The sequence below is a fragment of the Actinoplanes palleronii genome (assembly GCF_016862315.1).
Taxonomy (GTDB): Bacteria; Actinomycetota; Actinomycetes; order Mycobacteriales; family Micromonosporaceae; genus Actinoplanes; species Actinoplanes palleronii.
On the sequence record NZ_BOMS01000108.1, the window covers coordinates 1 to 57,671 of the forward strand.

Sequence of the window (57,671 nt, forward strand, 5' to 3'; positions counted from 1 at the left end):
ACCGGTACTGGGAACTGACCCGGATCGCCTACCAACGCGTCAAGGCCCGCTGCCCGCAGCGCACCGTTCTCGCCGGCTTGTGCTGTACCGCGACGAGGATGCCAAGGTGATCTGGGCATCCGGAACTCGCTGACGATCGTCGACCGCCAGCGAGCCCGGACATGCCGAGGGGTGATGGCCGCGCAGGACGCGGGGCCGAGCTCGGGATCTCAGCTCGACCGCTCGGCCATCAGCCGCTGGCGGCCGTCGTTGCCACGGTCGAGGAGGGACGCCAGAGCCGGGGCCGGGCTGGCGTTGCTGTCCGCGATGGCCGCACGGGAGCGGAGTTCGGCGGCGACGTGGCGGAGATCCTCGATAAGGTCGTCAACGGTGTCCGCGACCGGGTCGGCGTTCTGGGAGAGGATGTCCAGCCACAGCGGAACATTGCCACCCGCGATGCGGGTGACGTCCCGGAGACCGGCTCCGGCCAGTCGCAGGGCAGTGGAGTCGGCCGTCCTCAGCTGGGCGGCGAGCGCGCTGGAGACCAGATGCGGCAGGTGAGAGATGATCGCGGCGGCCCGGTCGTGCGCCTCGGCACTGAGCTCCGTCGGCGCCGCTCCGGTCAGCTCGGCCAGGGCTCGTGCCGTCGCCACGGCCTCGGGACGCACCGCGGCGGTCGGGCACAGCGCCCACGTTCGTCCGACGAATAGATCGGCGCGTGCCGCACCGGGCCCGGATTGCTCACTACCGGCCATAGGATGGCCAGGGACGAAGGATCTCATGTCGCACCCGTGGCCGGCCGCCGCCACGATGATCGGGGCCTTGACGCTGGCAACGTCGGTGTAGTGCTTCGCCAGGCCTTCACGCTGCGCGTCTCGGAGAACCTCACCCACAGCCGCCGGTGGCACGGCGAGCACCGCGAGGTCGACCGAAGGGCGCGCAGTGGCCGGCAACGGGTGACCGGCGCCGAGCCGTACGGCCTCGGCCACCGCCCGGCTGTCCCGGTCACGCAACCACACCCGTACGCCGGCCCGCCGCAGCGCCAGGCCTACCGAGGTGCCGACCAGCCCGGTACCGATGATGACGGCCTGTTCGACGGTGTTCATCGGGCTTCCTTCCGCAGCACGCCAGTGCGTGGTCAGAGGGGGTTGACGGTGTACAGGGGAAAGTACGAGCCGATCCGGCCGTGGGCGTAGTCGTCGGCGAGCTGCGGTACCCGGTCGAAGTCGTAGATCGTCTCCGACCCCTTCGGGGCGATCCACCCCTCGCTCTCCTGGAAGTCGCGGATGGCCAGGGAGTCCTGGAGGCGCCACACGTGCGTGTTCACGGACAGGTGGCGGCTGATGCATTCGGCCCCGCGCAGGTGCGACAGGCGCATCCCGGCCTTCCATCCGCAGGTGGTGACGGCGCCTTCGCGGGCCAGGGCCGCGAGGGTGACGTCGTGCAAGGGCTCGCCGATGTTGTCCACGAAGATCGCAGCCCCGTGGCCGTCGCTGAGTTTCCTGACGACGTCCAGGAAGTTTTCGACCGAGGCGCGGCGACGCTGGTGGCGGTCCCGGTCGGACCGTTGCTCCCGGGTGGGAAGCGAAAGATCGGGAAACTGGCGGCGGTCCACCGCGGTGATGCCGTTCTCCCGCAGGAACGCGACCCGTTCGTCTGAGCCCGCCGTCATCGCCACCCGGAACCCGGCCCGCTTGGCCAAGAGCAGTTCAGCGAAGGCCACGCCGCCGCCCCACCCGAACACCAGATGGTTGGCCGGATCGTCGTCGACGACCTGGGTACGCCAACATCCGTAGGCCTTCTGCCAGTTGTCCCACGCGGTGAAGTACCGACCGTACGTCGCCCACTGCGGTAGCGAGTACGCCGTACCGTCCGGGATCGGCAACAGCAGCCGGGCGTCCATCTTCGACCGCTCGGTGAGCAGTCCGATGGTGCCTGGAGCGTCGTAGGCGTACGCGAGCTCGGCGTAGCCGAAGCGGTCCAGCTTGCCGAAGGGCAGGAGCAGGCACAGGTCTCCTTCGCGCACGGGGACGGGCCGGGGGCCGGGGCGTATCTGTAGCACTCGTACCACGCCCAGGTTGCCGAGGACCACCGCGTCCTCGCGCCGGCTGATGCACACGTCGATCGGTGATCGGGCCAGCGCATGGTCGACGTTGGCCTCCCATGACCCGAGGATCGGTTCCACCAGGGCCTCACCCTCCTCCAGCCGGCCGAAGGTGAAGGTTCCTCGTTGCAGTGTGCTGCCGGGGCCGCCGTTGAGCGGGCCGGAGACGGTACCCGAACGCAGGATCCAGGCTTCAGGGCGGTAGATGACAACCTCCGGTTGATCGAGTTCTGGTCCGAATGCCCGGGGCGGTGTCAGGGGGCGATGACGTCATCGGTGATCCGGTAGTCCACCGCGACGCCGCCCCACGCCTCACCGGCGCCGTAGGCGACCGCGCCGAGCCGCCCGGCGGTCGGCAGGGTCCCGCCCGCCAGCTCCTCAGCGAACGCCAGGGGGATCGAGGCGGACGACGTGTTCCCGGAGCGCTCGATCCGATTCACGAACGGCACCCCGAGATCAGCTGTGAAGGCGCGGACCTGTTCCAGGATGCGGCCGTTCGCCTGGTGCCCGACCACGACGGTGGGTGCGGGATCAGAGTCGAAGAGGTACCGAGCCGACTCCGACATCCGGCGCACGGCGCGGTCGAAGACCTGCATGCCGTCGAGCCGGATGCCGCCGGCCTCCTCCCGCATGAGCGCCTGCTGCGTCCCGTCGCAGCCGGCTGTGTGCCGGAAGGCCGAGAACTCCGGTCGGTTCTCCACCAGGACGGCCGCGGACCCGTCGGCGAAGATGCACGCCGTCTGCCGGTCGGCACGGTTCACCAACCGGGACATGGCCTCCACCGAGCACACCAGCACCGATCCGGCCCGCCCGGCGTCGCAGAGCGACAGAGCGGTGACGAGGCCGTACACGAAGCCGCAGCAGGCCGCGTTCAGGTCGAAGGCCAGCACGCCGGGCCCCAGGCAGGTGCGTTCGGCCACGTCCGGGGCGAGGCCCGGGACCCGCCGGTCGATCGAGGTGCTGATGACGATGAGGGCACCGATCGAGGACGGGTCCGGCATCCGGGTCACGATCGGCGCGCAGGCTTCCGCTGCCACCTCGGCCAGCGGCGTCTTGTCCGGAAGCCAGGACCGGGCAGCGATGCCGCTGCGGCGGCGGATCCATTCGTCGGTGAGACCTATCGACGTGAAGTGGTCGTTCTCGATGACCTCGCGCGGCTTCGCGACGGCGATGTCGGTGATGCCGGCGCTCACTCCCGGCTCGCCAGCTTCGTGAAGTAGGTGCTGAAGTCCTCGAGGAAGGCGAAGCCGGCGGTCTCCCTCAGGTCTCCTTTGACCTTCAGCTCGGTTTCCAGGCGCTGGTGCAGCTCGACCAGGTCGAGTGAGTCGAGGTCGAGATCGGCGACCGGCCGATCCAGGTCAGCGGGACCCAGCGACGGGTCCCGCCGGCGCAACTGGCTCAGCATGGCCTCGCGGACAAGGCTTTCGAAGCTGCTCATGTCTCTCTCCGTTCATCTGACACGAACCGTGGTTGCTCGGCTAGTCGGCCGCCAACTGGTACAACACGGCACCGGAACTCAGCACGGTGCCGGCCGTCGCGGCGTGAGCCGTGATCCGGCCGGTGTGCTCGGCCACGATCTCCGTAGTGGTCTTGTTGGTCTCGACGACCGCGACGACGTCCCCTCGCTCGACCCGGTTACCGACCGCGGCGACCCACTCGATCAGCAGCGCCTCGTCGAGACCGTGCCCGAAACTGGGAACCCGCACGTCCAGCGGCTCGCTCACTTCGTCATCCCCAGGATCTCGGCCGTGATCTGTTCCACGCCGATCAGGTAGTCCTTCTCGAAGTCGGCCGGCGGGTAGGGGCGGCGCTCGGGGGCCAGCCGGCGTACCGGGCCCCGCAGCAGGTCGAAGCCGCGTTCGGCCACCGACGCGGCGATCTCTGCGCCGATGCCGACGTCCCTCGACCCCTCGTGCACGATCAGCAACCGGCCGGTCCGGGCGACGGACTCCAGGATCGTCTCCAGGTCCAACGGTGCGACCCAGCGCAGGTCCACCACCTCGGCGTCCACCTCGGTGGCGAGTGCGCCCGCCGCCTCCAGCACCTCGTTGGTGACCGCCCCGTAGGTGACGATCGTCAGGTCGGCACCGCGCCGCACGATTCGGGCGGCCGTGGCGGACCTCGCGGGCTGAGGGTCCCGGGCCGGCGTGTTGCGCCGCCAGTACAGGCGAATCGGCTCGTACACGACGACCGGCGAGCCGATCGTCACCGCGTACCGCAGGATCTGGTCGGCGTCCTCGCCGGTGGACGGACACGCCACCGAGATCCCCGGTACGCGGGCGAAGAGCGCCTCGTTGGATTCGCTGTGATGCTCGACGCCACGGATGCCGCCGCCGGTGGGGATCCGGACCACCAGGCTCGGGCGCACCTGCCCGTTCCATCGGTCGCCGATCCGGCTCGCCTGGGTCACCAACTGGTTCACCGCCGGATAGGTGAACCCGTCGAACTGGATCTCGCAGACCGGCACCAACCCGCTCATCGCCATCCCGACCGCCTGGCCGACGATGGTGGACTCGGCCAGCAGCGAGTCCCGCACCCGGTCGGCGCCGAAACGGTCACGCAGGCCCCGGGTCACCCGGAACACGCCCCCGAGGCGTCCGACGTCCTCACCGAGCAGCAGCATCTCCGGACGCTGTTCCATCAGATCGGCCAGGGTCGCGTTGATCGACACCGCCAGACTGGTGGACCGTGACGCGCTCATCCCGCGAACTCCTTGATCAGCCGTTCCCGCAGGTCCCGGATCTCCGCGCCGACCAGATGGAACCAATCGGCGTCCACCAGGCCCAGACCGCTCAACCGGGCCGCGTACGCGGTGACCGGGTCGGTGGCCCGGGCGCGCTCGATGTCGTCGGGGCTGCGATACAGCTCCTGGGCGTCCGAGGTCGAGTGCCCGTGGATGCGCTCCACCTGGATCTCGACGAGGAAGGGCGCTTGCCGCTCGCGGACATGGGCAGCGGCCCGCGCGCAGACCGCGAAAACGGCCTCCGGGTCCTGGCCGGTGATCCGGACGGACTCGATTCCGAAGCCCCGGGCCCGGTCGGCCACCGACGTATGCATCTGCTCCCCGGCCGGTTTCGAGATGGCCCACCCGTTGTTCTGGCAGATGAACAGCACCGATGCCGCCTCGACGGCGGCGAGGTTCATCGCCTCGGACATGTCACCCTCGCTGGTGGCGCCGTCACCGATGTAGACGACGACGAAGTCCTCCCGGCCCTGCAGGCGCTGCCCGATCGAGTAGCCGACGCCGTGCAGCGTCTGGGCGGCCAGGACCAGCGTGTAGGGGAAGAACCTGAGCCGGCGCGGGTCCCATCCGCAGAACGTGCGGCCCGCCCACTGGGCGACCAGCTCGTCCGGCGCCACGCCCCGCAGCAGGGCCACCGCGTGCTCGCGGTAGCTGGGGAACACCGTCGGTGCCGGGCCCACGGCGAGCGCGGAGCCCACCTGCGCCGCCTCGTGCCCCTGACAGGACAGCCACAGGTCGATCGCCCCCTGCTTCTGCAGTTGGCCGGCTTCCTCGTCGATGCCCCTCGCCACCAGCATGTGGCGCAACATCAGCCGTCGTGTGTCGTCGTCTGGATCGGCGACGTACCGCGATTGCGATTCAAACACCATTGGTCACCAGTCATTGGCTTGTCGATAGATTCGCTCGTCGTGCCGAATCGCCGGTCACGTGCGTTTGCTTTGCCGGCGGTGAAGTGGCGGGACGCGAATTCCAGTTGGCCGTCTCCGGTTATTGCTCCGCCATCCTGGCACAGCGCCGCCAATGGGTACAGGCTCGAGCGGACCGCCGGGACGAGCGCTTCCGCTGCCCTTGTGGTGCCCGTGATGGAGTCATACGGTGGCGTCGGCATTCCGGGACGGCCGCGGTCGCCGGGTGTCCTGTCGACAGGACAGGTGTCGATAGAGGGGGCCGTTCACGGTCTCGACTATTGCAATTCTGAGTCATCTCGCGATGCTTATCCGGGCGACTGGCAATGGTGATTCTCCATGCGGCGCCGGGCCGAATCCCCACTCGTATCACCTCAGGCAAGGACGGTGGTTATGAGCACGAACCCCTTCGACGACGAGGACGGCCGGTTCTTCGTGGTCGTCAACGATGAGGACCAGCATTCCCTATGGCCGGTCTTCGCCGAGGTGCCTACCGGCTGGCGGGTGGTGCATGGCGAAGCGAGCAGGTCCGACTGCCTCGAGTACGTCGAGCGCAACTGGACCGACATGCGCCCGAAGAGTCTGAGGCAGGCCATGGCGGCGCGCTGAGCACCGGCTGACAACCCGGGGAAAGTGGATCACGATGTTCGTACCGAAGATGTATCGGGAGCCCAGCGCCCAGTGGATCATCGAGCTGATCCGGAGCAATCCGTTGGCGCTGCTCATGACGAACGGCGAGGACTCCGAGGGTCCGTACGGCACGCACCTGCCGGCCATCCCGGATCCGCTGCGGCCCACCGAAGGGCTCACCGACCTCGCCGGCATGACCCTGCTGTGCCACATGAATCGGGCGAACCCCCAGTGGAAGACGCTGCGCCCGGCGATGCCCGCGGTCCTCAGCTTCACGGGCCCGCACGCCTACGTCTCGCCGACCCTCTACCCATTCTCCCCGGCCGCGCCCACCTGGAACTACACGGCCGCACAGGTGCGCGGGGTGATCGATGTGATCTCGGACGCTGAGCAGACGCTGGCGGTGGTACGTGCTACCGCACGCACCCTGGAGGCTGACTTCGGGGCCGGCTGGGACGAGTCTGGTTCGATCGACCACTTTCTCCGGATCCTGCCCGGCGTGGGCGCGTTCCGGTTCACCATCAGCCGGGCCGAGGCGACCTTCAAGCTCAGCCAGGAGCAGAGCGACACGACACGGGACGGGGTGTGCCGCCATTTCGCCCGGGGCGACTCCGGCCGGCAACGGGAGGTCGCCGAGTACATGAGCAGGCTGACCCGAGCGGAATGACGGCGGTCGCCTGCCCGGCACTGCGACGCGGCACGTGCCCGGGCGAACCCCTGTTTCCACAACGAGGTCCGGGCCGACTGCCCGGCCGTATCGGAGTGATCGATGATTCTGCAGGGAAAGCGCGTCGACCTGCCGGCGGCGCCCGTCGTTCACCGGCGGTTCGAGGCGCACGCGCAACGCTCCCCCCAGGCCGTGGCGGTCTGCTGCGCCGGCGAGCGGCTGACCTACGCGGAGCTGAACGCCAAGGCCAACCGCTTCGCGCACTTCCTCGTCGCCCGCGGACACGGCCGGGGATCGCGAGTCGGTGTCTGCCTCGACTACTCGATTGACATGCTCGTCGCCATCCTCGGCACGCTGAAGGCCGGGGCGGCATACGTGCCCCTCGACCCGTCCTATCCGGCGACCCGGCTCCAGTCGCTCTCGGCGCAGATTCCCGGTCTCGCCCTGGTCGTGGCATCCCCGGCGACCGTCGGCCTGCTCGCCCCGGCGGATGCCGACGTCGTCGACCTGGCGCAGCTGGCCGATCAGCTGGGGAGCCTGCCGCCCGGCGATCCCGACGTCGTGGTCACCGGGGCGGACGAGTGCTACGCGGTGTTCACCTCCGGGTCGACCGGTACGCCGAAGCTGGCGGCGGTGCGGCACGAGGGCTGGTACAACCTGCTCAACTGGCTGATGCTCGAGTACGGCCTGCACGCCGGGTCGGACAACCTGGTCGTCAGCGCGTTCGGCTTCGACCTCTCCCAGCGCAGCCTGATGATGCCGCTGTTCTGCGGCGCCACCCAGTACCTGATGGCGAGCCGGAACTTCGACGCCGCGATGGCCTACCGGATGCTCGGCGAGCATGACATTCGCGTGGTGCACTGCGCGTCGAGCACCCTGTACGTGCTGGTGGACTGGGAGACCGCGCGGGGCGGGGAGGTCCTGAGCCGGTTGGACTACCTGTTGTTCGGCGGGGAGCCGCTGCGGGTCGAACGGATCGCGGAGTGGGCCCGGCGTCCGGCGACCACGTGCACCCTGTTGCACCAGTACGGCGTCGCCGAGTGTACGGACGTGGCGTCGTCGTACCGCCTTGCCGACTACTGGCCGAGCGCACCGGGCAACGCCCCGGTGGGCCGGCCCGCCTACAACACCGACCTCCACCTGCTCGACGAGCAACTGCGCGGAGTTCCGGTGGGTGAGCACGGGGAGATCTGCATCGCCGGCGCCGGCGTCGGCGCCGGTTACCTGGGCGGCGTCGGCCCCGAGTGGCAGCGGTTCACCACGGTCGTCGTCGACGGCGTCCCACGCCGGCTGTATCGCACCGGTGATCGTGGCTACGTGACCCCGGACGGCGACCTCGTCGTGCTGGGCCGGCTGGACGCGCAGGTCAAGGTGCGCGGCATGCGCATCGACCCGACCGATGTGGAACGCGCGATCGGCAGGGTGGCCGGTGTCCGGGAGGCTGCCGTGGTGGTTCGGCACACCGACGCGGGAGAGGCCGAGCTGATCGCCTTCGTCGTTCCCTCGGGGAACAGGCTCGACGAGAACGACGTCCGTACCCAGCTGTTCGGGATGTTGCCGCGGAACATGGTTCCGGCCGGGTTCATCACCATCGGGCAGCTTCCGCTGAGCCCGCACGGGAAGGTCGACCGCGCGGAACTCACCGCGGCCTGCCAGAAACGGTACGCGGGCCACGGCGCACCGGCGTAGCCGACGAATCCGACGACCGACAGGACTGTGATGATTGCCGACAAGGTGCGGGCCATCTGGTGCCGTGAGCTGCAGCGCGACAACGTATCTGCCGACGACAACTTCTTTGCTCTCGGCGGCCAGTCGGTGATTCTGGCCAAGATCCAGGGCGCATTCATCGAGGAGTTGGGCGTCGAGGTCCCGGTGGACCAGATGCTTCTCAACCCGACGCCCGCGTCGATCTCGGCGTACATCGAGTCCCTCGGCGCGGTGAATCGGTAGATCCGGACGCGCCGGAGTCGTGGCCGGAATCCACAAATAATTCGTGAGAGAGGCGCCATGTACGACGTCATTGTCATCGGTGCCCGTTGTGCGGGTTCGCCGACGGCCATGTTGTTCGCCAAGCGAGGTTATCGGGTCCTGCTCCTGGAAAAGGTGCGGTTCCCGCAGGACACCTTGTCGTCCCATTACCTCCACCAGCCCGGAGTGGCGCTGCTCGCCCGCTGGGGGCTGCTCGACGATCTGCGCGCCCAAGGGTGCCGGCCGATCACCCACCAGAGCTACGAGGCGCCCGGCCTCCGACTGGAGGGCTTCTCCCTGCCTGTCGACGGCCACCGGACCACGTACGCGCCGAGGCGGTTCGTGCTCGACCCAGTCCTCGCGCGGGGCGCCGTCGCGGCCGGCGTGACGTTCCAGGAGTCCTGCGCGGTCACCGACCTGCTGTTCGAGGACGATCGGGTCGTGGGGGTGCGCTACACCACCCCGGCCGGCACCGAGACGACCGAACGAGCACGGCTGGTCGTCGGCGCGGACGGCATGCGCTCGCTGGTGGCCCGCAAGGTGGCCGCGCCGAAGGTGATCGAGCACCCGCGGATGACGTGCGTCTACTACAGCTACTGGGCCGACGTCCCAGCGCACTTCGAGCTCTATGAACGACCGGGACGGTGGATCGCCCTCGCGCCCACCAACGACGACCTCACGCTGATCATGACGTACTTCCCGCAGCGTCAGTACCCGGCAGTCCGGACCGATGCGGAGGCCGCATACCTCGAGGCTGTCCGTACCACCGCGCCGCAGCTGTACGACCGCATGTCGGCGGGCAAGCGGGTGGAGCAGATGTACGGCACCGGGCACCAGGAGAACTACTTCCGCAAGGCGAGCGGGCCGGGGTGGGTGCTGGTCGGCGACGCCGTGCACCACAAGGACTCCATCACCGCCCGCGGGATCACCGACGCCTTCATCCAGGCCCAGTCGCTCACCGGCCACGTCGGTGACGGGCTGCACGACGACATCGCACTCAGGACGGCGCTGCGGCGTTACGAGAACGATCTGACCGACGTCTTCCGCAATCTCTACCAGGGCGCTCTCAACGTGGCCGAGCTCAAGCCCGGGGATCACACCGCGATGCTGCAGAAACTGGTCGGTCACCAGGACCTGATCGACCGGTACTTCTCCACCGTGTCGGGCGCGTGCTCCTTCGACGACTTCTACAACAAAGAACTGCTGACAGTACTCGATCAAGTCTGAGTGGCGCGCGCGTCCGGTGGCTCTGCCGATTTGGAGACATGATGATCCCGTTGTCGTTCGCGCAGCGTCGGCTGTGGTTTGTGGACCGGTTCGAAGGCCCGTCGGCGACCTATAACGGCGCGTTCGCGCTGCGGTTGACCGGTGAGCTGGACGTGAAGGCGGTGGGGGAGGCCCTCCGCGACGTCGTCGACCGGCACGAGATTCTCCGCACCGTCATCGTCGAGGACGGCGACGGCGTTCCGTACCAGCGGGTGCTGCCATCGCCGGGTGAGCCGTTCGAGCTGCCGGTCGTCGAGGTCGCCGAGCCGGACCGGGCGGCGGTGCTGGCCGGGATGGCCACGCAGACCTTCGACCTCGCCGCGGACGCGCCGATCCGCGTCACGCTGGTACGGACCGGTTCTCGGGACCACACCCTGGTCGTCGTGGCTCACCACATCGCCGTGGACGGGGAGTCGTTCGGGCCGCTGTTCCACGACCTCACCACCGCGTACGAGGCCCGTCGCCAGGACCGGGCGCCGGCCTGGGAACCCCTCTCGTTGCAGTACGCGGATTACACGCTGTGGCAGCAGGATCTGCTCGGTGCCGAGGCGGACCCGGACAGCCTCGCCGCGCGGCAGCTGGCGTACTGGCGGGACGCCCTCGCCGACCTGGCACAGCCGCTCGCCCTGCCAGCGGACCGTCCGCGTCCCCGAGCGATGAGCAATCGCGGCGACGTGGTCGTGATCCCGATAGATCAGGACCTCCTCGGGTCCGTGGAGAAGCTCGCCGCCGAGGAGGACACCACGGTGTCGATGGTCATGCACGCGGCTCTCGGCGTCCTGTTGCGCCACCTCGGCTGTGGTGACGACGTGCCGATCGGCGCACCGATCGCAGGCCGTACCGATGAGGAGCTACGAGACCTGGTCGGGTTCTTCGTCAACACCTGGGTGTTGCGCATCGACCTGTCGGAGAACCCGACGTTCGTCGAGCTTCTCGGCCGGGTGCGGGAGCGGGCCCTGTCCGCGTACGACAACCAGGACATGCCGTTCGAGCGGCTGGTGGAGCGGCTCAACCCGGACCGGTCCACCGCGTACCACCCGTACTTCCAGGTCATGCTCTCCTGGCAGCCGCCGGTGCCCGACCTGGCCCTTCCCGGCCTCGACGTGCGGGCCGAGAAACTGGAGACCGGCACCGCCAAGTTCGACCTGTTCTTCGACATCAACCCGAACCGATCGGGCGGGGCGACGTGCCGGCTCGAATACGGCACCCACCTGTTCGACCGGCAGACGGCCGAGTCCGTCGCGCAACGCTTCGTCAGGGTGCTGGGCCGGCTCGTGGCCGAGCCGGGGCGCCGGATCGACGTCCTTGACGTCCTGGACGCGACCGAGCGCGACACCGTGCTCACCCGGTTCAACGAGACCGCCACCGATCTGCCCGACCTGACCGTTGCGGAGCTGTTCGAGCGGCAGGTGGCCAGGACGCCGGACGCCCCCGCAGTCGTCTGTGACGACCGCACACTGACCTATCGCGACCTCGACGAGCGCGCGAACGACGTAGCGTGGCAGCTGGTGCGCGCGGGTGCCGGACCCGAGGACCTGGTGGTGCTGGCCCTGCCACGCACCGAGGAGCTGGTGGTCGGCCTGCTCGGGATCCTCAAGTCGGGCGCGGCGTACCTGCCGATGGACCCGCAGCACCTCAGCGGCCGGGCGGAGATCGTCCTGTCCGAGGCGGCCCCCCGGTTCGCGGTCTCCGACACCGCGACGTGGCCGGCCCTGCCGCGCAACGACATCGCGGTGGTCGACCTCGACCGCCGGGCGGAATGGGACTCACCCGGCCGCCGGGTGGGAGACGGCGACCGGATCTCGCCGCTGCGACCGGACAACCTCGCGTACGTGCTGTACACCTCCGGCTCCACCGGCACGCCCAAGGGCGCGGCCATCACGCATCGCGGCGTCGTCAACGGCGTACAGGAGCTGGTGCGGGTGCTGGACGTGCCGACCGGATGGCGGATGCTGGCCGGCACCTCGGTGAATTTCGACGTCTCGGTCTTCGAACTGATGACCACGCTCTCCACGGGTGGCACGGCCGAGGTGGTGCCCAACGGGCTCGCCCTCGCCGAGCGGGACGGCTGGGACGGCCAGGTGGTCAGTGCCGTCCCCTCGGTCTTCGCGGAGCTGGTCGGCCAGCTGGACGGGATGACCGGCGTACGAGCGGTCGTCCTCGCCGGAGAGGTGTTGCCGGCCCGGCTGGTGCGGCAGGTGCGGCAGGCTCTGCCCGGCGCCCAGATCGTGAACGGTTACGGGCAGAGCGAGAGCTTCTACGCCACCACCTTCTCCCTGCCGGCCTCGGCGGAGTGGGCCGACGGGGAGGTCGCGCCGATCGGCACCCCGCTGGGCAACATGCGCGCCTATGTGCTGGGCCCCGGTCTCGCCGCGGTCCCGCCGGGCGTGGTCGGCGAGCTGTACGTGGCCGGGGCCTGCCTCGGACGCGGCTACCACGGCCGCCCCGGCCGCACCGCCGAGCGATTCGTGCCGGATCCCTTCGCGGCCGCCGGTGAGCGGATGTATCGAACCGGCGACCTGGCCCGGTGGAACGCGCGCGGTCAGCTGGAGTGTGTCGGGCGCGGCGACGGCCAGGTGAAGGTCCGTGGCTTCCGCATCGAGACCGCCGAGGTCGAGGCGGTGTTGGTGCAGCACCCCGGGATCAGCGAGGCGGTGGTGGTCAGCCGGGAACTGCCCGCGGGCGGGCGGCGGCTGGTCGCCTACGTCGTGCACGTCGGTGAGGGCGCCGTCGGGGACGACGGCTCCGGCGGGATCGGCGACGTGGACGTGCAGTCCGGCGCGTCGGCCGCCGAACTGCGCAGGTTCGTCGCGGAGCGGCTGCCCGACTACATGGTCCCAGCGGCCTTCGTGGTTCTGGGGCGGATGCCGCTCGGCCCGACCGGCAAGTTGGACCACTCGGCACTGCCCGAGCCGGGCTTCGTGGGCGAGGTGTACCGCGAGCCACGTACCGAGACCGAGGCCATCATCACCGGCGCGTACGCGGACGTGCTGGGCGTGGACCGGGTCGGTGTGGACGACGACTTCTTCGTGGTGGGCGGGGACAGTCTGCGATCGATCCAGGTGGTCGCCCGTGCCCGGGCCCGCGGACTGGAGCTCACCGCGCGGGAGATCTTCGAGTGCCGTACCGCGGCCCGGCTGGCCGAGGTGGCCGCCGCCCGCCAGGACTGCGCCCCCGCGACCGTGACCGACGTCGGTGTCGGACCGATGCCGTTGCCCCCGGTGGCACTGCAGGTGTTCGAACACGGCGGCGGCACCGACCGGTTCGCCATGGCGCTGGTGCTGGAGCTGCCCGCCGGCATCGACGCGAGCGGGCTGGCCGCGACCCTGGACGCCGTATTCGACCGGCACGACCTGCTCCGTGCCCAGCTGGTACGCGATGACGAGCCGTTCCTGCTGGTCCGTCCGGCCGGCAGCGTGCGAACGGCCGACCTGATCCGCACGCTGCCCTGTGACGGCGAGTGGGATGCGCCGTCCTCGCTGACGGCGGCCCGGTCGGCGCTGGACGACGCGGTCGGTCGGCTCGACCCGGAGGCGGGGACCATGGCGGCGTTCGTCTGGTTCGCCCCGGAGCCGGGTGCGGGCCGGCTGCTCCTGGTCCTGCACCACCTGGTCGTGGACGGCGTCTCCTGGCGCATCATCATGGCGGACCTCGCTGACGCGTGGCAGCAGGTGCGATCCGGCCGTGCGCCGGTGTTGCCCGAGGTCCGCACCTCCGCGCGCCGCTGGGTCTCCGCGCTGCGGGCCGAGGCGATCGATCCGGTACGCGAACAGGAGCTGGAGTACTGGCGCGACATGCTGGAAGCGCCTAACCCTCCGCTGGGAACGCGTGCCTTCGACCCGGCGATCGACGTCATGTCCACCGTGCACACCGTCCGGGGCCAGTTGCCGCCGGACGTCACCGAGGCGGTGCTGACCACCCTCCCGGCCGCGTACCGGGGCACCGCGACCGACGTGCTGATCGCGGCACTGGTCCTCGCGGTCAACCAGTGGCAGGGTGCCGACCGCTCGGCCCTGATCCGGCTGGAAGGACACGGCCGCGAGGAGCATCTCGTACCCGAGGCAGACCTGTCCCGCACCGTCGGCTGGTTCACCAGCATGCATCCTGCCCGGATCGACGTGAGCGGGGTTGACTTGGCCGACGTACTGGCCGGCGGCCCGGCCGCCGGAAACGTGATCAAGATGGTCAAGGAGCAGCTGCGCGCCATCCCGGACAAGGGAATGGGCTACGGGCTGCTGCGCTACCTGAACCCGGAGACCGCGCCGCAACTCGCCGGTCTGCCGGTGCCGCAGATCGGGTTCAACTACCTGGGGCGGATCTCCGGCGCCGATGTGCCCGAACACCTGCGGGCGCAGGGCTGGGGCCCGGCGTCCTGGTCGGCCGAGCTCGTCCCGGCGCCCGACCCGGACCTGCCCGCGCTGTCCGCGCTGGAGGTCAGCGCGGTCACCCTGGACACCGCCGAGGGCACCGGGCTGCAAGCAGCCCTGATGTTCCCGGCCGGGCTGCTGACCCGCGAACGCGTCGATGAACTGACCGAGCTCTGGTTCGCGGTGCTGCGCGGCATGGCCGCGTTCGCCGCTCGTCCGGCCGTCGGTGGGCTGACCCCCTCGGACGTCCCGCTCGTCACGGTCGGGCAGGACGAGATCGAGGCCTGGGAGACGCGGTACGGCCGCCTGACCGATGTGTGGCCGCAAGCGCCCGGGCAGTCCGGCATCCAGTTCGAGGCCGCGATCGCCGAGGGCACCTTCGACGTCTACCACATGCAGTTCGTCCTGCACCTTTCCGGGCCGGTGGACCAGGACCGCATGCGATCGGCCGGGCAGGCGCTGCTCGACCGATACCCGAACCTGCGCTCCTCGTTCCTCACCTCGGCCGGCGGCGATCCGGTGCAGGTCGTACCGGAGAGGGTCGCCCTGCCGTGGCGGCACCTAGACCTGACCGGCCGGGGTGAGGCCGAGCACGAGGCTGCCCTGATCGACTTCCTCGCCGCGGACCGGGCGGACCGGCTCGACCCGGCGCTGCCGCCCCTGCTGCGGCTCGGGCTGATCAGCTGCGGGCCCCGGCACGCAAAGTTGATCATCACGGCACATCACACCCTGTTCGACGGCTGGTCGTCACCGGTGGTGATCCGAGACCTGATCCGGCTGTACGCCGGCGACCGGGACCTCGCCCCGGCCCGCAGCTACGGTGATTACCTGGCCTGGTTGGCCCGGCACGATCAGCAGGCCTCGGCTGCCCGCTGGGCCGCCGAACTCGACGGGTTCGAGCAGCCCACCCTGGTGGCCCCGGACGCGTCGGCCGCGCAGACGCCGTCGGCGATCGGGAAGATCGAGGTGCCCCTCTCGATCGACAAGGGTCGCGAACTCGCCGGCCGCGCTGCGGAGCTGGGGGTCACCCTCAACACGCTTCTGCAGGGCACCTGGGGCATCCTGCTGTCGAAGCTCACCGGCAGGTCCGATGTGGTGTTCGGCGCCGCGGTCAACGGCCGGCCGGCCGGCCTGCCCCGCTCCGACGAGATGGTCGGGCTGTTCATCAACACCCTCCCGATCCGGGTGTTCTGCCGGCCGGAACAGAGCGCGGGCGCGGTCATCACCGAACTGCAGGCCCGGCAGACGGAGTTGCTCGACCACCATTACTACGGCCTGGGCGACATCCAGCGGGCCACCGGCCTGCCCACACTCTTCGACACCTTCGTCGGCTTCGAGAACTTCCCGATCGACCGGGCGGGGATCGTGGACGCCAACACCTCGGCCGGTATCAGGATCGAGGGCATCCGGCCGATTGCGGGAGCGCACTACGCGCTCGGCCTGGCCTCCTCCGACCCCTATCTGCGGCTTTCCCTCGACTACCAGCATGCCCTCTACGACCGCGACGAGGCACAGGGCATCGCGGCCCGGCTGGTGCGGGTGCTGGAGCAGCTGGCCGCCGACCCGAGGACGCCGATCGGCGCCATCGACGTGCTGACTCCCGAGGAGCGGGAGCAGCTGGTGCGCGGGTTCAACGCGACGACACACCCGGTGCCCGTGAGTACCCTGCCGGACGCGTTCGAGGCTCAGGTACGCCGCGAACCGTGCCGGGTCGCGGTCGTCGCCGAGGCGGGGACGATCACGTACGACGAGCTCAACCGGCACGCCAACCGGCTGGCCCACTGGTTGATCGAGCAGGGTGCCGGACCCGAACGGTGTGTCGCAGTACGGATTCCCCGCTCGATCGACCTGATGGTGGCCGCCCACGCGGTCGTCAAGGCGGGCGCGGTCTACGTGCCGGTCGACACCGAGGTGCCCGAGGACCGGGCCCGCCAGGTGCTGGACAGCGCCCGGCCCCTGGTAGTGATCGAGGAGACGCTTCCCGACGTCGCCGGGTATCCCGAGACGAATCCGGAACGGCGGCTGTCGCCGGACAACGTCGCGTACGTCATCTACACCTCAGGCTCCACCGGGGGTCCCAAGGGTGTACAGGTGTCGCACCGATCAATCATGAACCGGATCGCGTGGGGACTGAACCGGTTCGCCATCGGTCCCGAGGACCGGGTCCTGTTCAGCACGGCGACCGGGTTCGACGCTTCGGTGCCGGAGGTGTTCGCGCCGCTCCAGGTGGGCGCCGCGGTGGTGATCGCGCGGCCGGGCGGGCGCCGGGACCCGGCGTACCTAGCCGAGCTGATCCAGCGCGAGCGGGTCAGCGGCGCGGTCTTCGTGTCCTCCCTGCTCGCGGCGTTCGTCGACGAGCCCGCGGCGAAACGGTGCACCAGCCTGCGCTGGGTCGAGGTCGGCGCCGAACCGTTCCCGGTGGCACTGGCCAACCGCTTCACCGACCTGCTGCCCGGCTGCACCGCCTACAACCTCTACGGCCCCACCGAAGCGGCCGTGGAGGTGACCTCGTGGCAGCACGTGCCGGGCGCCGATCGGCTGCCGATCGGCGCGCCGATCTGGAATACCCAGGTGTACGTGCTGGACCCGGCGCTGCGCCCGGTGCCGCCCGGAGTGGCCGGGGAGCTGTACCTGGCCGGCGCCTGCCTGGCGCGAAGCTACCTGGGCCGGGCGGATCTGACCGCGGATCGCTTCGTCGCTGACCCGTTCTCGGCGTCGGGCACCCGGATGTACCGCACCGGAGACCTGGGCCGGTGGACCAGGGACGGTCAGCTCGAGTACGCCGGGCGAGCGGACTTCCAGGTCAAGGTTCGTGGCTTCCGCATCGAGCTCGCCGAGATCGAGCAGGCGCTCACCGCGCACCCGGCGGTCAGCCAGGCGGCGGCCGTGGTGCGCGAGGACCAGGCGGGCGATCAACGGCTCGTGGCGTACGTCGTGCCGACGGGCAAGGCCGACCCGGCCGAGCTGGACATGGTGCCGTTGACCACCCTGCTCCGGGAACGCCTGCCGGAGTACATGGTTCCCTCGGCGATCGTGCCGCTGGCGGAGTTCCCCACGACGCCGAGCGGCAAATTGCACCGCGCCGCGCTCCCCGCACCCGTCTACGCCGGCGCCGCCGCCGGGCGGGGGCCGCGCAACCACGACGAGGAGGTCCTCTGCCGGCTGTTCGCCGAGCTGCTCGGCGTGGACGAGGTCGGCATCGACGCCAACTTCTTCGATCTGGGCGGGCACTCGCTGCTGGCCACCCGGCTGATCGGCCGGATCCGCAACGAACTCAACATCGACGTGAAGGTCACCATGGTCTTCGCCGATCCGACCGTCGCCGGGCTGGCGGCGCAGCTCAAGCAGGCGGCGGCGACCAGCCGTCCCCAGCTCCGCAAGATGACCGGTCAGGAGGCGCGCCGATGATCCCGCTGTCCTTCGCCCAACTGCGGATGTGGTTCCTTCACCGCCTGGAGGCTCCGTCCGCCACCTACAACGGCCCGTTCGTGCTGCGCCTGGAAGGGACGCTGGACGTCGCGGCGCTGTCCGCGGCGCTGACGGACGTCATCACCCGGCACGAGAGTCTGCGCACCCTCATCGTCGAGGACGTGGACGGCACACCGGAGCAGCGGATTCTCGCGCCGGAGGAGGTGCGGCTGCCGTTCCGGATGGCCGACGTGGCCGCGAGCGACATCGAGCAGGCGATGCATGAGGCCGCGGTCGAGCCGTTCCGGCTGGACACCGAGATCCCCCTGCGCGTGGTCGTCCTGCGGGTCAGCCCGCGGGAGCACGTGGTGGTGTTCGTGTTCCACCACATCGCCGCCGACGGATCGTCGATGGCGCCGTTTTTGCGGGACCTGGTGACGGCCTACGCGGCCCGCCTGGACGGCACCGCGCCGGACTGGGCGCCGCTTCCGGTGCAGTACCGCGACTACACCCTGTGGCAGCGGGAGCTGCTGGGCGACGAGCAGGACCCGACGAGTGTCGCCGCGGCGCAACTGGACTACTGGCGCGGGGAACTGGCCGGGGTGGCGCAGCCGGTGCAGTTGCCGGTGGATCGGCCGCGGCCCTCCGTGGCGAGTCATCGTGGCGGCCACGTCGACTTCGAACTCGAACCGGAGTTGCTCGCCGGCATCACGAAGCTGGCCGCCGAGCACGGCGCCACAGCACCGATGGTGACCCAGGCCGCGCTCGCGGTGCTGCTGCACCGCCTCGGCGCCGGCACCGATCTGACGCTGGGTAGCCCGATCGAGGGCCGCGCCGACGAGCAGCTCGACGACCTGGTCGGGTACTTCGCCAACACCTGGGTGCTGCGCGTCGACCTGCGCGCCGGTCCGTCGTTCGGTGACCTGCTGGACCAGGTGCGCGACCGGGCTTTGGCCGCGTACGACAATCAGGACATTCCGTTCGAACGCCTGGTCGAGCTGCTCAACCCGGAGCGCACCGCCTCCTACCAGCCGCTGTTCCAGGTGTTGCTGGCCTGGCAGTTCCTGTGGCCGGAGATCAGGATTCCGGGTCTGACGGTCACCCCGGTCCCGTTGGGCACCGGTACCGCGATGCTCGACCTGTACTTCAACATCATCCCGGCCCGGTCCGGTGGCGCCTACGGGCGGCTGGAATACGCGGCGGAGCTGTTCGACCAAGCCACGGCGGAGTCCATCGTCGATCGCTACGTACGCCTGCTCCGGCAGATGGTCACCGACCCCGGTACGCCGATCCGGGACGTCGACCTGCTCGGCGAGGACGAGCGGGGCTGGCTGCTGCACACGGTGAACGACACCGCTGAGCCGACCCTGGAAAGCGATCTGGTGGCGTCGGTGGCCCGCTGGGCCGAGACCACCCCGGGTGAGCCCGCCGTCATCGGTGAGGAGGGCTCGCTGACCTACCGGGAGCTGGACACGCGGGCCGACCGGCTGGCGCACTGGCTGACCGCCCGCGGGTTGGGCCCCGAATCCCTGGTGGCCGTACGGCTGCCCCGCTCCACCGACCTGGTGGTGGCGCTGCTGGCGGTGCTGAAGGCCGGGGCGGCCTACATCCCGACGGACCCGGACCACCCGCGTTCGCGGTTCGACGCCATCCTGGCCGACGCCCGTCCGGCCCTCGTGCTGGACGCCGGAACGCTGGCCGAAGCGCAGAGCGCGCCGCCCGCGGAGCCGGCAGCGGGTCCGCGCCCGTCACCGGCGAACACCGCCTACGTCATCTACACCTCGGGCTCGACCGGCAAGCCCAAGGGCGTGGCGGTCTCGCGCGGGGCCCTGGCCAACTTCCTGGCCACCATGAGCCGGCGGGTGCCGGTGTCGCCCGCGACGCGCTGGCTCGCGGTGACGACTGTCTCGTTCGACATCGCGGCGCTCGAGCTGTACCTGCCGTTGATCTCCGGAGCCGCGGTGGTGCTCGCAGCGAAGACCACGCTCTCCGACCCGTCGGCCGTCGTGCAGGCGATCCGCCACCACGCCGTCGACATCGTGCAGGCGACCCCGGCCTTCTGGGGGATGGTGCTGGATCACGAACCGGACGCGGTCTGCGGTCTGCGGGTGCTGGTCGGCGGCGAGGCACTGCCGGCCCGGCTGGCGGACACGCTGGCCGGCTCCGCGGGCGAGGTCTCCAACGTCTACGGCCCCACCGAGACGACGATCTGGTCGACCATGGCACCCGTCGAGGCCGGGGCACCGGTGACGATCGGAACACCGATCGGGAACACCCAGGTGTACGTGCTGGGCGACAGCCTGTCCCCGGTGCCGCGCGGGGTGCCCGGCGAGCTGTACATCGCCGGCGACGGCCTGGCCCGCGGCTATCACGGCCGGCCCGGGCAGACCGCGGGACGGTTCGTCGCCTGCCCGTTCGGCGAGCCCGGCAGGCGGATGTACCGCACCGGGGACCTGGTCCGGTGGAACCGCGACGGCCGGCTGGAATACATCGGGCGTACCGATTTCCAGGTGAAGGTCCGGGGATTCCGGATCGAGCTGGGCGAGGTCGAGCACGTGCTCGCCGGGCATCCGGCGGTGGCCCAGGCCCTGGTCGTGGTGCGCGAGGACGAGCCGGACGACAAACGCCTGGTCGGCTACGTGGTGCTCGAACCGGGAACCGGCCCGGCCGAGCTGTCCGAGTACCTGCGCGGGCGGCTGCCCGACTACATGGTCCCGGCCGTGCTGGTTCCACTGCCGCAGCTCCCGCTCACCCCGAACGGCAAGCTGGACCGGCAGGCGCTGCCGCCGCCGGACTACGCACGGGCATCGCCCGCCCGGGCACCGGGAAACCCGCGGCAGGAGCTGCTGTGCGCGCTGTTCGCCGAGGTGACCGGCCGCGCGAACGTCGGTATCGACGACGACTTCTTCGCCATCGGCGGGGACAGCATCCGGTCCATCCAGGTGGTCGCCCGCGCCAAGACACGTGGTGTCGTGCTCAGCGTCCGGGACATCTTCGAACACCGGACGGTGGCCCGGCTCGACGCGGTGACCGACGGCCGGACCGGGACGGAGCCCGCGACCCTTGCCGAATGGGCGGACGGCGGCGTGGGCTGGGCCCCGCTGCCACCGGACGCGGCGCATCTGGTCGCGCTGGGCGGAGGCCTCGCCCGGTCCGTCATGGCCACGATCCTGACCCTGCCCGAGCCGACCGGCCGGGACGAGCTGGTCGCGACCGTGCAGGCGATGCTGGACCGGCACGACGTGCTGCGTTCCCGGCTCGACCGGGCACGGCCGGGCCTGCGGATCGAACCGGCCGGCAGCGTGGCGGCCGGCCCGCTGATCCGGGACGCCCGCGACGCCGACGAGCGGGCCGAGCTGCGTGCCGCCGCGGGGCGACTGGACCCGGACTCGGGAACGATGGCGCAGTTCGTGTGGTTCCCCGCGGGCGAGGCCGCCGGCCGGTTGCTGATCGTGGTGCATCGGCTGGCCGTCGACGAGGCGTCGTGGCCGATCCTGCTGACCGATCTGGTCGCGGTCTGGCGGCGGGAACGCGCCGGTGACGTCCCGCAACCGGCTACCGCGGGCACCTCGTTCCGCCGGTGGGCGCACGCGCTCGCCGACGAAGCGGTGTCCCCCCGGAGGGAGAAGGAGCTGCCGCGGTGGCGGCAGATCCTGGACGGGGACGAGCCGACCCTCGGCGCCCGGGAACCGGACCGCGCCCGCGACGTCGCGTCCACCGTCGACACGGTGCGCGTCCAGGTGCCCGCCGACGTCACGGAGACGTTGCTGACCAGGCTGCCCACCGTCTTCCGCGCCGAGGTCGAGGACGGACTGCTGACCGGACTGGCCCTGGCGCTGGTCCGCTGGCGCCAGACCCGCGGCGTGCCCGGATCCCGAGTCCGTGTCCGGCTCCACCGCGACGGCCGCGACGAGCATCTGGTGCCCGGCGCGCGGCTGTCCGGCACCGTCGGGTGGTTCACCACGTCGCACCCGGTGCGGTTGGACCTGGACGGCGTGGACGTGGCACGGGCTCTGACCGGCGACACGGCCGCCGGCCGGGCGATCAAAGCGATCAAGGAGCAGCTCCGGGCGGTGCCCGGCCACGGCACGGGATACGGCCTGCTGCGCCATCTCAACCCGCGTACCGCCGCGGAGCTCGCCGACCTGCCGGAGCCCCGGATCGGTTTCACCTACCGCGGCCGGTCCACCGGCGCCGCCCTGCCCGAGATCCTGGCCGTACCGGATCCGGACGCGCCGGTGCTGTCGCCGCTGGAGGTCAGCGTGGCCGACGGCGACGAACTGGCCGTCTGCTTCGCTTTCTCTACCGAAGTGCTCTCCGCCGCGGAGGTGGGCGAGCTGGCCGGGCTGTTCGTCGAGGCGCTGACCGCCCTGGCCCGGCACACCGGCACACCCGAGGCCGGGGGAATGACCCCGGCCGACGCGCCGCTGGCCGCGGTGACCCAGCCGGAGATCGATGCGTGGGAGGATCGGCTGGGTCACCTGGCCGAGGTGTGGCCGGTGACGTCGACCCAATCCGGCATCCTGTTCCACTCCCAGATGGCCGGGTCCTCCTTCGATCCGTACCACGTGCAGCTGACCTTCGAGCTCTGCGGTGAGGTCGACCCGGACCGTATGCACCGGGCCGGACAGGCACTGCTGGAGCGCCACGCCGCCCTGCGTACGGCGTTCGTCACCCGGGCCGACGGTGATCTCGTGCAGGTGGTGCCGGCGACCCGGCTCCGGCTGCCCTGGCGCCATCTCGACCTGGCGGTGATGGACGCGGCGCGGCGAACCGAGGCGTTCGAGCGGTTCCGCGCCGAGGACGAGGCCGCCCATTTCGACGTGGACACGCCTCCGCTGATCCGGCTCGCGCTGGTGACCCACGAGCCGGCTCGGTCCGAACTTGTGCTGACCCTCCACCACGCGGTGTCCGACGGCTGGTCCACCCCGTTGCTGTTGCAGGACCTGCTGGCGCTCTACGGGTCGGACGGGGACGCCACGGGGCTGCCGGACCCGCGTGGCTACGGCGAGTACCTCGCGTGGTACGCGAGCCGGGACCAGGACGAGGCGGCACGTGCCTGGGCCGCGGAACTCGACGGGGTCGAGGAGCCCACGCTGCTGGCCCCGGAGGCCGCGCGTGGCGACGATCTCGCCCAGATCGAGGGCACCCTGGAGCGTGGCGTGTTCATCGGGCTGCTCCGGCGCGCCTCCGAACTGGGCGTCACTGTCAACACCATGGTGCAGACGGCCTGGGCGCTGTTGCTGGCCCAGCTCACCGGGCGTCAGGATCTGGTGTTCGGGGCCACCGTCTCCGGGCGTCCCGCCGACGTGCTGGGTGTCGAGTCGATGGTCGGGATGTTCATCAACACCCTGCCCGTACGCGTGCGGTGTGCGCCCGGAGACACGCTCGCCGAGGTCGCCACCCGGCTACAGCAGAGCCAGGCTCACCTGCTGGAACATCATCACGCCAGCCTCACCAGGATCCAGCAGTCCGTCGGCCTGCCGTCGCTGTTCGACACGCTTGTCGTCTTCGAGTCACAGCCGGTCGACCAGGACCGGCTCCGCGTCCCCACCGAGGCCACCGGCGGCATCGCCTTCAGCGGGCTGCGCCCGTCCAACGGCACGCACTATCCGCTGGCGCTGATGGTGGCGGTGGACTCGAACCTTCAGTTCGTGCTCCAGTACACCCCGGGCCTGTTCGACCGGACGGTGGTGCAGACGTACGCCGCCCGGCTGGTGCGGATCCTGGAGCAGCTGGCGGCCATCCCGGAGCGGGCGGTCGCGCGGCTCGACGTCCTGGAACCGGCCGAACGCCGGTGGCTGCTCGCCGAGTTCAACGACACGGCCGCGCCGACGCCGGACGTCACGGTCGACGTGCTCGTCGAGGAGCAGGCGGCGCGGACCCCGGACGCTGTCGCCGTGGTCGACGGCGATCGGTCACTGACCTACCGCGAGCTGAACGCGCGGGCGGACCACCTGGCGGGCGAGCTGTCCCGCCGCGGCGGACGTTCGGAACCGGTGATCGCGGTGTCGCTGCCGCGATCGCCGGACCTGGTGGTGACGCTTCTTGCGGTGCTGAAGTCGGGCGCCGCGTATCTGCCGGTCGACCCCAGGTACCCCAGCCGGCGCCTGGCCACCGTCCTCGACGAGGCGCGGCCCGACCTCATCGTCACCGACACCGCGACGGCCGGCACGCTGCCGGAGCACGAAGCCCCGGACGTCCTGCTCGACACGCTCGACCTGTCCGGTGAGAACCGCGGCCCGGTCCGCCCGCGCCACCCGCAGCAACTGGCGTACGTCATGTACACCTCAGGATCCACGGGCAAGCCCAAGGGCGTCGCCATCACCCATGACAACGTGGTCAACGGGGTGCTGCGGCTCGCCTCCCGAACCGGGATGGGCCCGGGTAGGCGGATGCTGGCGGGCACGTCGATCAACTTCGACGTCTCGGTCTTCGAGATCTTCACGACCCTGGCCACCGGCGGCATCGTCGAGGTCGTCCCGGACGTCCTCGTCCTCGGCGACCGCAAGGACTGGTCCGGCAGCGTCATCTCCACCGTGCCGTCCGCGTTCAGCGAACTCGTCGGCGAGCTGGCCGGCCGCACCAGCGTGGAGACGGTGATCTTCGCGGGCGAGGCGCTGCCGTGGTCCCTGGTGGAGAAGACCCGCGTTGCCTTCCCCGGGGTGCGGGTGATCAACGCGTACGGTCAGAGCGAATCGTTTTACGCCACCACCTTCGCCGTCGACAGCGGGGCGGACGCCGGGACGGGCAGTGCGCCGATCGGCACCCCGCTGGCCAACATGCGAGCCTACGTCCTCGGCCCGGGGCTGACCCCGGTGCCGCCCGGCGCGGTCGGTGAGCTGTACGTCGGCGGCAACCTGGGCCGCGGCTACTACCGCCGGGTCGCGATGACCGCCGAGCGCTTCGTCGCTGACCCGTTCGGCCCGCCCGGGACCCGGATGTACCGCACCGGGGACCTGGCCCGGCTCGGCGAGGCCGGTCGGCTGGAGTACGTGGGACGCGCCGACGCGCAGGTCAAGGTACGGGGTTTCCGGATCGAGCCCGCCGAGATCGAAGCCGTGCTCACCGACCATCCCGGCGTCGCCCAGGCAACCGTCGTGGCCCGCGACCGGCGCGGCGCCGGCGCGAGCAAGCAGCTGGTGGCCTACGTGGTCGGCGGCGACACCGCCGGCCCGGACCCGCAGGCGCTGCAGAGCTTCCTCATCGAGAGGCTGCCCGACTTCATGCTGCCGTCCGCCCTGGTGATCCTCGACCGGCTGCCGCTGACGCCGAACGGCAAGCTGGACCGGGCGGCGCTGCCGGAACCGGAGTTCACCGCCGCCGCCTACCGCCCACCCGGCACTGCCCGCGAGCAGACCTTCGCCCGCTTGTTCGCCGAGGTGCTCGGCCTGGACCGGGCCGGCCTCGACGACAACTTCTTCGACCTCGGCGGGCACTCCCTGCTCGCCACCCGCCTGATCAGCCGAGTCCGCGCCGAGCTGGGCATCGAGATACCCATCCGCAAGATCTTCGATTTGCCGACGGTGGGCGCGCTCGCGTCGTGGTCGGAGGAAGCGGCTGCTCCCCGCCGCCCTCGTTTGCGCAAGATCATCGTAGAGGAGTGACGCCATGCTTCCGCTGTCCTACCCCCAACGTCGCTACTGGTTCCTGCACGAGCTGGAGGGCGGCGAGACCTGGAACGTGCCCGCGGCGTTCCGGCTGACCGGATCCCTGGACCAGGATGCCCTCGCCGCGGCGATCAGCGACGTGATCGAGCGGCACGAGATCCTGCGTACGGTGTACGTGACCGACGATGACGGCGAGCCCTTCCAACGGATCCTGCCGGTGACCGAGGCCTTGCCGCAGGGGCGGATGCCGGTGGTCGAGGTCGCATCGAAAGACGTGTCCGCGGCGGTGGCGAAGGCGGTGTCACACGCGTTCGACCTGTCGACCGAGATCCCGGTTCGGGCCACCTTGTTCCGCTGCTCACCTCGGGAGCACGTGCTCGCGATGGTCGTGCACCACATCGCCATGGACGGCAGCTCGGGTGCGCCACTGGCTCGCGACCTGGCCACGGCCTATCGCGCCCGTCGCGACGGGCGGGCGCCGCAGTGGGATCCGCTGCCGGTGCAGTACAAGGACTACACCATGTGGCAACGGGAGGTGCTCGGCGACCTGGACGACCCGGACAGTCTCGCCGCGACGCAGCTCGAGTACTGGCGCGACGAACTGGACGGCATCCCGCAGCCGCTCACCCTGCCGCTGGACCGCCCACGGACCGACGATGTCAGCACCCGGGGAGACGGGGTGGCCTTCCTGGCGGGATCGGACACCTCGGCCGGTCTGGAGAAGGTCTCGGCCGAGCGCAACACCTCCATGGCGATGATCCTGCAGGCCGCGCTGGCGGTGCTGCTGTCCAAACTTGGCGGTGGGGACGACATCCCGATCGCCACCCCGATCGCCGCGCGCACCGACGAGGCGATGGCCGATCTGGTCGGCTGCTTCGTCAACAACCTCGTCCTGCGGGTGGACCTCTCCGGCGACCCGACATTCGCCCAGGTGCTCACCCGGATCCGGGACAAGGCGCTGACCGCGTACGAGAACCAGGATCTGCCGTTCAACACGCTCGTCGAGTCGATCAATCCGGATCGGTCCATCGAGCACAAGCCGTTGTTCCAGGTGATGTTCGGCTGGCAGAACTACGAGAAGCCGGCTCTCGACTTCCCCGGGCTCACCGTGGAGTTCCAGCAGGCCGTCACGGCGAAGACCATGGCCGACCTCTTCTTCAGCATGACCTTGGACGGGTCGGGCCGGGTGTACGGCGACATCCAGTACGCGACCGACCTGTTCGACCGGGACACCGTCGAGGCCATGGCTGACCGGTTCGCGTGGGTGCTGGAACAACTGGTCGCCGACCCGGACGTCCGCGTCGCGGACATCGACGTGCTGAGCCCCGCGGAGCGGGAGCGGCTGCTGGTCGAGGTGAACGACACCGCCGAGCCCACCTTCGACCAGGGACTGATCGGCGCGTTCCACAGCTGGGTGGAGGCGACGCCCGAGGCGTTGGCCATCGTCAGCGACGAGGAGTCGCTGACGTACCGGGAGCTGGACACCCGGTCCAACCGGCTGGCTCACTGGCTGGCCGATCAGGGCGTGCGCGCCGAGTCGCTGGTGGCCGTCTGCCTGCCTCGGACGGCGGATCTCCTGGTGGGGTTGCTGGCCGTGGTGAAGGCGGGTGGCGCTTACGTCCCGGTTGACCCGGATCACCCGCGCAGCCGGATCGACCACGTCCTCGGACAGGCCGGCCCGGTGCTGGTACTGGACGCCGACACACTGGCGGACGCCGACTACTTCGGATATTCGGACTCGGCGCCGGATGTCGCCGCCCGCCCGGACAACACCCAGTACGTGATCTACACCTCGGGCTCGACCGGTGTCCCGAAGGGGGTGGCCGTCCCGCGCGGTGCGGTGGCCAACTTCCTGGCCACGGTCCAGCGGCGGTTCCCGCTGTCCCCGGGGGACCGGATGCTGTTCAGCACGACGGTGTCGTTCGACATGGCCACCACCGAGCTGTACCTGCCGTTCGTCTGCGGGGCGACGATGGTCCTGGCGACGAAGGACGTCGTCACCGACCCGGCGGCCGTGCTGTCGTTCGTCCGCCGGCACGGGATCACCGTGATGCAGGCCGCGCCGGCGTTCTGGCAGATGCTGTTGGCCCGGGAGCCGGAGGCCGCCAAGGGTCTGCGGATAATCACCGGCGCGGAGGCGGTGCCGGCCCGGCTGGCCGAGACCCTGGCCGACCAGGCCGCCGAGGTCGGCAACTGGTACGGCCCGACCGAGACGACCACGTGGTCGACCATGGCCCCGGTGAGGCCCGGATCGGGTGTCGCGATCGGACTCCCGCTCGGCAACACCCAGGTGTACGTGCTCGACGCGCGGCTGCGCCCGGTCGCCCCGGGTGTGCAGGGTGAGCTGTACATCTCCGGTGCCGGGATGGCCCGCGGGTACCAGGGCAGGCCCGACCTGACCGCCGAACGGTTCGTGGCCTGCCCGTTCGGTCCCCTCGGCGCGCGGATGTACCGTACCGGCGACATGGTGCGCTGGAACAAGGGCGGCCAGCTGGAGTTCCTCGCGCGTACCGATCACCAGGTGAAGGTTCGGGGGTTCCGGATCGAGCTGGGCGAGATCGAGCACGTGCTGGGCGGGCATCCCGGCGTGGCGCAGGCGGTCGTGGTGGTGCGGGCCAACCAGGAGGACGACACGCGAATCCTGGCCTACGTCGTGCCGGCGCCGGAAGCCGCCGACGAGAATCCGGCGCTGCTCGCCGAACTCACCGACCACCTCCGTACGCGTCTGCCGGACTACATGCTGCCGTCGGCGCTGGTCCTGCTCGACGAGATCCCGTTGACCCCGAACGGCAAGCTCGACCGATCCGCGTTGCCGTCCGATCAGACGGACACCGCGGTCATGAGTGAGCCGCGTGACGTCAACGAACAGAAGTTGTGCGTGCTCTTCCAGGATCTGCTCGGCCGGGAACGGGTGGGCATCCACGACGACTTCTTCGCCCTCGGCGGGCATTCGCTGCTGGCCACCCGGCTCAGCGCCCGCATCCGCGCCGAGTTCGGTATCGACATGCCGCTGCGCACGATCATCAAGTACCCCACGGTGGCCGAGCTGGCATCGCTGGTCCTCATCGGTGGCATTCCCGGGGAGAACCCCCACCCGTTCGCGGTGGTGCTGCCGTTGAACAACGATCCCGGTACGGGCAAGGAGCCGCTGTGGTTCTTCCACGGGGGCGGGGGACTGGGCTGGGCGTACTTCAGCTTCGTGACCCACGTACCGGACCGGCCGGCCTACGCCCTGCAGTCGCGTGGCTCCGACGGCGTCGACAAGCTGGCGGGGTCCGTGGAGGAGATGGTCGAGGACTACGTCGCGGAGATGCTGAAGATCCAGCCGGAGGGCCCCTTCTACCTCATCGGCTGGTCCTACGGCGGCACCCTGGTGCAGGCCGTGGCGGAATACCTCGACCGGCTCGGGCACCGGGTCGCCCTCGCGGCCATGCTGGACTCCCAGCCCGGCGGGCACGGGTTTCGAGAGATCCACGCCGGCAAGACCCTGGAGGACTACCGGGCTGAGCTCGAGGAGTTCTTCGGCCAGTACATCAGCACCGACAACCAGCAGCAGTTCCTGGACGACATGTCGAAGGTCCTGTGCAACAACACCCGACACCTGATGGAGTTCGAGTCGCCGGTCTATCGCGGTGACGTGCTCTTCTTCAGCGCGACCAACAAGGATGAGTTGTACGGGCACCTGTGGCGGCCGTACGTCCTCGGTGAGATCGAGGTGCACGACGTGTTCGCCATGCATCACGACATGAACATGCCCGCACCGGTGGCCGAGGTCTTCGAGGTCATCAAACGCAAGCTGGCCGAGTGACCGGGTCGCAGGCCCCCGCGGACGCGCTGCTGTGCGTGCCGTTCGCAGGGGCGGGTCCCTCGTTCTTCCACCCATGGCGGATGCTGGCCGCCGGCCACCGGCGCCTGGTCACCGTCGACCTGCCGGGCCGGGAGCGGCGGATCCTGGAGACGCCGTACCGCAATGTCGTCGAAGCGGCCCGGAACTCGGTCGACGACCTGGCCGCCGAGCTGGCACCGGGTACCCGGATCGTGCTGTTCGGCCACAGCCTGGGCGCGGTGCTCGCGTACGAGCTCGTGCATCTGCTGAGCACCCGCGACCTGCGCGTCGAGCGGTTGGTCGTCAGCGGTTCGCCGGGGCCGTGGACCCGGCGGGAGAGGCGGGCGACCGGCCTGCCGGACGAGGAGTTCCTCGCCCGCGTGGAGGAGTTCGCGGGCTTCCGGCACGAAGCGCTCGACCACCCGGAGATGCGTGAGCTGATCCTGCCCGTCCTGCAGGCCGACTGCGAGATGCACGAGAACTACGTGCCGAGCACCGATGAGCCGGTCTCGGTGCCGATCACCTCGCTCCGGGGCGCTTCCGACGGCCTGGTCAGTGCGGACCAGGCCCGGCAGTGGCAGCGGGCCACCACCGCCGAGTTCCGCTACGCGGAGTTCCCGGGCGACCACATGTACCTGGTCGACCGGGCCCGGGAGGTACTTGACCTCATCGAGGCGGAGACCGCCCGCGGCCGCCGGCCCCGGGACCCGGACGCGCCGGCGCATCGTTCGCCGACGTCGAGGGCGGGACATCCCTGGCAATGACCGTCCTACCAAGGCACGGCCGCGGAGGCGAAACCATGAGCGAGACACACAGCGTGACGGAGAACACCGGCTCCGCTCCCGCCCGGGACACCGCGGCGGGAAGCGGGGCGGTGCTGCATCTGGCGGACCTGCACTCCAGCCTCGCGGACCCGATGATGGACACGATGAACTTCCTCAACGAAGTCGTCATGACCTACCCCGAGGCGATCTCGTTCGCTCCGGGACGGCCGTACGAGGGTTTCTTCGAGATCGAGCAGATTTTCACCGATCTGCGGAGATTTCTGGACCATCTGAGCGCCCGCGGGCGCTCAGCGGCCGAGGTGCGAAGCACCCTGTTCCAGTACGGGCCGTCCGCCGGGATCATCCGCGACCTCATCGCGGAGTCGCTCCGCGCCGATGAGGGGATCGACGTCCCGCCCGAATCGATCGTGGTCACGGTGGGGTGTCAGGAGGCCATGTTCCTGACCTTGCGGGCACTGCTGTCCGGTCCCGGCGACGTGCTGCTGGTACCGAGTCCTTGTTACGTGGGCATCACCGGAGCGGCCCGGCTGCTGGACGCCCGGGTGAGCGTGGTGGGCGAACGCGACGACGGGCTGTCCTGCGCCGACCTGGAGGCCGCAATCCTGGCCGAGCGGGTGCGCGGGCGCCGCCCCCGCGCCGTGTACGTGATACCCGACTACTCCAACCCGTCCGGCGTCACGATGTCGCTTTCGGCCCGGCGGGAACTACTCGACCTGGCGGATCGCCTTGACGTCCTGCTCATCGAAGACAGCCCCTACCGCCTTGTCAGTCCCGGGATCCAACTGCCCACGCTGAAGTCGCTCGATCGGCGTCGGCGGGTGATTCATCTGGGTTCCTACGCCAAGAGTCTCTTCCCCGGCGCCCGAGTCGGCTATGCGATCGCGGACCAGCCGGTGTTGAAGGCCGGTCGCGCCGCGGGTCTGCTCGCCGACGAGCTGGCCAAGATCAAGAGCATGATCACGGTCAACACCCCGGCGCTGACGCAGGCGGTCGTGGCGGGAGCCCTCCTGTCCTGCGACGGCCGGCTGTCCGAACTCAGCAGCGAACCGTCTGCGCACTACGGCGGGACCATGAAGTCCGTCCTGCAAGGCCTGGAACGCGCGTTTCCCTCTCAAAGCCGGGCCGAGCGGGGAGTGAGCTGGAATGCGCCCAGCGGTGGGTTCTTCCTGACCCTGCGGGTTCCGTTCCGTGCCGACAACGCCGCGCTGGGCCGCTCCGCGCGGGACTTCGGCGTGATCTGGACGCCGATGTCCTACTTCCATCCCGAGGGTGGGGGAGAGCACGGCATCCGGCTCTCGACCAGCTACCTGAGGGCTTCCGAGGTGGACCAGGGGCTTGAAAGGCTGGCCCGATTCGTCGACGCCGAGGTCGCGGCCGTCCGTTCTCACGCCTGAAACGGGACGACAAGAAGCGTGGTCGTCGCCGGTCCAGCCGGCGACGACCACGCTTCTTGTTGCTTCACAGGCACCGGGTCAGGCAACGGTCTTGCGGTACGTGACCATGGCGAAGGAGTACGAGACGACGAGGATGGCGAGGCACCAGGCCAGGGCGGCCCAGATGTTGTTGCCGACGGGCTCCTGCGCGAACAGGTTCCGGATCGAGTTGATGATCGGTGTCATCGGCTGATGCTCGGCGAAGGCCCGCACCGGGCCGGGCATCGTTTCGGTGGCCACGAACGCCGAGCTGATGAACGGCAGGAAGACGAGCGGGTAGGAGAAGGCGCCGCCGCCCTCCGCAGTCTGGGCCGACAGCCCAGCGATGACGGCGATCCAGGTCAGCGCCAGGGTGAACAGGATGGTGATGCCGGCAACCGCAAGCCAGGCCAGCACCCCCGCACCGGAACGGAATCCCATGAGCAGCGCGACGAGCACGACGACGATCACGGAGATCAGGGTGGAGACCACCGAGGTCAGTACGTGCGCCCACAGAACGCTGGCGCGGGCGATCGGCAAGGACAGGAACCGCCCGAAGATGCCGGTCTTCTTGTCGGTGAAGAGTCGGAGCGCGGTGTAGGTGACTCCGGTCGCGACGGTGATGAGGACGATGCCGGGAAGCATGTAGTTCACGTACTGCCCCGGCCCGAGCCCGGTTTCGATCGCGCCACCGAACACGTACCGGAACAGCAGCATCATGGCGATCGGCATGATCGCGACCGTGATGATGGTGTCCGGGCTTCGCGTGACGTGGCGCATGGTGCGCCCTAGAAGGACGGTGGTGTCGGCGAAGAAATGCTTGTTCACTTTCTATCCTTATCGTTCCGCGCGGACACTGCTGCCGGTACGACCGTCGCCGACGATGGCGAGGAAGATCTCTTCGAGGGTCGGCTGCTTCTCGACGTACTCCACCTTGGCCGGCGGGAAGAGCTGCTTGAGGTCGTCGAGAGTGCCGTCGGCGATGATCCGGCCCTGGTGCAGGATCGCGATCCGATCCGCGAGCTGTTCGGCCTCCTCCAGATACTGCGTGGTGAGCAGCACCGTGGTGCCGAGCTGGGCGATCTCCTTGACGGCTCGCCACACCTCGATACGCGACTGGGGGTCGAGTCCGGTCGTCGGCTCGTCCAGGAAGATTGCCGGAGGATTCCCGGTGAGGCTCATGGCGATGTCCAGACGGCGGCGCATGCCGCCGGAGTACGTCGCTACTCGCCGTCCCGCCGCCTCGATCAGCTGGAAGCGCTCCAGCAATTTGTCCGCGATCTTGCCAGCTTCTTTGAGGTGGCGCAGCCGGGCGGCGAGCACCAGGTTCTCCCGCCCTGTGAGGATCTCGTCCACGGCCGCGAACTGCCCGGTCAGACTGATCGACTCCCTGACCTGAGCCGCCTGCGTGACGACGTCGAAGCCATTTACGGTTACCGCTCCGGCGTCGGCCTTGAGCAGCGTGGACATGATGTTCACGACCGTGGTCTTGCCTGCCCCGTTCGAGCCGAGCAGGGCGAAAATGGTGCCCCGTGACACCTCGAAGTCAACGCCGCGCAACACGTGCAGCGGCTCCTGCTTCGGTATCCGGTAGGACTTCTCGAGGCCCCGCACCCGGATCGCCGGTTCGGAGGTCGTGGGCATGGTCATCGATTTACCTCTTTCTCGGCGCGGGCGATGGCCTCGGTCAGCCGCTTACGGGCCTGAACGGTGACGAAGCTGCTCACCGTGTAGTTGCCGGCGAACGACTCGGCGAACTCGACTGGTTCGTCGCCGACGATTTCCCGGATCGGGGTCTTGTTCGCCACCGCCTGTTCGAACAGGTCGACCAGATCCTCGAACATCGACGCCATGCTGTCGCTGTCGGCGGGTACGAAGTGGAACAGGTAATGCTCGATCTCCTTCACCGCGGTGCGGTAGCCCGCGGGAAGCTTCCGTAGGCGCGCCCGGTAGGCGCGCCAGCGCTTCTTGTCTCCGATCAGTTTTCCGAAGAAGCCGCGTTTTTCGGTTTCGGCCATCGTTCGCCTCCTTCGCGGAGCTGGTCCAGTCGTTCCGAGAGGAAGCTCCAGGTCCTCCAGAACTCTTCGATGTATGAACGTCCCTGATCGGTGAGCGTGTGCATCTTGCGGGGCGGTCCCTTTTCCGACGGAATCTTCTGTACGTCGACGAAACCGCGTTGCTCGACCCGGATGAGGAGCGCATAGACGGTTCCTTCGGCTATGTCGGGGAATCCTTGCTCCCGCAGTCGCGCGGTGATCTCGTAGCCGTACGCGGCGCCGTCGGACAGGATGGTGAGGATGATGCCCTCAAGGGTGCCCTTCAGCATCTCCGTCAGCAGCTTTCCCAAGGTTCCCCCTCTCGTGGCTAGTCAGTAGTGCTGACTACCGCTAAACCGTAACCTCAGCGGCGGTACTTAGCAAGACGGAATAGCTCCGCGGCGTGGTGCGGGACGCGAAGTGCCGTCGTCCACCCGGGTTCGCCACCCGGTAACCGGGTGTAACCGCCCCGCCCCAGCCGGCCCGAGGGGCCGGCCCGCGCGTCGTCGGCGTGCTTGCCGGCCTCGATGTCATCATGCTGTCCCGCCGACGGGACAGCATGATGAGTGCTCAACCCGGCCGGGAAATAGGTGCCGGCTCCGATGGGAATGGACATGAGGAGCGACATTTCTCCGCACCGGAGAAATGCTCTTTAGGGCTGTTCGGCGCGCTTGTCATCTTTTCTGCGCGCGGGCCGGGGTGCATAATTGACGGGCCCGGTGAGTCCGGCGTCTGGCGCCTCGCGCGGAATTGATCAGCTGGCCCCTATAGGGTCGCGTTCACCGCAGGCCATGTCGAGGCCGGAAGTCGAGGAATGAACGCGCTCGCGAGCCGCGCCCGTCGAGTAATTGGTGAAGAAACCTGGCCAGGTGCGGTGACACCCGGGAAACAGAGAAATCAACTGGGAGGACGTCGTCATGACTGATCCATTCGACTCTTTGACACTCGACCACATCGAGCTGTATGTCGCCGACCTGGAATTCCGAGTCTCCGAGCTGACCGGGAAGTACGGTTTCCACCTGGTCGCCGCGAGCCCGGCCGAACAGCGAACCCATCGATCCGTTCTCGTGCGGCAGAGTGGAATCAGCCTGCTGCTGACCCAGGGATTCGCCGACGACCATCCGGCCAGCGGATATGTGCATGTGCACGGCGACGGAGTGGCGAACATCGCCCTGCGTACCCCGGACGCGCGTGTCGCCTACGGCGCGGCGGTGACCCGGGGGGCGGAGGCGATCGCCGCGCCCGCGCCGGTCGAGCGGTCCGGGCACGTCGTCGCGACGATCCGGGGATTCGGCGATGTGCTGCACACCCTGATGCAGTGGCCCGCGGACAGCACGGAGGACGACCTGCCGCCCGGGCTTGTGCCGGTTTCCGGTCGGCACCCGGTGGAGCCGGCCGGCCTCTTGCGGGTGGATCACCTCGCGGTCTGCGTGCCGGCCGGAGAGCTGGACCCCACCGTCGCCTACTACGAGGCTGTCCTCGACTTCAGCAGGATTTTCCAGGAGCGGATCACCGTGGGCCGCCAGGCGATGAACTCCCAGGTCGTGCAGAACCGGGCCGGGGACGTGACGCTGACTCTGCTGGAGCCGGACACCCAGCTCGAGGCGGGACAGATCGACGACTTCGTGAAGAACCACGGTGGGGCCGGGGTCCAGCACATCGCGTTCTCAGCGCACGACATCGTCGCGTCGGTAGCTACGCTGGGAAAGGCAGGGGTCGAGTTCCTCACCACGCCCGCCTCGTACTACTCCCAGCTGCCCAAGCGGATGGAGCTGGCGCGGCACGACGTCAACTCCCTGCGCGACCTCAACATTCTCGCCGACTCGGACCACGCCGGGCAGCTGTACCAGATCTTCACGCGTTCGACGTTTCCCCGCAAAACCCTGTTTCTGGAAGTCATCGAGCGCTTCGGCGCCGAGACGTTCGGCAGCGGGAACATCAAGGCCCTCTACGAAGCGGTCGAGCTGGACCGCACCAGCCCGGAACACGGGAACTAGCTGCGATGCCGGATCCCGATGGGCAGGCCGTCGAGGTTCTCAGCCTGGCCGATGTAGCGGCGGCCGCGAAGGCCGTGACAAGCGCGGCCGTGTGGGACTTCATCGAGGGCGGCAGCGGCGTCGAACGGAGCCTCCGCGCCAACCGTGCGGGGTTGGATGCCGTCTACGTCCTGCCGCGCATCCTTCGTGACGTCTCCCGGCAGTCGGCCGCGGGCGTGCTGCTCGGCTCACCGGTCAGCATGCCCGTGGTGACCGCTCCCATGGCGTACCAGCGGCTGGTCAACGCGGAGGGTGAGCTGGCCGCCGCGCGGGCCGCGAAAGTGGCCGACGTGCCCTTCACCGTGTCGATGCTCAGCAGCGTCAGCGTCGAGGAGCTGGCCGCGGCCGGCGGCACACTGTGGTTCCAGCTCTACTGGCTGCGCGACCGGGCGGTGACACTCGAGCTGCTCGAACGGGCCGAAGCCGCCGGCTGCCAGGCGCTGATGCTTACCGTGGACGTACCCCGGATGGGGCGGCGGCTCCGCGACGTGCGCAACGGCTTCACCCTGCCCCCCGGGGTGACTGCGGTCCATCTCGGTGGTCCCGAAACGTCGGCGCACCGCTGGCAGAGCGGCGCATCCGCGGTGGCGGCCCATACTCAGCAGATCTTCGATCCCACATTGAGCTGGTCCGACCTCGGCTGGCTGCGTGAGCGGACGACCATGCCGCTCATCGTCAAGGGAGTGCTCGATCCGAACGACGCGGCGCGGGCCGCCGGGGCCGGCGTCGCCGGGCTGGTCGTGTCCAACCACGGAGGACGCCAGCTCGACGGGTCAGCGGCCGGCATCGATGTACTGCCCAAGATCCGGGAGGCGGTCGACGGCCGCTGCCAGGTGTACCTGGACGGCGGGATCCGCGGCGGGGGCGACGTGCTGGGCGCACTGGCGCGCGGTGCCGACGCGGTGCTGCTGGGCCGGCCGATCCTGTGGGGCCTGGCCGCGGCGGGGGAGAGGGGCGTCAATGACGTGCTCTCGCTGCTGCGCGAGGAGTTCGACCACGCGATGATCCTGGCGGGCTGCCGCGACCTGGCCGATGTCCGGCAGCTGCAGGTCGTCGACAGCCGGGCGCCGATGCGATAACGGCGACGTGCCGTCGCCGCCGGTCGCCCGGGTCCCGTGCCATCCGTGCCGCTGACCCAGGCACGCATGGCACGGGCCGCGCTATGCCGTGACCGTCTCGATGAGGCTGAAGGCCGAGGTCCCGACCGGCAGCACCCGGGTCCGGGTCAGTCCGGCGGTGGCGAACAGCTTGTCGAACTCGAGCAACGTGCGCTCCCGGCCACCGAGAAGCATGAGCATGCCGAGGTCGCTCCAGCGGGCCGGATGGGGTGCCGGCGAGCTGGGAACGACGAGCTCGCACACCAGAACCCGCCCGCCGGGAGCCACCGAAGCGGCACTGGCCCGCAGGATGTCGGCGGCTTTCTCATCGTCCCAGTCGTGCAGCACGCTGCACAGCAGGTGGACGTCCGCACCGGCGGGCAACCCCTCGAAGAAGCTGCCGGCCACGAGGGCGCATCGGTCCCGCACCGGGTCGAGGGGGGCAGTGGTCTCCGCAAGCGCGATCACCGGGGCACGGTCGAAGAGCACACCGCTGAGCCGGGGGTGTGCCCGCAGGACCGCGGAGATCACGGTGCCGGTGCCACCACCGATGTCCATGACGGTGCTCGCCGCGTCCCACACCGCCAGGTCGGCCAGCCCGGCGTACAGGCGTGTGCCCCGTTCCCGCATGCGGGTGCTGAAGGCGACCTGATCCGCGGGTTCCGCCGCCCTGCCCTCGAAGAACGCTTCACCGGAGCCCGCGCTGAACGGCCTCGACCCGGCGGGGGAGTCCACGGCGCGCAGCCAGGCGCGATAGGTTCCGACGTTGGACAACGTGGCGCGCATCGATACCGGCGAGTCGCTCCGGAGCACGGCGCCCAGCTCGGTGAGGGCGAAACGGCCGTGCTCGTCCCGAGCGAAGAAGCCGGCGCCGGTGAGGGCGTTCATCAGGCTTCGCAGCGGCTCCGTCGCGAAGCCGACGGCGGAGGCGAGTTCCTCGGCCGTCGATCCGGCCGGCGGGCAGGCGTCGGCGACGCCGAGCCGGGCCGTGATAGCCAGCGCGTACGGAAGGACGGCGACGCTGCTGTCGTCCGCCATTAACAGGAATTCGCGTACGACCGGATCGGGCACGCCACGTACCAGTCGTTCCAGTTCGGTCAACGTCGCCGCCCTTTCTAATTTTTTGATTACGGTGTCGTCCCGGCCGGGACGGCGCTCCTGCATGGATCGTTGAATCCGGTGCGGATATGTGCAAGACCCGACGGTTACGGCGAGGTATTCCGAGCCAATTCTGCACTCGAAAGCCGGAGATTGCTGTGCGACTGTTGGTTCTTCTGTCCTGTCGGCGGGACAGCTAAGGCTGCTGACGCGCGGCGATCCTGCAGGCCGGGGTGTGAACACCGAGGTGAAGCGATTGCCACGGCGAGCATACCGAAATGGGATGCCCCCTTGTGTCCCGCGGTACTGGCGGGCGCCGAGCGCCGCCAGTACAGTGCGACAAGAGCAAATCGCTGGGGAATGGCATCGGCTTCGAGGAATTGACTCGCCGGTGCAAATCGAGAAATCCCTTGCTGCCGGCGCGTGGGCGGTAATCGCGTCGGCCGGCGGTTCCAGCAGGCGAAGGAAGGACATTCCGGCAATGGAATCCTGGGCGAGAGCCGTCCGGTCGAATGCGGCGGACACGCCGGCCTCACTGGCCGAGCAGATCGCGGCGCTGTGGGGTGAGTATCTCGACGATCGCGATGTCGGGACGGACGACGACTTCTTCACGCGGGGCGGCAACTCCCTGATCGGCATCAAGATCATCGAGCGTGTGGCCCACGACTACGGGGTCACGCTCTCCGTGCGCGGCTTCTATCTGGCGCACACCCCGGCCGGAGTCGCCGCCCTCATCGAGCAGGGACGAGCGCAGGCATGAGGCTGACTCCCGGCGCGGCGGCGGACGTCGACTTCGGCCGGCTCGACCTGTTCGACCTGGATCTTTACACCACGGGCGATCCGCACTCGGTCTGGGACGTGATGCGGATGAAGGCCCCCCTGCATCGCCAGGTCCTGCCGGACGGCCGGACGTTCTGGTCGGTGACCCGTTACGACGATGTCTGCCGGGTGCTCGGCGACCACCGGGAGTTCACCTCGGAACGCGGCACGGTGGTCACGCACCTCGGCGTCGACGACGTCGCGGCGGGCAAGCTGCTCACCTCCACCGATCCGCCGCGGCACACCCAGGTCCGCAGGGCGATCGGTGCCATGCTCACGGCTCGGGCGGTGGCCGCCTGGGAGGACCCGATCCGCCGGGCCGTCGTACGCTTCCTCGAACCGGCCCTCGACGGCGACGTCTTCGACCTGGCCGAGCGAGCTCTGCTCCTGCCGGCGATGGTCACGGGCCCGCTGCTGGGCATTCCCGAGCGGGACTGGGCTGAGCTGGTCGAGCTGACCGCGATGGTCACCGCCCCGTCGGACCCGCACTTCCAGCACGGCAACCAGGCCGCGACCCTGGCCATCGCCCATCACGAACTGCTCAGCTACGTCACCGAGTGGGTGAAACGGCGCCGGTCGCACGGCGGTGACCAGGAAAGCCTGCTCGACCACTTGATGAGCGTGCGTGCGGGCGGCGCGCCGCTGACCGACGAGGAGATCGCGCTCGATGGCTACAGCATCCTGCTGGGCGCCAACGTGACGACACCGCACACCGTCTCCGGCACGGTGCACGCGCTGATCGAACGGCCGGAACAGTTCGCGAAGGCGCAAGCCGATCCGACCCTGGTCCCGAACCTGGTCGAGGAGGGACTGCGCTGGACCTCCGCCGCGTGCAACTTCATGCGTTACGCGGTGCGGGACACTCACATCGCCGGGGGCACGATCCCGGCCGGCGGTGCGGCCGTCGCGTGGATCGGGTCGGCCAACCGGGACGAGTCCCAGTTCCCGGACCCGCACACTTTCGACGTCACGCGCACCGCCGCCAAGCGCCAGGTGGCCTTCGGGTACGGCCCGCACTTCTGCATCGGTGCGCCGCTGGCCCGGCTGACCCTTCGCGTGTTCTTCTCCGAGCTGCTCCAGCGGTTCGCGTCGATCGGCCTCGCCGGCGAACCGCAGCATCTGCGCTCGTACTTCATCGCCGGGATGACTCACCTGCCCGTCGTCGCCCAGAATCGGAAGACGCCATGACATCCGGCTCCACCGCCGCCCGGTCGCCGTGGTTCGTCCGGCAGCCGTCCCCCGACCATCCCGCGCGGATCTTCTGCTTCCCGTTTTCCGGGTCGGGTGCATCGGCCTTCAGCGCCTGGCCGATCACCATCGGCACCGCCGAGGTCTGCCCGGTGCAGTTTCCCGGACGCGAGAATCGGCTGGCCGATCCGCACTACGGGACCTACGAACTCCTCGCCGCCGACCTGGCACGCTCGCTGGAGCCACTGCTCGACCGGCCGTTCGCGTTCTTCGCGCACTGCGCGGGAGCACTGCCTGCGTACGAGACGATGCTGCGACTCGCCGAACTCGGCCTGCCCGGACCGGACCACTTCTTCGTGTCCGGTCAGCCGGCGCCTCACGACGCGGCACGCGACCGGATGCTCGCCCTCTCCGAGGCCGAACTGCGCGCTGAGGTGGCGTCATTCGTCCGCAGCCGGGGGATCCAACCGCGGCCCGACATGGTGGATCTGGGCCTGTCCGTGCTGCTGGAGGACCATGCCGCCGCGGGCGCGTACCGGCGACTGGAGCCGGTCGCGGTGCGCTGCCCGATCGTCGTCCTGCACTGGCGGGACGACCCCGACGTGAGCCTCGAGCAGCTCGGCGGATGGCGCCGGTACTCGGACTCGGTCGAACTGCGGGTGGTGAGCGGCGGGCACTACGACTTCATGCACGCGCCGGACGAGTTGCAGAGGGTGCTGACCTGTTGGCGGTGAACAGCGCCGCCGTACGGCTGCGCCGGAGAGACCGGGAGGGAATCGCATGAGTGGCACCGCCACCGACATCGCCGTGATCGGGATGTCCTGCCGCTTCCCCGGCGTGGACGACGTCCGGGAGTTCTGGCGCCTGCTGGCCGACGGGAAGTCGACCGTCGCGACGTTCCCCGCACAACGGGCGGTCGCGTCCAGGCATCCGTCGCACCCGGACGCCGCCAGCGTGCGATCCGGCTCGTTCTTCGCCGCCGTCGATGGGTTCGACGCGCACTTCTTCGGCATGGGCGGGGCCGAGGCCACCGCTCTGGACCCGGTACAGCGCCTGGGGCTGGAACTGGCCTGGGAGGCCGTCGAGGACGCCCGCATCCCGGCGGCCGCGCTCGCCGGCCGCGAGATCGACGTGCTGGTCGGCGCCGCGCCGTCCGGCTATGACCTGCTGCGCCGGCTGTCCGGCACCGACCGGGACGACCACTACGCCGCACTCGGGTCGAGCGGCGCGATGGTCGCGAACCGGATCTCCAGCCTGTTCGACATCCGCGGCTTGAGTCTCTGCGCGGACTCGGGTCAATCCTCGTCGCTGGTGTCGCTGGCGCTGGCATGTGACCGGATCAGCGGCGGGGCGGTCGACATGGCGCTGGTCGGCGGCGTGAACCTGATCGTCGACCCGGAATCGGGACTCGGCCTGGCCAATCTGGGCGCTCTCTCCGCCGACGGGCGGTGCTTCTCGTTCGACGAACGGGCCAGCGGTTTCGTCCGTGGCGAGGGCGGTGCCTTCGTCCTCCTCAAGCGCTACGACCTGGCCGTGGCCGACGGCGATGACGTCCGTGCGGTGGTGCGCGGCTGGAGCGTCGGCAGTGGCGGAGCGTCGTCCCGGATACCGGATCCCAGCCCCGTCGCGCAGGCGGCGACCATGCTGTCCGCCCTGGATTGCGCGGGCCTGCCGTTCGACACCATCGACTACGTCGAGGCGCACGGCACCGGTACGCGGCTCGGCGATCCGGCCGAGGCAGCCGGCCTGCGCACAGTGTTCCGGGCGGCCGGCCGCACTCGTCGCCTGGTCATCGGCTCGGTGAAGACGAACGTCGGGCATCTGGAACCGGCCGCCGGAATCGCCGGTTTCCTCAAGGCGGCGCTGTGCCTGTCCCGCGCCCGCTTCGTTCCGAGTCTCAACTTCCGTTCCCCGAACCCCGCCATCCCGGACTTCGACGCGCACTTCGAGGTCGTCCGGGCCGTACGCCACTGGCCCGGCACACCGGGCCGGCCCCGCCGTGCCGGGGTGTCGGCGTTCGGGCTGGGCGGTACGAACGCGCACGTGATCCTGGAGCAAGCACCCGAGCGGCCGGTGTACCGGGGCGCCGCGGACACGGATGCCGTCGTTGTCCGCGGACCGCTGCCCTGGGTCCTGTCGGCCCGCTCGGAGCCTGCGTTGCGGGCACAAGCGCGGCGGCTGAGGGACCGAGTGGAGTCGGACGCGGCACTGTCCATGCCCGACGTGGGGTATGCGCTGGTGACGACGCGGTCGCTGTTCGAGCACCGTGCCGTGGTGCTCGGTGCCGGGCGGAGCGAGCTGACAGCGGGTCTGGAATCCCTGGCCGCCGGTGAGCCGGGCCCAGGGCTGGTGACCGGGCGCGCGTCCTCCGGAGCATCGGGAAAGATCGGCTTCCTGTTCGCCGGGCAGGGCGTGCAACGGGCCGGAATGGGACGCGAGCTGCACGCCGTCAGCCCCGTGTTCGCGGCGGCGTTCGACCGGGCGTGCGCCCTGCTGGAGGCGGAGCTCGGGCTGCCGCTGGCCGAGGTGGTGCTCGGCGAGGGTGACGACGCGCGGGCCGATCAGACCGTGTTCACCCAGGCGGGCCTGTTCGCGGTCGAGACGGGTCTGGTGGCCATGCTGGCCGCGGCAGGGATCGAGCCGGACGCCGTGGCCGGGCACTCGGTCGGTGAGATCGCCGCCGCGCACACCGCCGGGGTGCTCTCGCTGGCGGACGCGTGCGCTCTGGTCGCCGCCCGGGGCCGCTTGATGCAGGCCCTGCCACCAGGCGGGGCAATGGTCGCGGTGGAGGCCACCGAGACGGAGATCGCCGTGGCTCTGACCGGGATGGCCGGGGTGTCGATGGCGGCCGTGAACGGCCCGTCCTCGGTGGTCATCTCCGGCGAGGCGGAGCCGGTGACGCGGCTGGCGGCCGGATTCAAGGAGCGCGGCCGGCGGATCCACGGATTGCGTGTCTCCCATGCGTTCCACTCCCACCGCATGGATCCCGTGCTCGGCGACCTGGGACAGGTGGCGGCGCGGCTCGAGCACGCCGCTCCGCGGGTGACCTGGGCCGGCGCGCTGGACGGACGGGTTGGGACCGGGCCGGGTCCGGACTACTGGGCACGACAGGCACGCGGCGCTGTGCGTTACGCGGACGCGGTCACCGCGCTGACGGCACAGGGTGTGTCGATCTTCGTCGAGATCGGCCCGGACGAGACGCTCTCGGCGATGGGCGCGGCCGCGCTGGACGATCCGGAGAGCGTGGTGTTCACCCCGGTCATGCGACCGGGGCAGCCGGTTGGCAGGGCACTGATGACCGGGCTGGCCGAAGCGTTCGTACGCGGCGCGCCGGTCGGCTGGGCCGCGATGGTGGCCGGCGGCCAGCCGGTCGGCCTGCCGACCTATGCGTTCCAGCGAGAACGGTTCTGGCTGACGGCGCCGGACGACCGCGACGCCGCGGACGCGGACGCCGCCACGCGGCCGGTTGCCGAGTTCCGGTCCGAGCTCTCCGCCGTGGAACTGGTGCGCGCCGAGGCGGCGGCGGTGATCGGCATCGCGCCGCGGGACGGTCTGGTGGCCGGACCGGACGTGCCGTTCAAGGACATGGGTTTCGACTCCGCGATGGCGGTGCGATTGCGCAACCGGCTCACCGCGGCGACCGGTGCCCGGCTGACGGCCACCGTCGCGTTCGCCTACCCCACTGCTGAGACGCTCGGCCGCCACCTCTTCTCTCTCCTCGGGGCATCCGGACCTGAACCGGCATCCGCCGGCGGACCGGACGAGGTGCACGGCCACGGCCTGTCGAGCCCCAGCGACGACGAGCTCTACGAACTGATCGACCGTGGATACGCGTAGGCCCGCGTTCGTCCCAGCGACCCTAGAAAGAGGCCCTGGTGGAGGATGTCGACAAGCTCCGGTCCTACTTGCAGCGCGCGGTCAGCGACGCGCAGACGTTGCGCCGGCGCGTACGCGAGTTGGAGGAGTCGGCTAGGGAGCCGATCGCGGTTGTGGGCGCCGGATGTCACTTTCCCGGTGGGGTGACGTCCCCCGAGCAGCTCTGGGACGTCGTCTCCGGTGGCGTCGACGCGGTGGGTGACTTCCCGCTGGACCGTGGGTGGGACCTCGAGGCGTTGTATGACCCGGATCCCGAGGCGCGCGGAAAGACGTACACACGCTCCGGTGGCTTCCTGCCGGATCTCGCGGACTTCGACGCGCCGTTCTTCGGCATCAGTCCGCGGGAGGCGCTGGCCATGGACCCGCAGCAGCGGCTGATACTCGAGACGTCGTGGGAGGCGCTGGAACGAGCCGGCATCGACCCGGCCACGCTGCGGGGCTCGGCCACCGGGGTGTTCACCGGCATCTATGCCGTCGACTACGGGCCGAGGATGGGCAGCGGGGCGGCCACCGAGACGGAGGGCTTCGCGATAGCCGGCACGTACACCAGTGTGGCCTCCGGCCGGGTGGCGTACGTGCTGGGTTTGGAAGGTCCCGCGGTATCGACGGACACCGCCTGCTCGTCGTCTTTGGTCGCCGTCCACCAGGCCGTGCGGTCCCTGCGGTCCGGCGAATGCACGCTGGCGCTGGCCGGGGGAGTGGCCGCGCTCCCGACGCCCGGAATGTTCGTCGAGGTCGCCCGGCAGCGGGGCCTCGCGGCCGACGGCCGGTGCAAGTCGTTCGCGGAAGCGGCGGACGGGACCGGCTGGGGCGAAGGCGCCGGCGTGCTGGTGCTGGAGCGGTTGTCGGACGCGCGGCGCAACGGTCGCCGGATCTGGGCGGTGATCCGCGGCTCGGCAACCAACCAGGACGGCGCGTCCAACGGGCTGACCGCGCCGAACGAGCTGGCGCAGCGGCGGGTCATCCGAGCCGCCCTGGCCGACGCGGGTCTGTCCGCGGGTGACGTGGACGCGGTGGAGGCACACGGGACCGGCACCGTGCTGGGCGACCCCATCGAGGCGGAAGCGCTGCTGGCGACGTACGGGCAGGACCGGGATCCGGACCGCCCGCTGTGGCTGGGCTCGCTGAAGTCGAACATCGGCCACACGCAGGCGGCCGCGGGCGTGGGCGGGATGATCAAGATGATCATGGCGATGCGTCATGCCACGTTGCCCCGGACGCTGCACGTGGACCGCCCCACCCCGCATGTCGACTGGTCGTCCGGCGCGGTCCGGCTGTTGACCGAGGCGCGTCGGTGGCCTGCAGAGGACGGCCGGCCCCGGCGAGCCGGCGTGTCGTCCTTCGGGGTCAGCGGCACCAACGCGCACCTCATCCTCGAACAGGCGCCGCAGGAGCAGCCGGCACCTGCCGCCGAGGTCCCCGCCGACGGTCCCGCGGCGTTCCCGTGGGTGCTGTCCGGGCGTTCGGCGCACGCGGTGCGTGAGCAGGCACGGCAGCTCCACGATCTGGTGGCCGCGAACCCGCACCTGCCGGCCGCCGGGGTGGGCCATGCGCTGGTGACGACTCGATCGCTGTTCGAGCACCGGCTCACGGTCGTCGGTACGGACATCCATGAGCTGCTCGCCGGATTGACCGCCGTCGTCGAGGGCGAGCGGCACCGCGCCGAGGTCGTCGCCGGCGTCGCGAGGCCGGTCGGCCGGACCGTGTTCGTGTTCCCCGGACAGGGATGCCAGTGGGTGGCTATGGGCCGGGAGCTGTGGGAGTCCAGCCCGGTCTTCGCCGAGCAGCTACGCGCGTGTGCGGAGGCCCTGTCGCCGTGGATCTCATGGTCGCTGATCGACACGGTGTGCGGTGGCCCGCAGGCGGCGGACCTGGAGCGGATCGACGTCGTACAGCCGGTGCTGTTCGCGGTGATGGTGTCGCTGGCCCGCGTCTGGCGTTCGCTGGGAGTGATCCCGGACGCGGTGGTCGGGCACTCCCAGGGGGAGATCGCCGCAGCCTGCGTCGCGGGGGCGTTGTCCCTGACGGACGCGGCGAAGGTGGTGGCGCTGCGATCGCGAATGCTGGCCACGGCCGGGGAGAGCGGCGGCATGGCAGGCATCGTGCTGCCCCACGACCGGGTGCGGGAACTGCTCGACCGGATGGGATCCCGGGCGGTGATCGCGGCCGTCAACGGGCCGTACTCGACGACGATCTCCGGTGCGCTCCCGGCAGTCAAGGACGTGGTCGCCGCCTGCGAGTCCGCGGGCGTGCACGCGCGCTGGATCCCGGCGAGCGTTCCTGGGCACTCGCCGCTGATGGACCGGTTCGCCGACCGGCTGCGCGCCGACCTGGCGGGGATCACGCCCGTGACGTCGCCTGTCGCCTTCTACTCCACGGTCACCGGCGGGCCGATCGACACCGCCGGACTGGACGCGTCGTACTGGTTCCGCAACCTGCGGGAACCGGTGCGGTTCGAGACGACGGTGCAGCGCCTCCGGGAGGACCGCCACGGCGCCTTCATCGAGGTCAGCCCGCACCCGTTGCTTACCGTCAACATCCGGGAGATGCTCGACGCGGCCGGCGACGAGAACGGTGTGGTGGTCGGCACGTTGCGCCGCCGTGACGGTGGGCCGGCCAGGTTCTACCGATCGGTGGCGGAGGCCTTCGTAGCGGGCGTCGCGGTGTCCTGGAAGGCGGCGTTCGAACACCGGGACCGCGGGTGGATCGACCTGCCCACGTACGCGTTCCAACGGCAGCGCTACTGGCTGGAGACACCGAGGGAGAGCGCTGCCGGGAGCGGACCGGGCGATCTGCTGCCGAGCTCCGGCCACCAGCACGGGCTCTTCCGCGTCAACTGGTTGCCCGTGCCTGTTGCGGCGGCGGGAGGACCCACGACCAGGCACCCGGTCTGGGGGGAGCCGAGCCCCTTCACGGCCGTGCTGGCGGGGACCGGCGCCGCCGTCAGCGCCGATCTGACGGTCCTGGCGGCCGGCGCCGGGGCGGCACCCCGGTTCGTCATCACCGGCATCGACACGACAGGCGACGACGCCGAAACACCTGCCGCCGTCCGGACCACGATCGACCGGGTACGGCGATTGACGCGGGCCTGGCTCGCGGACGACCGGTTCACCGACGCCCGCCTGGTCGTCGTGACCCGGGGCGCGACGCACGACGGCCGGGACCCGCACGCCGACCCCGTGGCCGCCGCGATCTGGGGATTCATGCGCGTCGTCCAGACCGAGAGCCCCGGCCGGTTCATGCTGGTGGACACCGACGGGAGCCCCGGCTCGTTGGCGTGCGTACCGGTGGCCACCGAAACCGGAGAACCCCAGCTCAGGATCCGGGCCGGCATCGTGACGAGCCCGCGGCTGCGGCCGCTGGACGGGGGATCCGCCGTTGGTGAGCCGCTCAGCGAAGTTGCCCCGGTTCGCGAGCCGTGGCGCGGAACGGTTCTGATCACGGGAGGTGTCAGCGGCCTGGGCGCGATGCTGGCCCGGCACCTCGTCAAGCGATACGACGTACGCCGGTTGGTGCTGACCAGCAGGCGAGGGCCGGCCGCGCCTGCGGCCGCGGCGCTGCGGGCGGAGCTGACCGAGGCGGGAGCGGACGTCGCGATCGTGGCCTGCGACGTCACGAACCGGGCCGCTGTCGCTGCCCTGATCGCCGGGATACCCGGGGAGCATCCACTGACGGCGGTCGTCCACTGTGCGGCCGTGCTGGACGACGGGGTCGCCGAGACGCTCACCGATGACCGGGTGGCAGCGGTGCTGGCACCCAAGGCATACGGCGCCTGGCACCTGCACGAGCTGACCGAGCACCTGAACCCGTCGGCGTTCGTGCTGTTCTCCTCGATCGCCGGTGTGCTGGGCACGGCGGGGCAGGCGAGCTACGCGGCGGCAAACGCGTTCCTCGACGGGCTGGCGGCCTCCCGCCGAGCGGCCGGCCTGGCGGCCCATTCCCTGTGCTGGGGTTTGTGGGCGGAACGCAGCGAGATGGGTGCGGGCCTCGGCGAGGCCGACATCGTGCGCCTGCGGCGGCAGGGCCTGTCGCCGATGGCGTCGGATACCGGCCTCGCGCTCTTCGACACGGCGATCGTGCAGGACGAGCCGGTGTTGATACCGGCCCGGCTGAGTCCGGTGGTACCGGGCGCCGGGCAGGCGGAATCACCGCTGCTGCGTGGCCTGATCCGGCCCACCATCGAAGCCGGCGACCCGGCGGGTGGCCCGGCTCGGCCCACCGCCGGAGCCGGCGGCCCGGCGCGCGGGGAACTCGCCGATGGCGGACTCATGCGGCAGGTGATGTCGCTGTCCCCGACGGAGGCCGAGGCGACGCTGCTCGACGCCGTCCGGGCACAGACGGCCATGGTCCTCGGGCACACCGGTACCGGCGCGGTCGGTCCCGACGTGGCATTCAAGGACCTGGGGATCGACTCGCTCACCGCGCTGGAGCTGCGCAACAGGCTGACGGAGGTGACCGGGATGAAGCTGCCGGGCACGCTCGCTTTCGACTATCCGAACCCGCGCGCCGTCGCGAGGTTCGTGAGAGCGGCCGTCGACCCGGGTTCTCCGGGTGATCACCTGATCGAGGAGATCAAGCGCATCGGCGCCCGCCTGGAGAAGGCGTCCCCGGAGCTCGCCGATCACGACCGTACCGCCATCACCGGGCTGCTGGGCACGCTGCAGCGCCGGCTGCGTCCGCAGACCGCAGAGAGATCAGCGGCAGGCATCGCCGACCGGATCAGCTCCGCGTCCGCCGCCGAGCTGCTGTCGCTGCTCGACAAGGAACTCGGCTAAGGAGAGCGATGATCAACGACGACAACGCCGATGTTCTGGACTACCTCAGGCGTACCTCGATCGATTTACTCGACGCGCGCCGGCAGCTGCGGGAACTGACCGACGCCGCCGCCGAACCCATCGCGATCGTGGGCATCGCCTGCCGATTCCCCGGCGGAGTCACCTCGCCGGAAACACTGTGGGACCTGGTACGGGCGGGCCGGGACGCCGTCTCGGATTTCCCACAGGACCGAGGCTGGGATCTGGACAACCTGTTCGACCCCGATCCGGACCGGCCCAACTCGTGCACCACCCGCTCCGGCGGGTTCCTGTACGACGCGGGCGACTTCGACGCCGACTTCTTCGGGATCAATCCGCGCGAGGCCCTGGCCGCCGACCCGCAGCACCGGTTGCTGCTGGAGTGCTCGTGGGAGTCCCTGGAACGCGCCGGCATCGACCCGCAGGCCCTGCGCGGCAGCGCCACCGGCGTGTTCGCCGGTGTCACGTACTTCGGATACGGAAACCACTTCGTCACCCCGGAGGTCATTTCCGGATACGGGCAGACCGGCTCCCTGCTCAGCATGGCGTCCGGGCGGGTGGCGTACGCGCTCGGCCTGGAGGGTCCAGCGGTGTCGACCGAGACCGCCTGCTCGTCCTCGCTGGTCGCGGTGCACCAGGCGGTACAGTCGCTGCGGCAGGGCGAGTGTGAGCTGGCCCTTGCCGGAGGCGTCACCGTCATGGGCACCACGCAGGTGTTCCGGGAGATGTCGCGGCAGCGTGGTCTGGCCACGGACGGCCGGTGCAAGGCATTCGCGGACGCGGCCGACGGCACCGGTTTCGCCGAGGGCGTCGGCGTCCTGGTCCTCGAACGGTTGTCGGACGCGCGGCGCAACGGGCGCGCGATCTGGGCGTTGATCCGCGGGTCCGCGATCAACCAGGACGGTGCGTCCAACGGGCAGACCGCCCCGAACGGGCCGGCGCAACAGCGGCTGATCCGGACGGCTCTGGCGAACGCCCGGCTGGAACCGGGCGACGTGGACGTGGTCGATGCGCACGGGACGGGCACGACGCTCGGCGATCCGATCGAGGCGCAGGCGGTGCTGGCCACCTACGGACAGGCCCGCGATCTCGACCGGCCCCTGTGGCTGGGCTCGCTGAAGTCGAACATCGGCCACGCACAGGCGGCCGCGGGGGTCGGCGGGATCATCAAGATGGTCATGGCGATGCGCCATGCGACGATGCCCCGGACGCTGCACGTGGATCGTCCGACCACCCACGTCGACTGGTCCGCCGGCGCGGTGGAGCTGCTGACCGAGGCCAGGCCGTGGCCGGACGCACCGGACCGGCCTCGCCGGGCCGGCGTCTCCGCCTTCGGAGCCAGTGGCACCAACGCGCACCTGATTCTCGAACAGCCGCCCGAGGTTCTCGACCAGGCGCCGGAAGAGGAGCCGACCGGCCCGGGCCGCGCTCACCGGGTGCCGGGCGGGCTGATCCCGTGGGTCCTGTCGGCACGGTCGGCGCAGGCGCTGAGCGCCCGGGCGGACCAGCTGCGTGACCTGCTCGGCAGCGATCCGGATCTGGACCTCGCCGATGTCGGCTGGTCGCTGGTGTCCAGCCGTTCGGCGTTCGACCGCCGGGCCGTGGTGTTCGGCCGCGGGCGGGACGAGCTGCTGAACGGGCTGGCGTCGCTGAGCGAGGGTGCCGAGTCCGCCGCCGTGGTGCGCGGCCGTACCACCGACCTCGGCGGTGTGGTGTTCCTGTTCCCTGGGCAGGGGTCGCCGTGGGCCGGCGCCGCCCGAGAGCTGTACGACATCTTCCCCGTCTTCGCCGACACCCTCGACGCGATCTGTGAGCGCTTCGACGCGCACCTCCCGTTCGCGCTCCAGCCGCTGCTCCTGGCCGGCCCGTCGGCGCAGCGCCGAGCCGATCGCACCGACATCGCGCAGCCGGCGCTGTTCGCCCTGCAGGTCAGCCTGTACCGGCTCATCACGCATTACTGCCCGCCGCCGCAGTACCTCATCGGCCACTCGGTCGGTGAGATCGCCGCGGCGCACGTGTCCGGTGCCCTCGACCTGGACAGCGCGGTCCGGCTGGTGGCCGCTCGCGGCCGGGTGATGCAGACCGTCGGCGAGCCCGGGGCCATGCTGGCGGTGCGTGCCCCGGAAGAGCGGGTGCGGTCGCTACTCGGCCGATATCACCGCGTCGACGTGGCCGCCGTCAACGGCCCGGCGTCGGTCGTGCTCTCCGGCCTCCGCGACCAGGTGCACCAGCTTCGTGACCGGCTGGTCGGCGACGGCGTGTCGGCCAAACTGCTCGACGTCGATCATGCCTTCCACTCGTCGCTCATGGACCCGATCCTGGACGAGTTCGCCGATGCGATCGGCACCCTCGCCGAAGGCCACCTGTCGATCCCGGTCATGTCGGCCCGGCTGGGCCGCGAAGTCACGATCGAGGACCTGACCTCGGTCGCACACTGGCGCGACCACGTCCGCGAGCCCGTGCGCTTCTTCGACGCCGTCGTCTCCGCCCGCAAGGCCGGCGCGGACGTCTTCCTGGAAGTGGGACCGGGCGCCAGCCTCACCAGCGTGCTCACCGAGGCCTTCGCCGGTGAGGGCGCGCACGACGTTCTGACCGTGTCGTCGGCGCGGCGAGATCGCGGCGCGGCCGAAGCCCTCGGCGGCGCGCTGGCGCACCTGTACGTCCGCGGTGTGGACGTCGACTGGGTGGGCCTGATCGGGCCCCGCCGTCGAGTGGATCTTCCGACCTATCCGTTCCAGCGGCAGCGGTACTGGCTTGACCTCACCGCCGGGATGAACTCAGGTGAGGTGCGCGCCGCCGGGCTGTCGGTTCCCAGCCATCCGCTGCTCGACGCCGCGGTGGAGCATCCCGGCACCGGTGAGGTGCTGTTCACCGGCCGGTGGTCGCTGCGGGACCACGCCTGGCTGGCCGATCACGCGGTGTTCGGCGCGGTCGTCGTACCGGCCACCGCCTATCTCGATCTGGCTCTGTGGGCCGGCGAGTCCGTGGGATGCTTCGCGATCGACGAACTCACCCTGGAGACACCGCTGATCGTCCCGCCCTCAGGCGAGATCCGGGTCCGGGTGGTCGTCGGCGCGGCCGACGAGGCGGGACGTCGCAGCCTGGACGTGTACTCGGGCCCGGGCGAGGCGGACAGCGCCACGACTGCCTGGAGCCGGCACGCGTCCGGGCACCTGGCGCCGAGCGCGGCGCCGACGACGGCGAGCGGCCAGGGCGCGCGGGAACTGGCTGCGTGGCCACCGCCCGGAGCGCACCGGCTTCACATCGACGGACTCTACGACTCCTTCGCCGCCGGGGGCTTCGACTACGGCCCGGCCTTCCGCGGGCTGACCGAGGTGTGGCAGCGCGGTGACGACCTTCTCGCTGCGGCCACGATGCCGTCGTCCTCGGAGGAACCCGCCCCCCGTGGGTTCGCCCTGCACCCGGCGTTGATCGATGCCGCCCTGCACGCGATGGTCGCCGGACAGGTCATCGAGGTGGACGGCGATCACGCCTGGATGCCGTTCTCCTGGTCCGCGGTGCAGCGGGGCGGGGACTGCGGCGCCACCGTCCGGGTCCGGATCTCCCCGGTCGCCGGGGGCGTGGTCTCCGTGCTGATCGCCGATGAGCACGGGCGAGAGGTCGCCAGGGTAGGCGCGTTGACGATGCGGCCGGCCAACGCCGAGCAGTTGCGCCCGCCGCGCGACGCCCACCAGGGTTCCCTGTTCGCCCTGCAATGGCATCCGGTCCGGCAGACCCGCCGGGGACCGGGCCGAGCGTTATGGGGCCTGCTGGGCGCGAAGACCGGCCTGGCCACCGAGCTCGGCGGATCGAACGGCGCGGAGGTGGTGTGTGACGAGCCCGTGCCCGGCACGCTGCCGGCAGAAGTGCCCGGACACGTGGTCCTGTGCGTCGACGACGCGGCCGGTGCGGAGGCCACGACCGCCGCGGTCGCCGGTGCGAACACCCGGGTGCTCGCTTGGATCCAGTGGTTCCTCGGGCAGAAGGCACTCGCCGGGTCGACGTTGACGGTCGTCACCCGGCTGGCCGTCGACACCGGTGGCGGGGAAACGATCCACAGCCTCTCCGGTGCATCCGTGTGGGGCCTGGTCCGGTCCGCACAGACCGAGCATCCGGGCCGGTTCCGGTTGGTCGACGTGGATGACGAGGCGAGTGCCCGGTCGCAGTTCACGGAGGCGCTCGCCGCGAATGAATTCCAGTTGGCGCTGCGCGGTGGCACCTGTCTCACCCCGCAGCTGACGCCGATCATGGCAGGGGACAACCAGATCGAGCCGCCGGCCGGGGAAACCTGCCGCCTGGGCATTCCGACCAGGGGAACGCTGGAGAACCTGACCTGGATACCGTGCCCCGAGGTGCGGGCGCCGCTGGCCGGCGGTCAGGTGCGCATCTCCGTACAGGCCGCGGGTCTGAACTTCCGGGACGTCACCATGGCACTGGGGCTGGTGGCGCGGACGGCCATCGACGCGGAGATCGGCAGCGAGGGCGCTGGAACAGTCCTGGAGGTGGCGGACGACGTCACGTCGCTCTCGCCGGGCGATCGCGTCATGGGCATCTTCACGGGCGCCTTCGGCCGTGTCGCGGTGGCCGATCACCGCATGCTCGTGCCCGTTCCCGACGGATGGAATTTCGCCGAGGCTGCATCCGTCCCCGGGGCCTTCCTCACCGCCTGGTACGCGCTCTTCCACGTGACGAGGCTGGAGAAGGGACAACGGATTCTCATCCACGCCGCGGCGGGCGGAGTCGGGATGGCCGCGGTGCGACTGGCGCAGCACGTCGGCGCCGAGGTGTACGCGACCGCGAGCCCGGTCAAGTGGCCGGCGCTGCGTGCTCTGGGCCTGGACGATGAGCACTTGGCATCCTCGCGAGACCTTCGCTTCGCGGAGAAGTTCCGCGGGTCCGGCCCGGCCCGCGGTATGGATGTCGTCCTCAACTCGCTGGCCCACGCATTCGTCGACGCGTCATTGTCCCTGCTGTCCGAGGGCGGCGCCTTCATCGAGATGGGCAAGACGGACATCCGTGATCCACGGCAGGTGGCAGCCGATCACCCCGGCGTGGAGTATCAGGCATTCGACCTCTACGAGGCCGGCCCGGATTTGATCAATCAGATGTTCCGGCGCCTCATGCGGTTGTTCGCGGAAAGGTCGCTGCGCCGGAACCCGATCTCGATCCGGAACATCCGCGACGCCCGCAAGGCGTTCCGCGAAATGAGTCAGGGCCGTCACATCGGGAAGCTCGTCCTCGACATGGGCGACGGTTTCGGGGGCGGGACGGTACTGATCACCGGTGGGACCGGCGGAGTCGGTTCACTGGTGGCGCGGCACCTGGTCACCGAACGCGGGGTACGCAGCCTGGTGCTGGCCAGCCGGCGCGGACTGGCGGCGGACGGGGCCGCGGAGCTGGTCGAGGATCTGCGGCGGGCGGGTGCGACGGTCAGCGTCGCCTCATGCGACGTCGTGGATCGTGACGCCCTGTCCGGACTGCTCAGCGGCCTGCCGGGCGGCTATCCGCTGACGGCTGTCGTGCACGCGGCCGGCGGTCTCGCGGACGGCACCGTGCAGACGCTGACCGCCGAGAGCCTCGATCACGTCCTGCGCGCCAAGGTCGGTGGGGCGATCGCGCTGCACGAGCTCACCAGGGATCTCAACCTCACGGCGTTCGTCCTTTTCTCCGCCTTCGCGGGCACGATCGGCACCGCGGGACAGGGCAACTACGCCGCAGCCAACACGTTCCTGGACGCCCTGGCCGCTCACCGCCGGTCGTCCGGGCTCGTCGGCACCTCGCTGGGCTGGGGCTGGTGGGAACAGCGCAGCGGCATGACCGAGAGCCTGGACGCCGCCGACCTCGCCCGGATCCGGCGGATGGGGATCGCCGAGATGCCGACGTCCGACGCGCTCGCCCTGTTCGACCTGGCGTGCTCGGTCGACAGGCCGGTCCTGTTTCCCGCCCGGGTGAACCTCACCGCGCTGCGGGACAGCAGCATCGAGAACGTGCCACCGGTCCTGCGGGGCCTGCTCGAGAACGCCCGACCGGCCCGGGTCCCGGCACGGGCACGCGGCGCCGGCGGATCCCTCGGCCTGGCCGCGCTCGGGCCGGCCGAGGCGGAGGCAGCCGCACTGGACTGGATCCGGGATCAGATCGCGATCGTGCTCGGCCACCCGTCCGGCGCGGCGGTCGACGCCGATCAGCCGTTCACCGGCCTCGGATTCGACTCGCTGACCTCGGTCGAGCTGTGCAACCGCCTGGCCGCGTCGACCGGGCTGCGCCTGCCTTCCACACTCGTGTTCAGCTATCCGACACCGCGCGAGCTCGGTGCGCACCTCACCGGACTGCTGCGGCCGGCCTCGCCGGTCGTCTCGACCCCGGACGAGGACGAGCGGATCCGCGCGGTGCTGCGAGAGATCCCGATCGACCGGCTGCGCGGCGCGGGTGTGCTGGAGTTGCTGCTGGCCTGCGCCAAACCGGTGCCGGCGGATCCCGCCGAGCCGGTTGCCGGCCCGGCCCCCGACGGGACCGGACTGGCCGTCCTTGACCTGGACGCACTCGTCGACCTCGCTCTGGACGAGAGGGGCAACTGACCATGACCTACTCCACGAGCCGCGCCGCGCACGGGGACGATCGCGTCGAGCGCGCGTTGCGGGCACTGCTGGAGGAGCGCGACCGCCTCCGCCAGGAGAACGACGCGTTGCGAGCCGGCCGCGCCGAACCGATCGCGGTGATCGCCATGGCGTGCCGCTATCCCGGGAACGTGACATCGCCCGAGACGCTGTGGGAGATGGTCCGCGACGGGCGCGACGCGGTGGGCGAGTTCCCCAGCGATCGCGGCTGGCCGCCGGTGTACGACCCGGACCCCGACAAGGCTGGCAGGTCGTATGTTCGTCAAGGCGGGTTTCTGGCCGACGTGGCCGAGTTCGACGCTGACTTCTTCGGGATCAGCCCGCGTGAGGCGCTGGCGATCGACCCGCAGCAACGCCTGCTGCTGCAGACGTCGTGGGAGGCCTTCGAACGGGCCGGCATCGTTCCCGCGGACGTGCGCGGGACCGACGTCGGGGTGTTCACCGGGCTCAGCTCCGCCGAGTACGGCTACCGGTTCCTCGCCGGCGGCGCGAGCGACCTGGAAGGTTATCTGCTGCACGGCAGCACGCCGAGCGTCGCCTCCGGCCGGGTGGCGTACGAGCTGGGCCTGACCGGCGCCGCGGTGACCGTCGACACCGCGTGTTCGTCGTCGCTGGTTGCCCTGCATCTGGCCGCGCAATCGCTGCGCGCCTCCGAGTGCTCGCTCGCGCTGGCGAGCGGCGCCGCGGTGATGTCGACACCGGCGATCTTCGTCGAGTTCTCCCGGCAACGCGGGATGGCGCCCGACGGCCGGTGCAAGAGCTTCGCCGACGGCGCCGACGGGACCGCCTGGGCCGAGGGCGTGGGGGTGCTGTTGCTCGAGCGGCTGTCCGACGCGCACCGCAACGGTCATCCGGTGTTGGCCGTCGTGCGGGGCACCGCGATGAACCAGGACGGCGCCAGCAACGGCCTGACCGCTCCCAACGGCCGGGCCCAGGAGCGGGTGATCCGCCAGGCGCTGGCGAACGCGGGGGTCACCGCGGCCGAGGTGGACGCGGTGGAGGCTCACGGCACCGGAACCGTGCTGGGTGACCCGATCGAGGCGAGCGCCCTGCTGGCCACCTACGGACAGCAACGGCCCGAGGGCAGGCCGCTGCACCTGGGGTCCCTGAAGTCGAACATCGGTCATGCCCAGGCCGCTGCCGGGGTAGCCGGCGTGATCAAGATGGTGATGGCCATGCGGCACGGGTACCTGCCGCGAACCCTGCACGTGAACGCGCCGTCCCGGCACGTCGACTGGTCGTCCGGCACGGTCGAACTGCTGGTGGACGGCCGTCCGTGGGAGACGGCGTCCGGCCCGCGGCGAGCCGCCGTGTCGTCGTTCGGTGTCAGCGGCACCAACACGCACGTGATTCTGGAAGAGGCGCCGCCCGAACCGGCCGACCACGGCCCACGGGCCGCTGCCGTTCCCCGTGGCCTGGTGCCCTGGGTGGTGACCGGGAAGGACACGCCCGCACTGACGCGACAGGCGGCGAAGCTGCGCGACTTCGCCGCCGAACGTCCAGGGACGGACCTCGCCGCGGTCGGCTGGTCGCTGCTGTCCTCCCGATCGCAGTTCGGCCATCGCGCGGTGGTCCTCGGCGGCGATCGCGACGAGATGCTGGCCGGGCTGACGGCGCTCACCGACGGCGTCGAGTCGCCCGGTGTGATCAGTGAGGTAGCCCGCGACCTCGGGGGCGTCGTCTTCGTGTTCCCGGGGCAGGGGTCGCAGTGGGTCGGCATGGGCCGGCAGTTGTACGACGCCTTTCCGGTCTTCGCACGGTCGCTCGACGAGTGCACGGCGGCCCTGACCGAGTGGGTCGACTGGTCGCTGCTCGACGTGATCCGTGGTGCGCCGGGTGCGCCGTCGCTGGACCGGGTCGAGGTGGTCCAGCCGGCGCTGTTCGCCGTCATGGTCTCCTTGGCGGCCCTGTGGCGGTCGTGGGGGGTGGAACCGTCCGCGGTGGTCGGCCACAGCCAGGGGGAGATAGCCGCCGCTCACGTATGCGGTGCGCTGTCGTTGCGCGATGCCACCAGAGTCGTGGCCCTGCGGAGCCGGGCTCTGCTGCGCCTGATCGGCCACGGCGGCATGGCCTCAGTCGCCGAATCAGCGGCGTTCGTGGCAGCCAGCCTCGAGCCGTGGGCCGATCGGCTCGGCCTCGCTGTCATCAACGGGCCAGGCTCGGTGGTGGTCTCCGGCGAGCCGGCGGCGTTGCATGAATTCGTCGAGAAGATGAAAGCCCAGGGTGTCCAGGCCCGAATGGTCTCGGTCGACTACGCCTCCCATTCGACTCAGGTGACCGAGGTGCGTGCAGAGGTGATCGCCCTGCTCGCCGAAATCAGTCCGGAAACGTCAGCTATCCCGTTCTACTCGACCTTGCGCGGCGACGTGGTCGACACCGCGGAGCTCAACGGCGTCTATTGGTACAACAATCTGCGCGAGAAGGTTCTTTTCGAATCAGCTGTC

The 57,671-nt window shown here is 70.4% G+C and carries 31 protein-coding genes (1 of these 31 running past the window's edge); 19 read left to right on the forward strand and 12 right to left on the reverse strand.

Annotated elements, in window-relative coordinates:
- Positions 1–209: 209 nt before the first annotated feature.
- The 7 genes from Apa02nite_RS33470 to Apa02nite_RS33500 form a co-directional block, all read right to left on the reverse strand.
- Positions 210–1,085 carry a prephenate dehydrogenase gene (locus tag Apa02nite_RS33470; protein WP_203828616.1) on the reverse strand — a complete coding sequence of 292 codons (876 nt, stop codon included), beginning with the start codon at positions 1,083–1,085 and terminating at the stop codon, positions 210–212.
- A gap of 32 nt (positions 1,086–1,117) precedes the next feature.
- A complete protein-coding gene (locus Apa02nite_RS33475; RefSeq protein WP_203828617.1) occupies positions 1,118–2,164 on the reverse strand; it encodes a zinc-binding dehydrogenase in 1,047 nt (348 codons plus the stop codon).
- Positions 2,165–2,337: 173 nt separating this feature from the next.
- On the reverse strand, positions 2,338–3,276 hold the full coding sequence (locus Apa02nite_RS33480; RefSeq protein ID WP_203828618.1) for a 3-oxoacyl-[acyl-carrier-protein] synthase III C-terminal domain-containing protein: 939 nt from the start codon (positions 3,274–3,276) through the stop codon (positions 2,338–2,340).
- A complete protein-coding gene (locus tag Apa02nite_RS33485) occupies positions 3,273–3,521 on the reverse strand; it encodes a phosphopantetheine-binding protein (RefSeq protein WP_203828619.1) in 249 nt (82 codons plus the stop codon). The genes Apa02nite_RS33480 and Apa02nite_RS33485 overlap by 4 nt, the downstream gene beginning before the upstream one ends.
- Before the next feature lie 40 nt (positions 3,522–3,561).
- A complete protein-coding gene (locus tag Apa02nite_RS33490; RefSeq protein WP_203828620.1) occupies positions 3,562–3,807 on the reverse strand; it encodes a biotin/lipoyl-containing protein in 246 nt (81 codons plus the stop codon).
- Positions 3,804–4,784 carry an alpha-ketoacid dehydrogenase subunit beta gene (locus Apa02nite_RS33495; RefSeq protein WP_203828621.1) on the reverse strand — a complete coding sequence of 327 codons (981 nt, stop codon included), beginning with the start codon at positions 4,782–4,784 and terminating at the stop codon, positions 3,804–3,806. Before Apa02nite_RS33495 ends, Apa02nite_RS33490 begins: the two co-directional genes overlap by 4 nt.
- Positions 4,781–5,623, reverse strand: a complete 843-nt coding sequence (locus Apa02nite_RS33500) for a thiamine pyrophosphate-dependent dehydrogenase E1 component subunit alpha (protein ID WP_203828622.1) — start codon at positions 5,621–5,623, stop codon at positions 4,781–4,783. The genes Apa02nite_RS33495 and Apa02nite_RS33500 overlap by 4 nt, the downstream gene beginning before the upstream one ends.
- Before the next feature lie 501 nt (positions 5,624–6,124).
- On the opposite strand from Apa02nite_RS33500, the gene Apa02nite_RS33505 reads away from it, so the two are divergent.
- From Apa02nite_RS33505 to Apa02nite_RS33550, 10 genes are all read left to right on the forward strand, one after another.
- Complete coding sequence (locus Apa02nite_RS33505; RefSeq protein ID WP_203828623.1) at positions 6,125–6,340, forward strand: MbtH family protein; 216 nt, start codon at positions 6,125–6,127, stop codon at positions 6,338–6,340.
- Between the two features lie 34 nt (positions 6,341–6,374).
- Positions 6,375–7,028: an FMN-binding negative transcriptional regulator gene (locus Apa02nite_RS33510; RefSeq protein WP_239164739.1), complete on the forward strand. Its 654-nt coding sequence runs from the start codon at positions 6,375–6,377 to the stop codon at positions 7,026–7,028.
- A 102-nt stretch (positions 7,029–7,130) separates the two neighbouring features.
- Entirely contained in the window at positions 7,131–8,717 is a 1,587-nt protein-coding gene (locus tag Apa02nite_RS33515; RefSeq protein ID WP_203828624.1) for an amino acid adenylation domain-containing protein, read from the forward strand.
- A gap of 30 nt (positions 8,718–8,747) precedes the next feature.
- Positions 8,748–8,978 (forward strand): phosphopantetheine-binding protein, encoded by a 231-nt coding sequence (locus tag Apa02nite_RS33520; RefSeq protein WP_203828625.1) that lies wholly within the window; start codon positions 8,748–8,750, stop codon positions 8,976–8,978.
- A 57-nt stretch (positions 8,979–9,035) separates the two neighbouring features.
- On the forward strand, positions 9,036–10,223 hold the full coding sequence (locus Apa02nite_RS33525) for an NAD(P)/FAD-dependent oxidoreductase (protein ID WP_203828626.1): 1,188 nt from the start codon (positions 9,036–9,038) through the stop codon (positions 10,221–10,223).
- A gap of 38 nt (positions 10,224–10,261) precedes the next feature.
- Entirely contained in the window at positions 10,262–18,037 is a 7,776-nt protein-coding gene (locus Apa02nite_RS33530) for a non-ribosomal peptide synthetase (protein ID WP_239164740.1), read from the forward strand.
- The gene (locus Apa02nite_RS33535; protein ID WP_203828627.1) at positions 18,034–25,644 is read left to right on the forward strand and encodes a non-ribosomal peptide synthetase; all 7,611 of its coding nucleotides are present in this window, start codon (positions 18,034–18,036) and stop codon (positions 25,642–25,644) included. The genes Apa02nite_RS33530 and Apa02nite_RS33535 overlap by 4 nt, the downstream gene beginning before the upstream one ends.
- Before the next feature lie 4 nt (positions 25,645–25,648).
- Positions 25,649–29,455, forward strand: a complete 3,807-nt coding sequence (locus Apa02nite_RS33540; protein WP_203828628.1) for a non-ribosomal peptide synthetase — start codon at positions 25,649–25,651, stop codon at positions 29,453–29,455.
- A complete protein-coding gene (locus tag Apa02nite_RS33545; protein ID WP_203828629.1) occupies positions 29,452–30,237 on the forward strand; it encodes a thioesterase II family protein in 786 nt (261 codons plus the stop codon). The genes Apa02nite_RS33540 and Apa02nite_RS33545 overlap by 4 nt, the downstream gene beginning before the upstream one ends.
- A gap of 35 nt (positions 30,238–30,272) precedes the next feature.
- Positions 30,273–31,652 (forward strand): aminotransferase-like domain-containing protein, encoded by a 1,380-nt coding sequence (locus tag Apa02nite_RS33550; RefSeq protein ID WP_203828630.1) that lies wholly within the window; start codon positions 30,273–30,275, stop codon positions 31,650–31,652.
- Positions 31,653–31,730: 78 nt separating this feature from the next.
- On the opposite strand, the gene Apa02nite_RS33555 is transcribed toward Apa02nite_RS33550, so the two are convergent.
- The 4 genes from Apa02nite_RS33555 to Apa02nite_RS33570 are packed head-to-tail and all read right to left on the reverse strand — an operon-like array spanning position 31,731 to position 34,017.
- Positions 31,731–32,498 carry an ABC transporter permease gene (locus Apa02nite_RS33555; protein WP_203828631.1) on the reverse strand — a complete coding sequence of 256 codons (768 nt, stop codon included), beginning with the start codon at positions 32,496–32,498 and terminating at the stop codon, positions 31,731–31,733.
- 9 nt (positions 32,499–32,507) lie between these two features.
- Positions 32,508–33,314: an ABC transporter ATP-binding protein gene (locus tag Apa02nite_RS33560; RefSeq protein ID WP_203828687.1), complete on the reverse strand. Its 807-nt coding sequence runs from the start codon at positions 33,312–33,314 to the stop codon at positions 32,508–32,510.
- A gap of 2 nt (positions 33,315–33,316) precedes the next feature.
- Positions 33,317–33,688, reverse strand: a complete 372-nt coding sequence (locus Apa02nite_RS33565; protein ID WP_203828632.1) for a DUF1048 domain-containing protein — start codon at positions 33,686–33,688, stop codon at positions 33,317–33,319.
- Positions 33,649–34,017 carry a PadR family transcriptional regulator gene (locus tag Apa02nite_RS33570; protein ID WP_203828633.1) on the reverse strand — a complete coding sequence of 123 codons (369 nt, stop codon included), beginning with the start codon at positions 34,015–34,017 and terminating at the stop codon, positions 33,649–33,651. Before Apa02nite_RS33570 ends, Apa02nite_RS33565 begins: the two co-directional genes overlap by 40 nt.
- A 606-nt stretch (positions 34,018–34,623) precedes the next feature.
- Here Apa02nite_RS33570 and hppD point away from each other — a divergent pair.
- Both hppD and Apa02nite_RS33580 read left to right on the forward strand, forming a co-directional pair.
- Positions 34,624–35,703 carry a 4-hydroxyphenylpyruvate dioxygenase gene (gene hppD / locus Apa02nite_RS33575; protein ID WP_203828634.1) on the forward strand — a complete coding sequence of 360 codons (1,080 nt, stop codon included), beginning with the start codon at positions 34,624–34,626 and terminating at the stop codon, positions 35,701–35,703.
- A gap of 5 nt (positions 35,704–35,708) precedes the next feature.
- Positions 35,709–36,821, forward strand: a complete 1,113-nt coding sequence (locus tag Apa02nite_RS33580) for an alpha-hydroxy acid oxidase (protein ID WP_203828635.1) — start codon at positions 35,709–35,711, stop codon at positions 36,819–36,821.
- An 81-nt stretch (positions 36,822–36,902) separates the two neighbouring features.
- Here the strand turns inward: Apa02nite_RS33580 and Apa02nite_RS33585 are convergent, their stop codons facing one another.
- Positions 36,903–38,003: a methyltransferase gene (locus tag Apa02nite_RS33585; protein WP_203828636.1), complete on the reverse strand. Its 1,101-nt coding sequence runs from the start codon at positions 38,001–38,003 to the stop codon at positions 36,903–36,905.
- Between the two features lie 325 nt (positions 38,004–38,328).
- On the opposite strand from Apa02nite_RS33585, the gene Apa02nite_RS33590 reads away from it, so the two are divergent.
- The 7 genes in view from Apa02nite_RS33590 to Apa02nite_RS33620 are tightly spaced (at most 46 nt apart) and all read left to right on the forward strand, a layout consistent with a single transcriptional unit that may run on beyond the window.
- On the forward strand, positions 38,329–38,697 hold the full coding sequence (locus Apa02nite_RS33590; RefSeq protein ID WP_239164742.1) for a phosphopantetheine-binding protein: 369 nt from the start codon (positions 38,329–38,331) through the stop codon (positions 38,695–38,697).
- Positions 38,694–39,944 carry a cytochrome P450 gene (locus Apa02nite_RS33595; protein ID WP_203828637.1) on the forward strand — a complete coding sequence of 417 codons (1,251 nt, stop codon included), beginning with the start codon at positions 38,694–38,696 and terminating at the stop codon, positions 39,942–39,944. Before Apa02nite_RS33590 ends, Apa02nite_RS33595 begins: the two co-directional genes overlap by 4 nt.
- Complete coding sequence (locus Apa02nite_RS33600) at positions 39,941–40,678, forward strand: thioesterase II family protein (RefSeq protein WP_203828638.1); 738 nt, start codon at positions 39,941–39,943, stop codon at positions 40,676–40,678. The genes Apa02nite_RS33595 and Apa02nite_RS33600 overlap by 4 nt, the downstream gene beginning before the upstream one ends.
- A 46-nt stretch (positions 40,679–40,724) precedes the next feature.
- A complete protein-coding gene (locus Apa02nite_RS33605; RefSeq protein WP_203828639.1) occupies positions 40,725–43,781 on the forward strand; it encodes a type I polyketide synthase in 3,057 nt (1,018 codons plus the stop codon).
- Positions 43,782–43,819: 38 nt separating this feature from the next.
- Positions 43,820–48,595 (forward strand): type I polyketide synthase, encoded by a 4,776-nt coding sequence (locus tag Apa02nite_RS33610; protein ID WP_203828640.1) that lies wholly within the window; start codon positions 43,820–43,822, stop codon positions 48,593–48,595.
- Positions 48,596–48,606: 11 nt separating this feature from the next.
- Entirely contained in the window at positions 48,607–55,188 is a 6,582-nt protein-coding gene (locus Apa02nite_RS33615) for an SDR family NAD(P)-dependent oxidoreductase (RefSeq protein ID WP_373873073.1), read from the forward strand.
- 2 nt (positions 55,189–55,190) lie between these two features.
- Positions 55,191–57,671 carry the 5' portion of a type I polyketide synthase gene (locus tag Apa02nite_RS33620; protein ID WP_203828642.1) on the forward strand. The gene runs 645 nt beyond the window's last position, so 2,481 of the gene's 3,126 nt are visible here — the first part of the coding sequence; the start codon lies at positions 55,191–55,193; its stop codon lies off the right edge, out of view.

Excerpts from the sequence above, each read along its gene's own strand:
- Apa02nite_RS33470 (WP_203828616.1), bottom strand. The coding sequence starts at position 1,085 with ATGAACACCGTCGAACAGGCCGTCATCATCGGTACCGGGCTGGTCGGC.
- Apa02nite_RS33485 (WP_203828619.1), bottom strand. The coding sequence starts at position 3,521 with ATGAGCAGCTTCGAAAGCCTTGTCCGCGAGGCCATGCTGAGCCAGTTG.
- Apa02nite_RS33495 (WP_203828621.1), bottom strand. The coding sequence starts at position 4,784 with ATGAGCGCGTCACGGTCCACCAGTCTGGCGGTGTCGATCAACGCGACC.
- Apa02nite_RS33500 (WP_203828622.1), bottom strand. The coding sequence starts at position 5,623 with ATGCTGGTGGCGAGGGGCATCGACGAGGAAGCCGGCCAACTGCAGAAG.
- Apa02nite_RS33505 (WP_203828623.1), top strand. The coding sequence starts at position 6,125 with ATGAGCACGAACCCCTTCGACGACGAGGACGGCCGGTTCTTCGTGGTC.
- Apa02nite_RS33510 (WP_239164739.1), top strand. The coding sequence starts at position 6,375 with ATGTTCGTACCGAAGATGTATCGGGAGCCCAGCGCCCAGTGGATCATC.
- Apa02nite_RS33515 (WP_203828624.1), top strand. The coding sequence starts at position 7,131 with ATGATTCTGCAGGGAAAGCGCGTCGACCTGCCGGCGGCGCCCGTCGTT.
- Apa02nite_RS33520 (WP_203828625.1), top strand. The coding sequence starts at position 8,748 with ATGATTGCCGACAAGGTGCGGGCCATCTGGTGCCGTGAGCTGCAGCGC.
- Apa02nite_RS33525 (WP_203828626.1), top strand. The coding sequence starts at position 9,036 with ATGTACGACGTCATTGTCATCGGTGCCCGTTGTGCGGGTTCGCCGACG.
- Apa02nite_RS33530 (WP_239164740.1), top strand. The coding sequence starts at position 10,262 with ATGATGATCCCGTTGTCGTTCGCGCAGCGTCGGCTGTGGTTTGTGGAC.
- Apa02nite_RS33535 (WP_203828627.1), top strand. The coding sequence starts at position 18,034 with ATGATCCCGCTGTCCTTCGCCCAACTGCGGATGTGGTTCCTTCACCGC.
- Apa02nite_RS33540 (WP_203828628.1), top strand. The coding sequence starts at position 25,649 with ATGCTTCCGCTGTCCTACCCCCAACGTCGCTACTGGTTCCTGCACGAG.
- Apa02nite_RS33550 (WP_203828630.1), top strand. The coding sequence starts at position 30,273 with ATGAGCGAGACACACAGCGTGACGGAGAACACCGGCTCCGCTCCCGCC.
- Apa02nite_RS33560 (WP_203828687.1), bottom strand. The coding sequence starts at position 33,314 with ATGCCCACGACCTCCGAACCGGCGATCCGGGTGCGGGGCCTCGAGAAG.
- Apa02nite_RS33565 (WP_203828632.1), bottom strand. The coding sequence starts at position 33,688 with ATGGCCGAAACCGAAAAACGCGGCTTCTTCGGAAAACTGATCGGAGAC.
- hppD (WP_203828634.1), top strand. The coding sequence starts at position 34,624 with ATGACTGATCCATTCGACTCTTTGACACTCGACCACATCGAGCTGTAT.
- Apa02nite_RS33580 (WP_203828635.1), top strand. The coding sequence starts at position 35,709 with ATGCCGGATCCCGATGGGCAGGCCGTCGAGGTTCTCAGCCTGGCCGAT.
- Apa02nite_RS33585 (WP_203828636.1), bottom strand. The coding sequence starts at position 38,003 with ATGCAGGAGCGCCGTCCCGGCCGGGACGACACCGTAATCAAAAAATTA.
- Apa02nite_RS33595 (WP_203828637.1), top strand. The coding sequence starts at position 38,694 with ATGAGGCTGACTCCCGGCGCGGCGGCGGACGTCGACTTCGGCCGGCTC.
- Apa02nite_RS33600 (WP_203828638.1), top strand. The coding sequence starts at position 39,941 with ATGACATCCGGCTCCACCGCCGCCCGGTCGCCGTGGTTCGTCCGGCAG.
- Apa02nite_RS33605 (WP_203828639.1), top strand. The coding sequence starts at position 40,725 with ATGAGTGGCACCGCCACCGACATCGCCGTGATCGGGATGTCCTGCCGC.